This is a genomic window from Pseudomonas sp. ZL2, assembly GCF_054788455.1.
Genome location: NZ_JBGOGX010000056.1, coordinates 1 through 43717, shown reverse-complemented (window position 1 = coordinate 43717; position 43717 = coordinate 1). Strand labels below are relative to the sequence as shown.

Here is a 43717-nt window from a genome sequence, read left to right as displayed (position 1 = left end):
AAAAGTTTCCCGTGTCGGGACGACGAAAAAACGCCGGGGCGGGGAAAACCAATTGTTTCGGGTAGGAGCGGGCTTGCCCCGCGAAGTTACCGATAAGTCGGCAAGGCAAACCGCTGCTGGCTCTGCAACAGCGAAATCACCGGCAACTCGCTGGCCTGTTCAGCCAGGTCGCGGCGAATCGCACTGATCGCCCACGACAGCTGTTCGGCACTGTGCAGTTGTGCATAAGAAATCGAGCGCTTGGTCTGGGTACCGTCCGTTGCCCGCAGGGTCAGCAGAATTCCACCGTCGGGGCGCGCCTGGGTGGTGACGTCGTAGGCGGAGAATACCGAGGCGAATTTTTCCTGGATAAGGTCCATATCAGCTCCTGACTGTTAGTGGCAGACATGGAGTGACAGGTGCAGCGACTGTGCCAGCTTTTGTTTTAAATAAAACTCTTATTAATCAATGGTTTATGAATTTCATTGAAGCGCTCCGCCGTGCATTCTGCATGGTCGTGCATTTTGCACAGTGCATTTTGCAGTGCTGCCTCGGCCAATAGATTTCTTCTGTCATGGCCATGACTTATCCCCAGTTGACCCCGCGCGCTCCCTGACAAAGACTTGGGCCTTTCCGATAGCCAGGAGGTTCCCCATGTCTGACCAACGTAGCCCCACGCCCATGAACGACGACGAGGCTGCGGCGTTCGCCGAAGAGGTGTTCGACCGGGCGCGCAAGGGCGACGCGGTAATGCTCGGGCGCTTGCTGGAAAACGGCCTGCCGGTGAACCTGCGCAATGGCAATGGCGACACCTTGCTGATGCTTGCCAGTTACCACGGGCATCTGGATGCCGTCGCGGTGTTGCTCGAGTACGGTGCCGATCCGCAGATTGCCAATGACAAGGGACAGCTGCCCATTGCCGGCGCCGCGTTCAAGGGCAACCTGGAGATGGTCCAGCTGCTGGTGGATAGAGGCGCCGAGGTCGATGGCACTTCCGCTGATGGGCGCACCGCGCTGATGATGGCGGCGATGTTCAACCGCACCGTGATCGTCGATTACCTGCTGGCCAAGGGCGCCAACCCACGCCATCGTGACGCCCGTGGCGCCGATGCCCTGGGCGCTGCGCAAACCATGGGGGCTCCCGAGACTACCGAGCAGTTGCTCAAGCTGCTCGGCTAACCCTCCGGGGCCTTTTACGGCTATCCTTGGCGACTTTTTTCACCGTCGCAGGGCCCCTTCATGAAATCCCAACTGGTCGAACTCATCGGCAAAATCAGCGCTGGCTGCATGCGCGAGGAAGACATTGCGCGCATCGCCGACGAAGCCGCCCAGGCCTATGCCGACCCGCAGGCGTTCCTCGCCGCCAACCCGGACATCAACTACGACGACAGCTTCCCGATCCCGCTGGGTGAATGGATTGTCGTCGGCAGCCTGCCCGATACCGTGTTGTTCCAGGCCGATACCTACCAGGACCTGTTCGCCCAGATCGTCGACTCCTTTGACAAGACCGTGCCGTTCAACCTCAAGCCCAAGCAGTTGGCCAAGGTCGAGCCGCTGACCGCACTCAACCGCATCCAGGTGCAGATGGGGGCGATGAACAAGGAAGCCGGCGGCTATGTGCTGATGAACTTCAGCCAGTTGCTCGACGATGAGCTGCAGATGGTACTGGTTGGCAACGACGACCTGCCGCGAGTGCTGGAGCTGTGCGCTGAAGTCGGCATCGCCGCAGCGCCGGCCCTGGAAGCGCTGCGGGTTGCCGTGCACGTTTAACCGAGAGCGGTATCGAGGAACATCATCACTGCAAAGCCGCCCATCAGGCCCAGGGTTGCCGAAGTCTGGTGGCCATTGCGGTGGGTTTCCGGGATCACTTCGTGGGATACCACGAAGATCATCGCCCCGGCAGCCAGGCCCATGCTCACCGGGTGGGCAATGGCAAAGCCGGTGGAAATGCCCAGGCCGATCACGGCGCCAATGGGCTCCATCAGGCCCGAGCCGATCGCCACCAGCGCCGCCTTGAAGGTCGAAAGACCGGTTGCGCGCAGCGCCAGAGCCACAGCGAGGCCTTCGGGAATATCCTGGATAGCGATGGCGCTGGTCAGCGGCAGGCCGACATTGAGGTCGCCGCTGGCAAAGCTGACGCCAATGGCCATGCCCTCGGGCAGGTTGTGCAGGGTGATCGCCAGCACGAACAGCCACACGCGGTTGATCCGGTCCGCCTGCGGGCCGCACGGGCCGGTGCTTTCGTGTTCGTGCGGGGTGAAGCGGTCGAGGCCGAGCATCAGCAGCACGCCCAGGCCCATGCCGATCACCACCGTCAGTGCCGCGTAAGGGCCGTTGCCGGTGATCTCCCGGGCTGCGTCGAGGCCCGGCAGGATCAGCGAGAACGAACTGGCGGCGAGCATCATGCCTGCGGCAAACCCGAGCATCACATCCTGGGTGCGCGCGCTGATTTCACGCAGCACCACGGCCATGACCGCGCCCAGTGCGGTGGCGGCAAACCCGGCGAGGCCGCCGAGCATGGCCATGTGCAGGTTTTGCTGGTGGTCGCCATGCACGGCATTCCAGGCACTGGCGATCAGCAGACCGAGCACCACCAGCAAACTCAGGCCCAGGCCTGCGCTAAGCCACGGGGTACTTTGTGCCTGTTGCAGCCAGGCGTTCCACAGTGGGACGGGGGCGGAGCTGCTGTGGCTGTGGGCGGGTGGCATAGGGTCCTCTCTGGCGCAATTCGATGAAACGAGTGTAACCAGCGCTACAGGGCCGCGGCGAACGATTCGCCTCTATGGGGCTGATAGCCAGCTATCCTGAGGGGCAGGCTCGATCAAGGGAGCAACACCATGGGTTCTACTTTCAATAGCCTGGTTGGGCTGATCATCCTCGCCCTGGACATCTGGGCGATCATCAATGTGATCAAGAGCGGTGCCAGTGGTGGCGCCAAGATTCTCTGGATCCTGCTGATTCTGCTGCTGCCGGTACTGGGCCTGATCATCTGGGCGATCGCCGGGCCGCGGGGCAATGTGCGGCTGTAGCTCTGTGGGAGCGGGCTTGCCCCGCGATAATCTTCAGATCAACCAGGTCCCCTCCAGTTCCAACAGGATCTGCTTGCGCTCGATGCCCCCGGCAAACCCGGTGAGGGTGCCATTGCTGCCAATCACTCGATGGCAGGGGATGATGATTGCAATCGGGTTGGCACCATTGGCAGTGCCCACTGCCCGCACCGATCTGGGGTTGCCAATAGCCTGGGCAAGCTCGCCGTAGCTGCAGGTGGTGCCATAGGGAATGCGCTGCAGGGCCTGCCACACCTCGCGCTGGAACGGCGTACCCTGGGGGGCCAGGCGCACTTCGAATTGTTCGCGCTGACGGGCAAAGTACTGGTCCAGCTGGCGCGCCACATCGTCCAGCTGGTTGCTGGCCGGCTGCCAGTCCTCGGCCAGTTCCCAGGGTTGGGTGGCGTCCATGTGCAGCATGCGCAGGCCCTGATCGTCACCTGCCAATAGCAGCGGGCCAAGCGGGCTTGGGAGGTAGCGATAAAACATGGCGTAATGATCTCTTTGCTGATAACCCTGATTCTATTACGAAATTTTCACAATCGATTGCCGACAATTTGCGCGCGCAATTATCCGTTCGCCGAATGGCCGTGCAACGCGCTCGCGTTTAGGGCACATTTGCCGATTCGTTTTACCGCCTTCCTCGAACCTGAACCCTAGGGATCTTCCAATTCATGGCTACCACGGACGCCTTGAGTCAACAGCGGGCTGCATCGCGCCCGTTGCAAACGACGCTGAAATCGCATCTGGCCTACACCCTGCTGTGCGGTCTGGTGATCATGCTGATGCTCAGCCTGGTTCGCCTGGCCCTGCTGGTCTACAACAACGACATGATCGGCGACACGCCGATGTCGACCGTGGCCGAGGGTTTCCTCAATGGCCTGCGCTTCGACCTGCGGGTTGTGGTGTACCTTAGCATTCCGCTGCTGCTGGCAATCCTCAGCACCCGGGCGATGGCCGCGCGCGGCTTGTTCCGGGCCTGGCTGACCATCGCCTCGAGCATCGTCATGTTCCTCGGCCTGATGGAGATGGACTTCTATCGCGAGTTCCACCAGCGCCTCAACGGCCTGGTGTTCCAGTACGTCAAGGAAGACCCGAAAACCGTCCTGAGCATGCTCTGGTACGGCTTCCCGGTGGTGCGCTACCTGCTGGCCTGGGCCTTTGGCACCTGGCTGCTGAGCCTGCTGTTCAAGGGCATCGACCGCCTGACCCGGCCTAATGACGTGTATGAAAGCCAGATGGCCAGCGCAGCGCCCTGGTATGTGCGTGGCGTGGTGTTCTTCATGATCCTGCTGGTGGCGGTCATCGCTGCCCGCGGCACCCTGCGCCAGGGCCCGCCCATGCGTTGGGGCGATGCCTTCACCACCGACTCGAACTTCGTCAACCAGCTGGGCCTGAACGGTACCCTGACCCTGATCGACGCCGCCAAGAGCCGTTTCGGCGAGGACCGCGCCAACATCTGGAAGTCGACCATCGAGCAGGGCCTGGCTACCCAGACCGTGCGCGACATGCTGCTGACTGGCAACGACAAGCTGGTCGATGCCGACAGCGCTGCGGTGCGCCGTGATTTCATCCCGCCAGCGGACAACACCCTGCCGATCAAGAACGTCGTGGTGATCCTCATGGAGAGCTTCGCCGGTCATTCGGTAGGCGCCCTGGGCAGCCCGAACAACATCACCCCGTACTTCGACAAACTGGCGAAAGAGGGCTTGCTGTTCGACCGCTTCTTCTCCAACGGCACCCACACCCACCAGGGCATGTTCGCCACCATGGCCTGCTACCCGAACCTGCCGGGCTTCGAGTACCTGATGCAGACCCCGGAAGGCGGCCACAAGCTTTCAGGCCTGCCGGCGCTGCTCAGCGCCCGTGACTACGACGACGTCTACGTCTACAACGGTGACTTTGCCTGGGACAACCAGTCCGGTTTCTTCGGCAACCAGGGCATGACCACCTTCATCGGCCGTAACGACTTCGTCGATCCGGTGTTCTCCGACCCGACCTGGGGCGTGTCCGACCAGGACATGTTCGACCGCGGTAACGAAGAGCTGGCCCGGCACGATGGCAAGAAGCCGATCTACGCGCTGCTGCAGACCCTGTCCAACCATACGCCGTATGCGCTGCCGAAGGATCTGCCGGTCGAGAAGGTCACAGGCCAGGGCCGCCTGGACGAGCACCTGACCGCCATGCGCTACTCCGACTGGGCCCTGGGCCAGTTCTTCGAGAAGGCGCGCAAGGAGCCTTACTTCAAGGAAACCCTGTTCGTCATCGTTGGCGACCATGGCTTCGGCAACCACCAGCAGGTCACCGAGCTCGACCTCGGGCGCTTCAACGTGCCGCTGCTGCTGATTGCCCCGGGCATCCAGGACAAGTTCGGTGCGGTCAACCACACCGTGGGTACCCAGATCGACATCGTGCCGACCATCATGGGCCGCCTGGGCGGCGAAACCCGTCACCAGTGCTGGGGCCGTGACCTGCTCAACCTGCCGGCCGGTGATCCGGGCTTCGGCATGATCAAACCATCGGGCAGCGAGCAGATCGTCGGCCTGGTCAAGGGCGATCGCATCCTGATCGAGGCCAAGGACATGTCGCCACGCATGTACCGCTACGAGCTGGGCGCCAACTTCAAGGCCGAGCTGATCGAAGCCCCGGACCAGAAGGACCTGACTCACAAGCTCGAGTCGTTCATCCAGACGGCGACCAAGAGCTTGCTGGACAACACCGCGGGTGTAGTGCACGGCACCCCGGAATAACGTCGTTGCTAGCGCTGTAAACAGGACCCCGGCTTGCCGGGGTCTTGGCTTTTTGTGCCATGGATGCTCAAATTGCGCGCCTCGGGAAGCGGGGGCTGGAATGGCGCCCATCAAAAAAGGATTTTTGCGTGCGAGTGTTCGTGTTGTTTGCCTGCCTGTGCCATTCACTGTTGGCGGTGGCCGATGTTGCCTCAGCGGATTACCAGGCGCCCCCCGGCTGGCGCACCGAATGCTTGGGCCGGGTGCAGTTCGATGTACCCCAGGACATTGCCTGGCACGTTTCCAGTGGTTACTGGCAATACTACAATTTCGATCTCCCCGACCCCACGATCACCCCTGGGGACAAGCAGATTGCCTACGGCGAAGGGTTGACCGGCGAGCTGCCCTTTCTGGTCGACATCGAGGTCAGCCCGTTGACCACCCGTGCACTCTACGAACAGATCCGCTATGTGCAGAGCCTCACCCGTGGCCCGGCGCAGGAGCGGGTGGTGAAGGCGCAGATGGAGGCGCTGGATGCTGCCATCTCTGCGAGCCGTGACGATGAAGCGCGCTACAGGGCCCTGAGTGATCAGTACTACGACTTGCGTGAAAAGCTCCAGCGCATAGGCTATGTGACTTCGCAGCTGGTGGTGCTTGAGGACATGATCAAGCAATTTACTGCCGAGGGGCGGCCGGTGGCGAAGCTGCAGGTCGAGCGCGATGCCTTCTTCGCGGAGCAGGCACAATGGCCGACCGATGTAGAGTACGAGCATGAGCGCTTTATCGAGCTGGGTGTGCCGGACGCCTCTGCAAACTGGTATGAAGGTAATCTGACTGCCTACCTGTGGCGCGATCAACGCATCTACCGATTCAAATTCTACAGTGGCGCCAATACGGCTACAGACACCGCTGCGCTGGCCCGGCTGGAGCCCAGGGCGCGCGCTGTGCTGGCCGCGTTCCGCACCCGCAAGCAATACGAAATTCCCCAGGACAACGGCTTCTGTGTGCCCTTCGGCTTCATTGCCGACGATGGCACACCGCGCCACGCCATCACCCTGGGCCTCAACCCTGCAGACAACCCGAAACTGCTGCACCGCCTGAGCATGAGCAGTGACAGCGACAAGGCCGTCGAGATGGTGCCGATGCTGCTGGATCGACTGATTGTCAACCCGTTTCCGATGCATATCAGTGTCGATAAGTTCGGGCCCTCAAGCGTGCGGATCGGTGCCGCCAAGGGCAGGTTCGGCGGCGCACGCTTTCGCGTCTATGAGCCTGACAGTCTCAAGCCGGCGGCCACTGAAACGTTCAGGATGGTCGCTGGCGCCGTGAGCTCCGGCTACCAGCCCACCGTGGTACTGGGAGTGACCGATGAACACTCCGAGCCGCCGCTGGAGTTCGAGCCCTCCAGGGACCAATTCCTGCGCACGCTGCAAAGCATACGTGCGCTGCCGGGCGGCCATCGCTTTGAGCCGCAAGTCGACTGAACAACCACCCCGCGGCGAGGTCAACGGAAGGTAGGCCAGATTCACCCTGAACATCGGTACAGAGGAGAGTCCAATGAAAGACTGGGTCATTACTTTTGTTGATCAGAAGGGCGAGCGTACCTCGCTGCCTCTCACCGCAGAGCTTGAGCCGAGCATCGAAGAGGCTGCGCGGCTGATTCGTACCCATCTGTTTCCGGTCATGGACGAACTGGACCTCACTGATTTCGAGGGCCGCACACCCTCGCCGACGGCCAAATGGCTGAAAGAGCAGAACGGGGTAGAGATCACCGCCATCACTGAAGCCCCCTGAACCCGCTGGCTGGCTGGCACGCCGGGCAATCAGGCGCTACGCTGCAGACAAGGTCGGGCAGTTTCTTCTGATTGTCCGGGCTTGCCGATCCACGTCACGCAACAGCTCGAATTGCCCCCGCACGTCTTGTGTGGCGGGCAGGTGCGTTTTGCACTGAAAGTCTATCCATCGGTAATGAGGAGGACGATTCATGAGCAGCCAATACGAGGACATCAGCAGCACGGTCTTGCGTCGGATGAAAGAAGGGGGGTTCAACTTCGCGCAGATTCATCCCATCGAGTTTTATGCGGTATTTCCGGACGAGGCACGGGCGCGGCGAGCGGCAGGAAAGTTTCGCGGCGAATCACTCAGTGCCCAAGTGCATGAGCGCGATGATGGCGCCTGGCATCTGGAACTGAGCAAGGTGATGTTTGCAACCTATGGCGGTATCGGCGAATTCGAACAGGATTTCGAGGCGGTGATTGCCCCGCTGGGTGGAGAAATAGAAGGCTGGGGCGTCAAGCAGGAGCGTCAGCTGGCCTGATCAAACGGTCCCACAGGGCGGCTCTGGCCGTCTGCCGTGGGCCGCTCGGCGCTTCGCAATGAAGCGCTGCCGTCAAAGCAACCGGGGCGGTTGCACAGATCTGGTGCGGCCGTTCTTCGCTTAAAACGCAACTTATTGAATAACAAGGAATTATGCCGCTGGCACGGGGCTTGCGATGGCTCGGGTGCACGGGTGACAAGGAGTTCGGCATGATCCGCACCTTTTATGACGAAATGTACGCCGCTGACGGCCAGGTCCGTCCGCACTACCGGGAGTTCGCCCGCTGGCTGGCCGAAACCCCGCCGGAACTGCTGGCCCAGCGTCGACGTGAAGCCGACCTGCTGTTCCATCGCGCCGGCATTACCTTCACCCTCTATGGCGACGAGCAGGGCACCGAGCGCCTGATTCCTTTCGATACCATCCCACGCAGCATCCCGGCCAGTGAATGGCGGGTGGTGGAGCGTGGCTGCATTCAGCGGGTCAAGGCGCTGAACCTGTTTCTCGCCGACCTGTACCACGACCAGCGCATCATCCGCGCCGGGATCATCCCGGCCGAGCAGGTCCTGGCCAACGACCAGTACCAGCTGGCGATGCAGGGCCTGGACCTGCACCGCAACATCTATTCGCATATTTCCGGGGTCGACCTGGTGCGTGACAGCGATGGCAGCTATTACGTGCTCGAAGACAACCTGCGTACCCCCAGCGGCGTCAGCTACATGCTCGAAGACCGCAAGATGATGATGCGCTTGTTCCCCGAGCTGTTTGCCGCCCAGCGCATCGCCCCCATCGATCATTACCCCAACCTGTTGCTCGATACCCTCAAGAGTTCCAGCCCGCTGGATAACCCCAGCGTGGTGGTGCTGACGCCCGGGCGTTTCAACAGCGCGTTCTTCGAGCACGCCTTCCTCGCCCGCGAGATGGGCGTCGAGCTGGTCGAGGGCGCCGACCTGTTCGTGCGGGATGAGCGGGTGTTCATGCGCACCACCGATGGTCCCAAGGCGGTGGATGTGATCTACCGGCGCCTGGACGATGCCTTCCTCGACCCGCTGGCGTTCAACCCCGATTCGATGCTTGGTGTGCCCGGGCTGCTGGCGGCCTATCGCTGTGGCAACGTGGTGCTGGCCAATGCCATTGGCACTGGCGTGGCCGACGACAAGTCGATCTACCCCTATGTCACCGACATGATCCGCTTTTATCTCGACGAGGAGCCGATCCTGAAGAACGTGCCGACCTGGCAGTGCCGCAAGCCTGAAGAACTTTCCCACGTGCTGGCGCACCTGCCGGAACTGGTGGTCAAGGAAACCCAGGGTTCCGGCGGCTACGGCATGCTGGTCGGTCCGGCGGCCACCCGTGCCGAGATCGAGGCGTTTGCCGCACGGATCAAGGCCCGGCCGGCGGCCTACATCGCCCAGCCAACGCTGTCGCTGTCGACCTGCCCGACCTTTGTCGAGAACGGCATTGCCCCGCGGCATATCGACCTGCGGCCTTTCGTGCTGTCCGGGCGCGAGACCCGGGTGGTGCCTGGCGGCCTGACCCGGGTCGCCCTGCGTGAAGGTTCGCTGGTGGTCAACTCGTCCCAGGGCGGCGGAACCAAGGACACCTGGGTGGTTGAGGATTAAGTCATGTTGAGTAGAACTGCCTCCGATTTGTACTGGATGTCGCGTTACCTGGAGCGGGCGGAAAACCTCGCACGGATGCTCGATGTCAGCTATTCGCTGTCGCTGATGCCGCAGGACGGCCGCGGCGACGGCCTGGATGAAATGGCCATGCCGCTGCTGATCACCGGCACCCTCGACGATTACCTGGAGCGCCACGGCCAGTTGCATGCCGAGCGCCTGCTGCACTTCTTTGCCCTGGACCCGGAAAACCCGGCGAGCATCTACAGTTGCCTCGGCGCCGCGCGGGCCAGTGCCCATGCAGTACGTGGGCGGATTACCGCCGACATGTGGGAAAACATCAACGCCACCTGGCTCGAGATTCGCGGTATTGCCGAGCAGGGCCTGGGCCGCTATGGCATGAGCCGTTTCTGCGAGTGGATCAAGGAACGCTCGCACCTGTTCCGGGGGGCCACCTACGGCACCATCATGCGCAACGACGCCTTTCGCTTCATTCGCCTGGGCACCTTCATCGAGCGTGCCGACAACACCCTGCGCCTGCTCGATGCCCGCTACGAAATGCTCGGCGACGAGGCCGAGGCGGTCAGCGACAGTTCGGCGCGGGGTTACTACCAATGGAGCGCCTTGCTGCGTGCGCTGTCGTCGTTCGAGGCCTACACCGAGATCTACCGTGATGCACCGGCCGCCCGCCATGTTGCCGAGCTGCTGCTGTTGCGCGCCGACGTGCCGCGCTCGCTGCGTGCCTGCACCGAGGAAATCGACCTGATCCTCGCCAGCCTGCCCGGTGGCAACGGCCGCCCGGCCCAGCGCCTGGCCGCCGAGGTGGACGCACGCCTGCGCTACACCTCGATTGATGAAATCCTCGCCGAGGGCCTGCACCCCTGGTTGACCCATTACATTCCGCTGGTGCGTGAGTTGGGTAATGCCATTCACAGTGCCTACCTGGAGGCCGTATGAGACTGACCATTAGCCACGAAACCGCCTACCACTACGAAGACCAGGTTCGCGCCAGCATCCAGTACCTGCGCCTGACTCCCCACGACAGCGAGCGCCAGCAGGTGCTCAGTTGGCAGCTGGACCTGCCGCGGCCGGTGCGGGCGCAACTGGACCCGTTCGGCAACATCCTGCATGTGCTGAGCCTGGAGGAGCCGCATTCGGACCTGGTCATCGGCGCTCGCGGGCTGGTGGACATCGATGAACGCCGTGAGGCTGAACACGAACTGCAATCGCCGCTGCCGTTCCTGCGCTTCACCCGTCTGACCGAGGCCGACGAAGCGCTGCGCGCCTTCGCCAGCCAGCAATGCCGCAAGCGGCGTGACCGCTCGGCGTTGATCGAATTGATGAATGCCTTGAATCAGCGCATGGCCTACCGGCCCGGCAGTACCGCTGTAGACACCAGTGCAGCACAGGCTTTCGCCGGCGGGGCAGGGGTCTGCCAGGATCACACCCATGCCTTTCTGGCGTGCGTGCGCAGCCTGGGTGTACCGGCGCGTTACGTGTCCGGCTACCTGTTCGACAGCAACAGCCAGCAAATGGCCAGCCACGCCTGGGCCGAAGCCTGGCTGGAGGATGCCTGGTACAGCTTTGATGTCACCAACCAACTGGCCCGGCCCGAACGGCACCTGAAGCTGGCGGTGGGCCTGGACTACCTGGATGCCTGTCCGGTGCGCGGCATGCGCCGGGGCGGCGGTTTCGAGCAAATGCACGCCAAGGTGCTGGTGACCCCGACCCTCAACGCCCAGCAGCAGTGAGCCTCAGGGTTTGCGCGTGGCCATGTGGCTCAGGTACGCAAGCAGCGCGTCCAGCTCGCCGTCGCTGATGACCGCTTCGGTAAACCCGGGCATCTTCGCCTGGGGCCACTGGCGCAGGCTTTGCGGGTCACGGATATAGCGCTGGAGAAAATCGGCCTGGAAGTACTCGGTCGGGTTGTGCGGCAGGTTCAGGTCCGGTCCGAACTGGGCGTCACCGGCGCCGTTGAGGCGATGGCAGGCCAGGCAGTTCTTCTGGAACACGGCAAAGCCTTGACTGATCGGGTCATTGGCCGCCAGGCCGGGCGCCGGGCGCATGGCCGGGAAGCGCTCGGCTACTGCGGCCAGGCGGCGAATGCTGGCAACCTGGAAAGGCCACTGCTCGGGGCTGATGCGCCCGGCTTGCGGGTTACTCCAGACCAGATAGAAGGGCCCGGCGCCGGGTTTGCCCTTGGCCAGTGGTGGCCAGGGCTGTGCGGGGTCTTCAATGGCCAGCCAGGCCCGGGCGGGACCGTCCTGGAGCAAAGGCGCGGCCGGCATCTCGGCGGCGAAGCCATCCAGCGCTACCGCTTGCAGGTGATCCTCAGCCTGGACACCCTGCAGCAAGGCAGCCAGCGGCACTGCGCGGTAATGCATGGTCCTTTTGTAGGAAACATCGTTGTCGATCTGAATGTCCTGCGCCAGCGGATGTCTGAGTAACTCGGCGCTCTGCCATTGACGGCTGCCAGTGCCCAGGTCCAGGGTCAGTTGCACCGCCTGCAGGGGCAGGCAGAGCAGGGCAAGCAGCAAGGTAAGGCAATGGCGCATGGGCAGTCTCCAACCATCAAGGTCGGCAGATTACCTGCACACAACCGGCTTGTGCCAGGCACAAACCATGGGAGGAGGGCATGTCGCTCAGCCGAACAGGCGTGAAAGGTTCGGCAGGATCAACAGCAGCGTGGTGGCGAAAAGAATGAGCCCGGCTTGACGTACTTTGTGTTGTTTGAACATGGCTGACCGCCTTTTTGTTGTTATTCCTGAGTGCCCAGAGGCTTCCTTGTCATTGATCTGGCGAACATGATTTGACGCAGCGAAGCATTAAGACGCGAACCGTTGCTAATGGGTATACAGCTAACCTTAGGGTCAACGTCACCCGTGTTTTAGAACGCTTTAATCTGTACTTATTCAGTTACAAGTTGTTTTGGCTATGAGGCCTTTGGCCATCCTGCAGCATTCCCCTTGCTAGACGCTTGCAGCACATCAGCAAGTGGATCCACAACTGATGACCGTTCGTCCGAGCATCATACTTGCCTGCGCGCCTTATTCGGGGCAGGCTTTACGGGGCAATCCCGCCTTTGTCGTTCAGGACTATTTATATGTCGCTACGCATCTGCATCCTGGAAACCGACGTCCTGCGACCGGAGCTGGTCGAGCAGTATCAGGGCTACGGACGGATGTTCGAGCAGCTGTTCAGCCGCCAGCCAATCGCCGCCGAGTTTCGCGTCTACAATGTGTTGAACGACGAGTACCCCGATGATGACCAGGTGTTCGATGCCTACCTGGTCACTGGCAGCAAGGCCGACTCGTTCGGTGATGATCCGTGGATTCAGAAGCTCAAGACGTTCCTGTTGGAGCGCTACCAGCGTGGCGACAAACTACTCGGCGTTTGTTTTGGTCATCAGTTGCTGGCGCTGCTGCTGGGCGGCAAGAGCGAGCGCGCGCATCAGGGCTGGGGGGTGGGTACCCACCGTTATGTGATGAACGCCAAGGCGCCGTGGATGAGCCCACAGGTTGAAGAACTGACCCTGCTGATCAGCCATCAGGACCAGGTCACCCGCTTGCCGGAAAACGCCACGGTGATTGCCTCCAGCGATTTCTGTCCCAACGCGGCCTATCACATCGGTGACCAGGTGCTGTGCTTCCAGGGCCACCCGGAATTCATTCACGACTATTCGCGGGCGCTGCTCGAGCTGCGCCAGCACAACCTTGGCCAGGAGGTGTACCGCAAGGGCATCGACAGCCTGGCGCACGAGCACCAGGGCAGCACGGTGGCCGAATGGATGATGCGCTTTGTGGCGCACAAACCTCAGGGCAGCTCGGCCTGAGGCCTGCCGTTACAGCCAGCCGGAGCGCTTGAAGCTGGCATACAGCGCCGTGCAGCCCACGGCGATCCCGCCCAGCACGGCAAAGTAGCCGTAATGCCAGGTCAGTTCCGGCATGTTCTGGAAGTTCATCCCGTAGATCCCCGCCACCGCCGTGGGAAATGCCAGGATCGCCGCCCAGGCGGCGAACTTGCGCTGCACGATGCTCTGGCGTGACGACTCCAGCAACATGCCGATCTCGATGGTCTGGCTGGCGATATCGCGAATCCCGGCCAGGTCTTCCATCTGTCGGGTGACGTGGATCTGCACATCGCGAAAATACGGGCGCATGTTCTTGTCGATGAAGGGGAAGGTCAGGCGCTGCAGCTCTTCGCTGACCTCGACCATCGGTGCCACGTAGCGGCGCAGGCGCAGGATGTCGCGGCGCAGGCTGTGGATGCGCTGGATGTCCTCTTCCTTGAGCGAACCGCTGAGCACGCTTTGCTCCAGCTCCTCGATCTCGCCATGAATGGCTTCGCTGACCGGTTGGTAGTTCTCGGTGACGAAGTCGAGCAGGGCGTAGAGCACGAAGTCCTCACCGTGTTCGAGCAGCAGCGGCCGCGCTTCGCAGCGCTGGCGCACCAGGGCATAGGATTTCGAGTGACCGTTACGCGCGGTGATGATGTAGCCATTGCCGGCGAAGATATGGGTTTCGATGAACTCCAGTTTGCCTTCGTGGCGCACCGGCGAGTAGGTGACGATGAACAGGGCGTCGCCAAAGGTCTCGAGCTTGGGCCGGCTGTGCTTTTCCAGCGCGTCCTCGATGGCCAGTTCATGCAGGTTGAACTGGCGCTGCAGGTTGGCCAGCTCCTGGGCGTTGGGCTCTTCCAGGCCGATCCAGACGAAATGACCGGGTTTGCTTGCCCATTGGCTGCCTTCATCGAGGCTGATATTGGTGACTTTTCTGCCGGCGCTGTACACCGCCGCCGCAACGACTCGACCCATGGTTGTCCACTTCTTCTGTTAACCGTGCCAGTAGCTTGGTCTGACCGGCACGATTCGGCAACCGTTCACGCCTGGGCCAGTTCACCTTCCATGCGATCGATGCAGTGTTGCATCTGCAGGCGGCACTGCTCGGCCAGGGCCGGCACATCCTGCTGGGTCAGGCCGCTGGTGGCGATCGGCGCCAGCGAACGGATGATCACCTTGCTGCGACGCCAGCCGTTGAGCTTCAGGCGGCTGGCATAGCGGCTGACGCACACCGGCACGATCGGCACACCCGCCTCGACGGCCATGTGGAAGGCCCCCTTCTTGAAGGTGATCAGGTGCTCGCCGGCATTGCGCGTGCCTTCGGGGAACACCCAGATCGAGGTGTCGTCTTCGCTCAGGGTGCGGGTGGTGGTCTGCATTGCCCGGCGCGCCTGGTAGGCGTTGCCGCGGTCGACCAGCACGTTGCCGCCCAGCCAGAACAACTGGCCGAACAGGGGGACCCATTTCAGGCTCTTTTTGCCGATGCACACGGTGCGCCGCGGCACCACATGACCCAGCACGAACAGGTCGTAGTTGGACTGGTGGTTGGCGATGATCACGCAGCCCGGCGGCTGATCGAACAGCGGGCCGACCTCGGCCTTGATCTCGAGGCGCATCAGCCAGGTGGCGGGCAGCCCATAAAGGCGTGCACAGATTCGGCTGTTGTCCGGGTTGAACGGTCGGCACAAGCCAACCAGCACACCGAGAACACCGGCCAGGAGAAAATGCAGCCCCAACAGGAACATGCGGATAATAAAAAGCATCGTACGACTCACACCAGGCAAACGCGGCGCAGTGTACGGGTGTGCACTTCTATCGGCAAACGCTCATTGGGGCGGTGTAGGCCTGATTACACAAATAGTTGCAATCAGGCCTTGGTAGGGGGTCAGCCCAGGTGTTCCTGGTCGCGGATGATGGCGTCGTCGAGGATGTCGAGCAGCGCTTTGCGCACTTTGAGCTTGGTGTGCTTGTGGGCGTTCATGTTGATCTTCTTCAACTGGCGGGCCGCTGTCAGCGCAGCTTCCTGCAGCTGTTCGACCGGCACTACCTTGTCGAGGAAACCGGCGTCGACGGCGCTGGCCGGGTCGAACATCTCGGCATTGATCACCGAACGGTGGAACGCCGAGCGGCGCAGGCGATCGCGGGCCAGTTCGATGCCGGCGTGGTGCATGGTCATGCCGATCTGCACTTCATTGAGGCCAATGCTGAACGGGCCTTCGACGCCGATGCGGTAGTCGGCCGAGAGCAGCAGGAATGCGCCTTTGGCCACCGCGTGGCCCGGGCAGGCAACGATGACCGGGAACGGGTGCGAGAGCATGCGTCGGGCCAGGGTGGAGCCTGCGGTGACCAGGCTGACGGCTTCTTTCGGGCCTGCGGTCATGACCTTCAGGTCGTAGCCGCCGGAGAGAATGCCCGGCTGGCCGGTGATGATTACCACCGCGCGGTCCTGCGCGGCCTGGTCGAGGGCGGCATTGAAGGCCTTGATGACGTCGGGCGAGATAGCGTTGACCTTGCCGTTGTTCAGGGTCAGGGTCGCAATGCCGTCTTCGAGGTGGTAGGTAATCAGCTCACTCATGACAGGGTTCCTTAAGGGGGAGTGGGGCAGACGTTACTCAGGCAAGTGCCCGAGGTAAAGCGCTGTGACTGACTGACCGGTCAGCTTGCAGGTCCGCTTGCTCGTCCTGACGGGAGTGCGTTAATCCGGGCTGCCAAAGCACGCCAGAGAATGGCGGCTTTGCCCTCTGTGCCGGGGTTTTTTGATTAAATGGCTTAAGCGCATGAATATTCTGAAAAAAACCTTTGCCATCAGAACCTCTTTCGACTACATTAGCGCGCCTCGACAGGCTGAACTGCTTGGCGAGAACCGGTGAAGTGTCCGAGTGGCTGAAGGAGCACGCCTGGAAAGTGTGTATACAGGAAACTGTATCAAGGGTTCGAATCCCTTCTTCACCGCCACATCTAGAAAAGCCCCCGACCTGAACAAGGCCGGGGGCTTTTTGTTTTGCCCATGAAAAAGGATGTTTCAGATGCTCAAAGAAGTATTCAGCAAGCAGCAGATTCTCGCCGCCGAGCAGTTGTTGGCCCTGATCAGCCCATCGGCCGAGATGACCCGCCAGCACATTCAGGCGCTGCGCGAAATCGAGCTGGATGAAGATGAGGTCGAAGAGTTCGAGGACGACCCGCAGCAGTTGATGTGGATCGTCAAGGATGTGGCTGACTGGGAATCGGTGTATTTCGTCGACTGGAAGGACACCGAGTCGTTTGTGCAGAGCGTGCGGCAGTTGGCCGAGGCGCGTGATGCCGAGGTTACCTTCGGTGTTGAAGATGCGGAGGATGAAGACTTCCTCGACGACACCACGGTGCCCGAGCTGATGGTCACGGCCCACGACGAACTGCACAAGCAGGGCCTGGTGCTGTGGAACTGGTCCACCGACAGTGACTGCTACAGTGGCTTCATCACCACCAGGGACGTGGCGGCGCAGCTGGTTGCGTTGGGTGAGGTGCTGGAAGTGGAAATTCGCGAGGGTAGCGAACCATTCTGACGGCGGTGCTTGGTGGGAGCTGGCTTGCCAGCGATGAGGTCAGTGCAGTCAGCACATCAGGTGCTGCCTGGACTACGACCGCTTCGCGCAGCTCCCACAGGTCCGGCGGCGTACGCAGATTCATTGTGGGAGCTGGCTTGCCAGCGATGGGGCCAGTGCAGCCAGCACATCATGCGCTGCCTGGATTACGACCGCTTCGCGCTCGATCGCTGGCAACTCCAGCTCCCACAGGCCCGCGATGAGGGCCTCAGAAACTCACAGAAGCCGAAACCCGCGCTGTCCGTGGCGCCCCCTGAAACAGATAACCATCCCCCAGATACTCGCCGGCATCGCGCCAGTAGCGCTTGTCGAAGACGTTATCCACCATCAGCCGCAGCACCGTGTCATAGCCGCCAACCTTGGTGCTGTAGCGGCTCCCCAGATCGACAACCGCATAGCTGCCGACCTCCACCGTACCGGCCTGGTTGGCGTATTTGCTGGCGCTGTAGCGGGCGCCTCCGAGCAGGGCCAGGCCCGGGATCGGCAGGCTGTAGTCGGCCTGAATGGCGGCGCGAAAATTCGGCACGTTCAGCGCCTGATGGTCTTCGTAGTCAGCCGTGCCGCTGTTCTTGACCCGTGCACGGATTGCCGCAGCGCTGGCATTGATCTGCAGGTTGGAGGTGAGCCAACCGCTGGCGCCCAGTTCCAGGCCGATGTTCTTTTGCTGGCCTTGCTGTACATAAGTGAAGTTGCCTGCGCCGTCAGGTTGCGAATACTGGTAGGCCTGACGCAGCTGGAACAAGGCTGCGCTCAGGCTCAGGCGTTGCCAGTCGCGCTTGATGCCGACTTCCAGTTGGTGGGACAGGGTCGGCGCAAGAATCTCGGCAGTGTTTGTGGCGAACCACGGCGCCGTGCCACCGGATGACAGGCCCTTGCTATAGCTGGTGTACAGGGAGATATCCGGGCGCGGCTTGTAGATCAGCGCGGCATTGGGCAGCAGTTGATAGTCGCGGGTATGGCGGCCTGGGCTGCCATCTTCGGCAAAGGTCTTCTCATCCAGACGCACCAGGCGCGCGCCCAGCACGGTCTGCCATTGTTCGTTGAAGCTGATCCGGTCGCTGGCGAATATCCCGTACTGGCGGCTGTCGAGCCTGCGGGTGCTGTGGCCCGGGGTCTTCTCGGACGGCTCCAGCGCCGGCGTTTGTTGATAGATGTTGCCGCTGCCGATCCACTCGTTGAAGTAAGGGCGCTGGTCGAGCGTACGGCGCTGGGCGCTGGCGCCGATGGTCAGCTCATGCCCCATGCCCAGGGTATCGAAGCGGCCATTGAGCGCCCCCTGTGCCTCATCTGTGCGGCGGGTATCGTCAGGGCTGCGGTAGTCGTAGATGTCATAGTTGCCTGCCTCGCTGAAGTAGGCGCCTTCGCTGGAGCCCCAGGCAAACGAACTGTAGTCATCGATCACCACCTTGCTGCGCGAAGCACTGACGCTGCCCGTCCAGTTGTCGCTGAAGCGATACTCGAAGCGCCCGCCAAGGTTCAGCGAGTCGATCGTTACCGGGTTGGCCCAGTGCTGGTAGGCCAGGCGGTCATGCGGGTCGATGCCGTGGGGCAGGCTGTTGCCACCCAGCAACTGATAGCCCGGCACCGAACGCTGTTCACGCTGCTGGTACTCGGCATCCAGTTGCAGCACCGCATCGGGGTTGATTTGCCAGTCGAAGGCCAGGGACGCGAAGTCGCGCTTGCCGTCAGCGTGATCGACGTAGGAGCGGATGTCTTCGTGGGCCAGGTTGGCGCGCAGGCCGAACTGGCGTTCGCTGCCGAACCAGCCGCCCAGGTCGGTCGCAATGTAGCGTTCACCCTGCTCGTTGCTCGACACCGTGACCGTGCGCACGTCCTCCGGGCGCTTGGTCACGTAGTTGATCAGCCCGCCCGGTTCCGACACGCCGCTCTGCAAGCCCGAGAGGCCCTTGAGCAACTCGACCTGCTGCTTGTTCTCCAGTGCCACGTTCTGCTCACCGGCGATGGTCTGGCCGTTGATCTTGTAGCTGCTGGCGGCATTGAGTTCAAAGCCGCGTACATTGAAGTTCTCGTAGTAGCCGATCGGTGCGTAGCTTTCGCCCACCGAGGCATCGCTTTGCAGCACTTCGCTGAGCTTGCGCACCTGACGATCAGCCAGCAATTGCTCGCTGAACACTGCAATCGATGCCGGAGTATCCAGGAGCGGCGCTGGCTGCCAGCCGCCGACCGCGGCTTCCCGGGCCTGATAGCCCTCGCTGTAGGCCTCCGATACCTGCACCGGCGCCAGGGTGATGCTGTCCTGGGCCAGGCTGTGCGAGGCCGGCATTGCCAGGCTCAGGCCGAGCAGGTGCAGGGACAGGCGAGGGCGGGGCAAGGTCATGCAGGAGCTCCTTGAAGGCGAACGCGGACGCGCCGTTATTGATCGGCTGCTGTCCGATAGGGCTTTTTGCCCGATGGGTAGAGGGGGACTAGCCCGGGCACTGGTAACCCGCCCGGTATTGCGCCGGGCAGGCGGGGGCGCAATCTTAGCAGGGGCGACCGGCTGGCGGTGCCCCTGTTTTCAATCGGCTTCTACTGCTCTGTACGAGCGAGGGCGGCGCGGATTCACCCGTTCGCCGCCGTCTGGGCGTGTCGCCGCCAGTTGCCGTCGATTTTCGACCAGGTCTTCTTGTCGGTGATGGCCATCAGCTTGCGACCATCTTTGAACGTGGCCAGGAAGGTCACCTCTTCTTCCTTGCCACCTAGCCAGAGGCCGGCGATCAGGCCGACCGGACCCGCCACCAGGGCGCCGGCCATGCCCCAGCCAAGCGCACTGCTGAGGCTGCGACTGGATTCCTGATTGGCAACGATCAGATCGGAAATGCGGGTAAGGGCGATCTTCTCGCCGGGTGAAGGGCTGCGGGCGGTCTTGAGTGTGAGCGATCCGTTGCGGTACTCGCCTTCACCTTGCAAGAAATCGCCGGATTGAACCGTGAGTCTTGTCATAGTGGCGTCCAGGTTGAAAGGGCTATTGACCAATCCCTACTCAGCGCCAGGGTTCGGCACAAGTCAATGGCCAGGCGACGGAGGGTCACCGCCGAGTTGTCGCAAAAAAGTAAAGACGTAGATCCGCTGAAGGATAACGGCATGTCGCATTCTTATAATTAAAGTTCGGTTTCTCAACTAAAGCTGCTCGGTCGATTTTCGTCTATGGGCGCGATTTTAGTTGGGCTCGATATATCACCGTTTGCGCAAATTGTTGCGGAGGGCGCTAAATCAAGGCTTCTGAATTGTAGGACAATAAACAAGTAGTGTTATTGAAAATTGGCGTCAAAAAAAGCTGGACAGTTCAATTCCTGGTGTGTCAGTTTTTCCCCGCCTCATTCAGGCGAGTGATGGGACGATCTCGCCGCGGGAGCGTCCTGTCGGACAACAACTGCTTTTTTGTAAACAAGGAAGTGTCTGTATGTCGAAAGTCAAAGAAAGCGCTATTGTTTCAGCTGGCTCTGTATTGCAACCGCACGGTGCAAGTTCCGCTTACAGCCTGATCAATAGTTTCGGCCATCAATATGATCGCGGCGGCAGTGCGACAGTCAATGGCAAACCTTCGTTCTCGGTCGACCAGGCCGCTACCCAGTTGCTGCGCGATGGCGCCGCCTGGAAGGACCTGAACAAGGACGGCACCATCAACCTGACCTATACCTTCCTGACCAAGGCACCTGTTGGCTTCGACAGTCAGGAACTGGGCTCGTTCAGCGCCTTTTCCGGCCAGCAGAAGGCTCAGGCCAAACTGTCCATGCAGTCCTGGGCAGACGTGGCCAAGGTGACCTTCAAGGAAGGTGCGTCAGGCGGCGACGGTCACATGACCTTCGGCAACTACAGCGACGGCAGCACCGGTGGCGCGGCATTTGCCTATCTGCCGTTCGACCGCCCGGGTTCGCACAAGGGTGAATCCTGGTACCTGATCAACAACCAGTACCAGGCCAACGTCAACCCGGAGAACGGCAACTACGGCCGCCAGACCCTGACCCACGAGATCGGCCACGTGCTCGGTCTGTCCCACCCGGGCGACTACAACGCCGGGGAAGGCTACCCAACCTACGCCGATGCAACCTACGGCCAGGATACCCGTGGCTACAGCGTCATGAGCTACTGGGGCGAGAGCAACACCAGCCAGAACTTCACCAAGGGCGGCGTGCAGGTGTACTCCTCGGCGCCACTGATGGATGACATCGCGGCGATCCAGAAACTCTACGGTGCCAACTACGCGACCCGCTCCGGCGATACCGTATACGGCTTCAACTCCACCGCCGACCGCGATTTCTACTCGGCCACCTCGGCCTCGTCGAAAATCGTCTTCTCGGTGTGGGACGGTGGCGGCAACGATACCCTGGACTTCTCCGGTTTTACCCAAAACCAGAAGATCAACCTCAATGACGCGTCGTTCTCCGACGTTGGCGGCATGGTCGGCAACATTTCCATTGCCAAGGGCGCGATTGTCGAGAACGCCATCGGCGGTTCGGGCAATGACCTGCTGATCGGCAACGCCGTGGCCAACGAGCTCAAGGGCGGTGCCGGCAACGACATCATCTACGGCGCCGGTGGTGGCGACAAACTCTGGGGTGGTGCCGGTTCCGACACCTTCGTCTTCGCTGCCAGCAGCGATTCGACCCCGAGCAATCCCGACCGGATCATGGATTTTGTCAGCGGTCAGGACAAGATCGATCTGTCGGCCATCTCGGCCTTTGCTGTCAACAAGCTGCCGCTGCAGTTCGTTGATGCCTTTACCGGGCATGCCGGCGAGGCGGTACTGAGCTTCGATCAGGCAAGCAACCTCGGTAGCCTGTCGATCGACTTCACCGGCAACAGCCTGTCTGATTTCCTGGTGACTACTGTAGGTCAGGCAGTCGCCACGGATATCGTGGTCTGATAGCAACCTGAAAGGGCGGCGCTCATGCGCCGCTTTTTCTGAGGCGGGCAGAAGATGGCTTTCAAGCGAATGATCGCGCTCGGCGCGATTCCCCTGATGTTGATGACCGAGGTCGGTATGGCAAGCAGCCTGATACTCCCCACTCCCGCGCAACTGGCCGGTGAATGGACGCTTTACCCCGAAGACAATCGGGCCGCGGGCTGTGAGTTGCAATTGGACGCATCGCAAACCTTGCGTGGCGACCTGAAATGCGCACAGAAACTGATCGGCAAGCGCCAACGTCCCAGCGGCTGGCTGCCGACTCCCGATACCCTGGCCTTGATGGGCGGCAGCGGTACTGCATTGGTGCACTTCAACCGTTATAAGCCCGGTATCTTCAAATGGACTTCAGCGAGCGGAAAGACACTGTTATTGGAACGTAAGAATAAATAATAAAACCTTGTAGGCAATTGCCGATTTTTCAGGGATAGAAAGGCGGACAATGAACAGGCCGACTAATAAGGCCGGTGCGCCCTTGTGGGCAGCACTGGCAGATCACAAGTCCACGCTTCTGAGTGTGGGTTGTTTTACCGCGTTGATTAATCTCCTCATGCTGGTGCCCTCGATTTATATGCTGCAAGTGTATGATCGGGTACTTTCTTCGCAAAACGAAACAACCCTGTGGATGCTGACCTTGATGGTGGTCGGTTTCTTTGTGTTTATTGGTGCGCTGGAAGCAATCCGCAGTTTCATTGTTATCCGTGTCGGCAACCAGCTGGAACAGGGCTTCAACCTGAACGTGTACCGGGCCGCCTTCGAGCGCAACTTGCGTCAGGGCGATGGGCAGGCAGGGCAAGCACTTAACGACCTGACCCAGGTGAGGCAATTTGTCACCGGCCCGGCGTTGTTCGCCTTCTTTGACGCGCCCTGGTTTCCGATTTATCTGGCGGTGATTTTTCTGTTCAACGTCTGGCTGGGCGTCATGGCCTGTGCCGGGGCGTTGCTGTTGATTGCCCTGGCGGTGCTCAACGAACGCCTGACCCACAAGCCGCTGGTCGAAGCCAGCGGTTTCCAGCAGCAGTCCACGCACCTGGCCAGCAGCCAGTTGCACAACGCCGAGAGCATCCAGGCCATGGGCATGCTCGGCGCCTTGCGCCAGCGCTGGTTCGCCTTGCATTCGCGCTTTCTGACCTTGCAGAACCAGGCCAGCGATACGTCGGCAGTGATCACCGCGGTCAGCAAGTCGCTGCGCCTGTGCCTGCAATCGCTGGTGCTGGGGCTGGGCGCCTTGCTGGTGATCGAGGGGCAGATGACCCCGGGCATGATGATCGCCGGCTCCATCCTCATGGGCCGGGTACTTAGCCCGATCGATCAGCTGATTGCGGTGTGGAAGCAGTGGAGCGGGGCGCACATGGCCTATCAGCGTCTCGATGGTCTGTTGCGCGAGTTTCCTGAACCGCCAGCACCGATGGCCTTGCCAGCGCCAAGCGGGCGCCTGGGTTTCGAGCAGGTCAGCGCCGGGCCGCCCGGCAAGCGTGTGGCCACCTTGCAGCAGATCAGTTTCAACCTTGGCGCCGGGGAAGTGCTCGGCGTTTTGGGAACCTCCGGCTCGGGCAAGTCGACCCTGGCCAAGGTGCTGGTTGGCGTCTGGCCGACCCTGGGCGGTACCGTGCGCCTGGACGGCGCCGACCTGCACCGCTGGGATCGCGAGGCCCTGGGCCCGCATATCGGTTACCTGCCACAGAACATCGAACTGCTGCGCGGCAGCATTGCCGAGAACATTGCCCGGTTTGCCGATCTGGATGGCCACAAGGTGGTCGAGGCCGCGCGCCAGGCCGGCGTGCATGAGCTGATCCTGCGCCTGCCGCAAGGCTATGACACGCGTCTGGGCGAAGACGGCGGCGACCTGTCCGGCGGGCAGAAACAGCGCATCGCCCTGGCCCGAGCCCTCTACGGCGGGCCGAGCCTGATCGTGCTCGACGAACCCAATTCCAACCTCGATACCAGTGGCGAGGCGGCGCTGGCCACCGCCATTGCGCAGATGAAAGCCCAGGGCCGCACCGTGGTACTGGTCACCCACCGCTCGGCAGCCCTTGCCCAGGCCGACAAGCTGCTGGTGCTCAGCGAGGGCCGGATGCAGGCCTTTGGGCCGGCGCATGACGTGATGCAGGCCCTGAGCCGCGCCCAGGAACAGGCCCAACGTCAACCCGCCAATGCCGCGCTGGCAACCGGAGGTGGCGTATGAGTCAGGTAGATAAAGGCCGCGGCGCGCGTTTTTACGTGCGACTGGGCTGGCTGCTGACCCTGGTCGGCTTTGGCGGCTTCATTGCCTGGGCAACCCTGGCACCGCTCGACCAAGGCATCGCCGTGCAGGGCACGGTGGTGGTATCCGGCAAGCGCAAGGCGGTGCAGTCCCTGGCCGGTGGCGTGGTCAGCCGCATCCTGGTCAGTGAAGGCCAGATTGTTAAGCAGGGGCAGCCGCTGTTTCGCCTCGACCAGACCCAGGTCCAGGCCGATGTGCAATCGCTGCAGGCCCAGTACCGGCTGGCCTGGGCCAGCCTGGCGCGCTGGCAGAGCGAGCGCGATAACCTCGGCGAAATCGTCTTCCCGGCCGAGCTCAGCAACAATCCCGACCCGCAGTTGAGCCTGGTGTTGGAGAGCCAGCGTCAGCTATTCAGCAGCCGCCGTGATGCCCAGGCCCGCGAACAGGCGGGGCTGACCGCGAGTATCGACGGTGCAGTCGCCCAGTTGGCCGGCATGCGCCGCGCCCGTGGCGACCTCCAGGCCCAGGCCGATTCATTGCGTGAGCAACTGGAGAACCTCAAGCCGCTGGCCAGCCAGGGTTACATTCCGCGCAACCGCTTGCTGGAGTATCAGCGGCAGTTGTCCCAGGTCCAGCGTGACCTGGCGCAGAACAGCGGCGATAGCGCACGGCTTGAGCAGGGCATCGTCGAGTCGCGGCTCAACCTGCAGCAACGCCGCGAGGAATACCAGAAAGAGGTGCGCAGCCAGCTGGCCGAGGCGCAACTGAAAAGCGTGACCTTGGAGCAGCAACTGACCTCGGCTGGTTTCGACCTGCAGCACAGCGAGATTCTTGCCCCGGCCGACGGCATCGCGGTCAACCTCGGCGTGCATACCGAGGGCGCAGTGGTGCGCGCTGGTGAAACCTTGCTTGAGGTGGTCCCCCAGGGCACTGCCCTGGAAGTCGAAGGGCGCCTGCCGGTCAACCTTGTGGATAAAGTCGCGGTGCAGCTGCCTGTGGATATCCTCTTCACCGCCTTCAACCAGAGCAGCACGCCGCGGGTAGCGGGCGAGGTGGCGCTGATTTCCGCCGACCAGCTGCTCGACGACAAGACCGGCCAGCCGTACTACGTCCTGCGCAGCACGGTCAGCGAACAGGCACTGGCGCGCCTCAACGGCTTGGTAATCAAACCGGGCATGCCCGCCGAACTGTTCGTGCGTACCGGCGAGCGCTCGATGCTCAATTACCTGTTCAAACCCCTGCTCGACCGGGCAGGCACCGCGTTGACCGAACAATAAGGAAGCCCGTGCATGAAAAGCTTGATGACCGGGCTGCTGGCGGCGTTCGCCCTGACAACAGGGGCGGGCGCGCAGGCCATGGGACCGTTTCAGGTGTATGAACAAGCGCTGCGCAAGGACCCGGTGTTCCTCGGTGCGCTCAAGGCCCGCGAAGCCGGGCAGGAAAACCGCGCCATCGGCCGCGCCGGCTTGCTGCCGAGCCTGTCGTACAACTACAACAAGGGCCGCAACGACTCCAAGGCTCGCTATCTGGGCGATTCGCGTCGCGAGGATGAAGACCGCCACTACAACAGCTACGGTTCCACCTTCATCCTCCAGCAGCCGTTGCTCGACTACGAGGCCTACGCCAGTTACCGCAAGGGGGTGGCCCAGGCGCTGTTTGCCGATGAGGAGTTTCGTGGCAAAAGCCAGGAGCTGCTGGTCCGGGTGATGACCAGTTATACCCAGGCGCTGTTCGCCGAAGACCAGATCAGCATCAGCGTGGCCAGCAAGCAGGCCTATCAACAGCAGTTCCAGCAGAACCAGCAACTGTTCCAGCAGGGTGAGGGCACCCGTACCGATATTCTCGAAGCCCAGGCCCGCTTTGAGCTGGCCGACGCCGAGGAGATCCAGGCACGCAACGATCAGGATGCGGCCCTGCGCGAGTTGGGTGCGCTGATTGGCGAGCCATCAGCGCGCATCGACGAACTGGCGCCGCTCAACGACGGTTTTGCCCTGTTGACGCTGCAACCGGCGACCTATGAGGCTTGGCATGAGCTGGCCCTGGCCAACAACCCGCAACTGGCGTCCCAGCGTCAGGCCCTGGAAGTGGCCGAGTATGAAGTGGAGCGCAACCGCGCCGGGCATCTGCCCAAGGTGACGGCCTACGCCACGTCGCGACAAATGCAGTCCGACAGTGGCAACACCTACAACCAGCGCTACGACACCAACACCATCGGCATCGAAGTCAGCCTGCCGTTGTTTGCCGGCGGCGGGGTGTCGGCGGCCACCCGTCAGGCCAGCCGCAACCTGGAGCAGGCCGAGTACGAACTGGACGGCAACACCCGGACAACCCTGATCGAGCTGCGCCGTCAGTACAACGCCTGTCAGTCCGGCGTCAGCCGCCTGCGTGCCTATCAGCGGGCGCTGACATCGGCCGAGGCGCTGGTGCAATCGACCCGCCAGAGTGTGCTCGGTGGCGAACGGGTCAACCTCGATGTGCTCAATGCCGAGCAGCAACTGGCGACCACCCGCCGCGACCTGGCCCAGGCCCGCTACGACTACCTGCTGGCCTGGATCAAACTGCATTACTACGCCGGGACCTTGCGCGAAGAGCACCTGGCCCGGGTCGATGAAGCGTTCGTCCGCCGTTAGGCGGTGCGCAGGCGCAAGACGCGCTGGCGTTCTGCCAGGCCCCAGACCAGCAGGGCCAGGGCGCCGATGCTCAGGCCGGCGATGACGATGCCGTCCCAGCCATGACGCTGGAACAGTTGCGTACCGAGCAGCGAGCCAAGGGCGCCGCCGATGAAATAGCAGGTGATATAGCCGGCATTCAGGCGGTTGCGGGCTTCCGGGCGCAGGACAATCACGGCGTTCTGGTTGCTCACGTGCACCAGTTGAACTGCCAGGTCGAGCAACAGGACGCCGATCAGCAATGCCGCCAGCGAAGACTGGGCGTAAGCCAGCGGTACCCACGACAGCAGCAGTGCCAGCAAACCGACCGTGGTACCCAGCGGGCCTTTGCCCCGATCGGCCAGGCGCCCGGCCCAGTTGGCCGCCAGGGCACCGGCGGCGCCGGCCAGGCCGAACAGGCCGATCACCGCATCGGAGTAATGGTACGGCTCGACTGACAGCAGGAAGGCCAGCGGCGTCCAGAACAAGGCGAACAGGCTGAAGGACAACAGGCCCAGCAACGAGCGCAGGCGCAGGATCGGCTCGTCCACGAACAGGCGGAACACCGAACCGAGCAGCGCCGGATAGCTGAGCCCGGCATGCTGATGACGCTCGGGCAGGGCGCGGAACAAGGCGATCGCCGACAGCCCCATCAGTGCCGCTGCCAGCAGGTAGATGCTGCGCCAGCTGCCGAGCTCGGCCATGAACCCGGCGGCGGTGCGCGCCAGCAGGATGCCCAGCAGCAATCCGCTCATCAGGGTGCCAACCACCCGCCCGCGTTGCGACGGCTCGCTGAGGCCTGCAGCCATGGGCACCAGCACTTGGGCGACTACCGAGAACAGGCCGGTGAGGGTGGTACCGATCAGCAGCCACGCCAGGTTTGGCGAAAACGCGCTGATCAGCAGGCCCAGGGTGCTGATGGCAATCATGCTGACGATCAGTTTGCGTTGTTCGAACAGGTCGCCCAGTGGTGCCAGCAGCAACAGGCCGGCGCCATAGCTCAGTTGTGCAGCGATGACGATGGCCCCGGCGCTGGCGGTGGTCAGGCCAAAATGTTCGGCGATGCTGTGCAGCAAGGGTTGTGCGTAGTAGTTGCTGGCGACGGCAAGGCCCGTGGCGGTCGCCATCAGCAGAATCAGGCCGCGGCTCAGGGAATGGGTGGCAGAGGTCATGGACCGTCTCGATCAGTGGCAGTTGGGAAGTGACAGTATCGGAAATGCGCTAGCATGACGCCAATGCATCGTTTTCATTCTATCCATCTTGAAAATAGATCAACCTATGAACCTCAAGCAGATTGAGTATGCCCTGGCGGTGGTCGACACCGGCAGCTTCACCCGAGCCGCCGAACGCTGCCATGTGGTGCAGTCGGCCTTGAGCCATCAGATCGCCCGGCTGGAAGAGACCCTCGGCGTCAGCCTGTTCGAGCGCAGTTCGCGGCGCGTGCGCCTGACGCCGGCTGGCGAAGCTTTCGTGCAGAGCGCTCGGCCAGCACTGGAGGCCACCCGGCGAATTGCCGAAGATGTTGCCGCGGCCTGTGGTGAAGTGCGGGGGCAATTGTCCATCGGCGAGATCACCTCGCTGACCGAGTTGGACCTGGTCGACCTGCTGGCCGATTTTCATGCTCAGCACCCGTCGGTGGATATCCGCTGGCTGATGGCCAAGAGCGAATTGCTGACTGCCGATGTGCGCGAGCGGCGGCTGGACGTAGGATTTATCGGAGTCTGGCCGGGCGAGCGGCTGGAGGGCGTCGAGTACCGCCTGCTGGCCGAAGAAGAGCTGGTGGCGGTCATGGCCGTCGAGCATCCGTTGGCGGGCGCGGCGCGTGTGTCCCTGGCCGATCTCGAAGCGCAGCCGCTGGTGGATTTCCCGGCTGGTAGCGGCGCCCGCCGGCAAACCGACGAGGCCTTTGCCGCTGCAGGAGTGCGCCATCGGGTGCAGTTTGAAGTGACCAATATTCGCCTGGTGGAAAAGTTCGCCAAGCGCGGCCTGGCGGTTGGCCTGGTGCCGGCGCGGATCGCCCGCTGCTTCAACGGCGTGGTGTCGGTGGCGGTCGAGGATGCGCCGGTGCGTCACGTGTATGCGATCTGGTCGACGCACCCGACCCCGGCCGCCAAGGCCTTTGTCCAGTTGATTGAACAGCGCCTGGCGGGCAGGGACAGTCATTGACGTGCCTCAGGCGGCAAAGCCGCCATCGATGCTCAGGCTGGCGCCGGTAATGTAGGCCGCCTCCGGGCCGGCCAGGTAGGCGACGAAGCTGGCGATTTCGTCGACGTGGCCATAACGACCCACCGCCATGAAGCCCATCAGGCTTTCGGCGAACTCGCCCTGGGCCGGGTTCATATCGGTATCCACCGGGCCAGGCTGGACGTTGTTGATGGTGATGCCCAGTGGCCCCAGGTCACGGGCCAGGCCCCGGGTCAGGCCAACCAGCGCCGACTTGCTCATGGCATAGGGGCCGCCGCCGGCGAAGGGCATGCGCTCGGCATTGGTGCTGCCGATGTTGATGATCCGCCCGCCCTGGCCCATGTGCCGCGCGGCCGCTTGCGTGGCCACGAAGACGCTGCGCACGTTCACCGCCAGGGTGCGGTCGAAGTCCTCCAGGCTGAACTCCGCAAGCGGCCCCACCGCCAGTACACCGGCGTTGTTGACCAGGATGTCCAGGCCACCGAAGGCTTCTGCAGTGCTTTGCACCGCCTGCTGCACGGCGCTGGCATCGGCGCTGTCGGCCTTGATGGCCAGGGCCTTGCCGCCGGCGGCGATGATGCTTTGCTGCAGGGCTTCGGCCTGGGCCGTGGCGTTGGCGTAGGTGAAGGCGACACTGGCGCCTTCGGCGGCCAGGCGTTTGACGATGGCCGCGCCGATACCGCGGGAACCGCCCTGGATCAGGGCTACTTTGCCGTGGAGGCTGGATTGGGTCGACATGCTGTGCTCCCGAAAGAACAAGGCTGGATGCCTTGGATGGGCTTCAGTATCGGCCGCTGATTACCCTGTCGGTAGCCAGTAATCGCTATAGTCTGTGTAAACCAGAAGTATGGAATCAACGGTATGGAATCCTTCAGCAGCATCGAGTGTTTTGTCCGCAGCGCCGAAGTCGGCAGCTTCGCCGAAGCGGCGCGGCGCCTGAGCCTGACCCCGGCGGCGGTGGGCAAGAACGTCGCGCGGCTGGAGGCGCGCCTGGGCGTGCGCTTGTTCCAGCGCAGCACCCGACGCCTGACCCTGACTGAGGCCGGGCAGCGTTTTCTTGAAGAGGTGGCGGCGAGTTTCCAGACCATCCAGTATGCCGTGGCTAACCTGGCCAGTGCCGAAGGGCAACCGGCCGGCACCCTGAAAGTGAGCATGGGCACGGTGTTCGGTCGCCTGTATGTCGTGCCGCTGTTGGCCGAGTTCTTGCGGCGCTACCCGGCGATCAGCCCCGATTGGCATTTCGATAACCGTCAGGTCGACCTGATCGGTCAGGGTTTCGATGCCGCCATTGGTGGCGGCTTCGATCTGCCCCAGGGCGTGGTGGCGCGCAAGCTGACCCCTGCGCACCGGATTCTGGTGGCGGCGCCGACGTATCTGCAGCAGCATCGGCCAATCACCCAGCCTGCCGATTTGCACGAGCTGGATGGCATTCTTATTCGTTCACCGCAGACCGGGCGCGTGCGCTCCTGGCCGCTGACCAGTCGCGAGCAAGAGCAGAGCCCGTTGGACCTGCGCTTGCGCATGACCATGAGTGATTCGGAGGCAGCCTGCGCGGCAGCGGAGCAGGGCCTGGGCGTAGCGCTGGTGAGCATGCCGTTTGCCGTGCCGTACCTGCAGGCCGGCCGGCTGTTGCGGGTGTTGCCGGACTGGTACGTGGATGACGGCAATATTTCGCTGTACTACGCCGAACACAAGTTGCTGCCGGGCAAGACGCGGGTGTTTGTCGATTTTGTCATCGAGCAGTTTGCCCGGCAGGGGTTGGCGCAGCGCTTTGATGCGTTGGGCGCTTTATGAGGGGGCTGCTGTGCAGCCCATCGCCGGCAAGGCCGGCTCCCACAGTAAGGGCTCCTGCAGACCCCACACTGGATCAGGGCACGCCGAACCTGTGGGAGCTGGCCTTGCCAGCGATGGAAGGCGCAGCCTTCCTGATCACAGAACCTTGAGGATGGAGTAATTCTGGGGTACGCCGCCGAGCACCAGGCTGACCTCATCCTCTTCGACCTTGCCGAGCAAACGCTGACCCAGTGGCGAGCGCGGGGTGATCACCGTTACCAGTTGCTCGCCCTGGCCAATTTTCAGCCCCGCGCCTTCCGGGCCGAGGAACAACTGCTGGCAACTGCCGTTCTCAGCCTCGAGGGTCACCAGGTTGCTGACCTGAATGCCGCGTTGCGGGTCATAGTCGCGCAGCAACAACTGCTGGTACGCCGCCCGCGCCTGGCGGATTTCCTCCATGCGCCGGGCTTGCCCGGTGGCCAGGTACGAAGCTTCGAGGCCCAGGGTGTCGTACTTGTTCTCGGCGATGTTCTCTTCGGCGGTGGCCGCCTCATAGGCGGTTTGCGCCGCGCGCTGGGCGACGTCCAGGTCAAAGCTCAGTGTGTCGATGATGCGTTGCAGCAGGTCGGCTTTGGTCATGGGTTCAGTTACAGAATTCGAGAACGAGGGCGCGGCTTTTTTCTGTCGGCGCGGTGCGGTTCTGTTGCAGCCAGAACTGGCACTTGGGGTTGGACAGGTTGCGCAGGCTGCCTTGCGCCTGCTCTTCGGCCTGCTGTACTTCCTGGTTACGAAGGATTTGTTTGTATTGTTCGAACATCTGGTTTTGCGGGTCTGCCGTCGCCGGGGACGCCGGAGCAATGGCTGGCGGCGCAAGCACCTGGCCGATCGGCTGCAGCGTCGCTGGCAACAGGCGCCCGGCAAGCCACAGGCTCAGGGCAATGGCCACAGCGCCAAGCCACAGGCCCAGGGCAATGCACAGGATCAGTTGCAGCGGCTTTAGAGTGATCTTCAATTCGCGAGGGCGGGGCATGATGGCCTCCTGGCCAGGACACGGGCAGCCATTGTCGCATGGTGCAACGGGTTTTTTTCGTGCCACGCTTTTGTCTGCGATGATTTACCCGGACAATCGGCGCTTTTTCCAAGGGACCAGCGATGAAAACGCACTGGGACATCTTCTGTTGTGTCGTCGATAACTACGGCGACATCGGCGTGACCTGGCGCCTGGCCCGGCAGTTGGTGGCTGAGCAGGGCCTGGCGGTGCGCCTGTGGGTAGATGACCTGAAGGCGTTCGTGCGTATCTGTCCCGAAGCCCAGGCCGACGTTGCCCAGCAATGGCAGCAGGGCGTGGATGTGCGCCAATGGCCATCTGAATGGCAGGACACGGCGGTAGCCGATGTGGTGATTGGCGCTTTCGCCTGTCAGCTGCCACCTGCCTATGTGCAGGCCATGCTCGAACAACCCCGTGCGCCATTGTGGCTGAACCTGGACTACCTCAGCGCCGAAGACTGGGTCGAAGGTTGCCATGGCTTGCCGTCGCCCCAGGCCAATGGCTTGCGCAAGGTGTTTTTCTTTCCGGGCTTTAGCGCGAAAACCGGCGGCTTGCTGCGTGAGGCAAACCTGCTGTCACAGCGCGACGCGCTCCAGCAGGACCCGGCTGCACGCAAGGCATTTCTGCAGGGCCTGGGCGTAACGCCAGAAAACAATGCCCGGCTGATTTCGCTGTTCGCCTACGAAAACCCCGGCGTGGCCAGTTGGCTGGACGTGCTGGCCGCCGACAGCCGCCCCAACCACTTGTTGGTACCCGAAGGGCGCGTGCTGGGTGACGTTCAGGCCTGGCTTGGCGAACAGGCGCTGAGCGTGGGCAATATTGCCCGGCGCGGTGCGCTGACCGTGCAGATCCTGCCCTTCGTCAGCCAGGACGATTACGACCGGCTGCTCTGGTGCTGCGATTTCAATGCGGTGCGTGGCGAAGATTCTTTCGTCCGTGCGCAGTGGGCGGCACGGCCGCTGCTCTGGCATATCTATGTGCAGGAAGAATACGCCCACTGGGAAAAACTCGAGGCGTTTCTCGACCTGTACATCCTGGAATTGTCCGCCCCGGCGGGGGCTGCGCTGGTGCAATTGTGGCGAGCCTGGAACATGGACAGCGACATGGGCCAGGCCTGGCAAGAGGTGCTGGCGCACTGGGACGAACTGGACCGGCATGCCCGCCGCTGGAGCGCGGTACAGGCCGCTCAGCCGGACCTTGCCGCGGCGCTGGTACAGTTTTACCGAAATTGGCTATGATATGCGGCCTCGATTTTTGTAAATCCATCCAAATTCGGATATATCGCAATGAAAACTGGTAAAGAACTGAAACCCGGTACCGTGATCCGTATCGACAACGATCCATGGCTGGTTCAGAAGGCTGAGTTCACCAAGTCGGGCCGTAACAGCGCGATCATGAAGACCAAGCTGAAGAACCTGCTGACCGGCTACAAGACTGAAACCGTCTACTCGGCCGACGACAAGCTGGACGACGTGATCCTGGATCGCAAAGAAGCGACCCTGTCGTTCATCAACGGCGACACCTACACGTTCATGGACACCACTGACTACACCATGTACGAGCTGAACGCCGAAGACATCGAGGCCGTTCTGCCGTTCATCGAAGAAGGCATGGAAGACGTCTGCGAAGCAGTGTTCTTCGAAGAGCGCCTGGTTTCGGTTGACCTGCCAACCACCATCGTGCGTCAGGTTGACTACACCGAAGGTTCCGCTCGCGGCGACACTTCGGGCAAGGTCATGAAGCCAGCCAAGCTGAAGAACGGTACCGAGCTGAGCGTTGCTGACTTCATCGAAATCGGCGACTGGATCGAAATCGATACTCGCGAAGGTGGTTCCTACAAGGGCCGTGCCAAGGTCTAAGCCTGGCGTACCTGCGAAATCGAAAAACCCGGCCTTGGCCGGGTTTTTTTATGCCTGGAACTTGTCGATCAAACCGTCACATTCAGGCGCACGTCGACGTTGCCACGGGTGGCATTGGAGTACGGGCAGACCTGGTGGGCAGCTTCGACCAGCGTTTGCGCCTCAGCCTGTTCCAGGCCTGGCAGGTTGATGTTCAGGTCGATATCCAGGCCGAAACCACCCGTAATCTGGCCGATGCCAACCTTGGCGGTGATCGAGCTGTCTGCGGGCAGGGCTTTTTTCTGCTGGCCGGCGACGAACTTCAGGGCGCCGATAAAGCAGGCCGAGTAGCCGGCGGCAAACAGCTGCTCGGGGTTGGTGCCGTCACCACCCGCGCCGCCCAGTTCCTTGGGGGTGCTCAGCTTGACTTCCAGCTTGCCGTCGCTGGAACGCGAACCGCCGTCGCGGCCACCGGTGGATTTGGCTTCAGCAATGTACAGCGGAGTGACCTTTTGCATGTTGAGCCTCGCTTGTGAGTTGCGCCGTGGCGCTGAGTGGGTACGGAAATTAAATTAGCGCGCAATTATTTAGTGCGCAAGATAATTTTTCGGTCGACCTACGAACGGTCATTTCTCAGCATAGCGCTCAGAGGCTTTTTTGCAGGTTGGCGCGCAGCGCCAGCAAGTCGGCCTGCAGCTGTTGCAGGCGTTCGAGGTTCTCGCCGCTGGCGGCGAGGATGCAGTGCGGTACATCCTTTGCCCGGGCTTGCAGGGCGTGACCCTGTTCGGTCAACTGCACCAGTACTACCCGCTCATCTTCGCGGCTGCGGGTGCGCTTGAGCAGGCCTTCGGCTTCCAGGCGTTTGAGCAAAGGTGTAAGCGAGCCTGGATCGGTCAGCAGACGCTGGCTGATCTCTCCGACTGTCAAACCATCCTGTTCCCACAGCACTAGCATCGCCAGGTACTGTGGATAAGTCAGCCCGAGCTTGTGCAGCAGCGGCTTGTAGACCTTGGTCATCAGCAGCGAGGTCGAGTGCAGGGCAAAGCACACCTGGTTATCCAGGAGCAGTTCGTCGCAGGGAACAGGCGCTTTCGGGTCGGCGTTCATGCACATCCTTTATTTCGTTAAGTCCTTTAAATTTAGCACGCAGGTCATTAGCGCACTTACTGCCAGCGCAGCTCGCTTTGCAGCGCCAGGTCCCAGGGCGGAATCGGGCTGAAGCGGCTCTTGAGGAATTCGAGCAACAAACGGCTGCGAGAGTTCGTTTCATGTTCCAGGCGCAGGGCATAGATACCGCTGCTTTCGGCGCTGGGCAGGCCGTTGTCACAGAATAGCGGTAGTAATTCCCCACGCAGCAGGTATTCGCTGATCAGCCAGGTGGGCAGGTGAGCGATACCCAAGCCGGCGAGGGCGCCGAACAGCAGGGTTTCGGCATTGTTGGCGCTCATGCGCATGCGCGTCGGGCGGTACAGGCGCATTTGCCCGTCGACCGCGAAGCGCCAGGCGAAGGGCGGGGCCAGGCCGTCCCAGTCCAGGCCGTCATGTTCGGGCAATTCAGCCGGGCTGGCGGGAATGCCGCGCTGGGCCAGGTAGGCGGGGCTGGCGCAGGCAATACGGACCATGTAGGCCAATGGCGTGGCGACCAGGCGGGTGTCTGCCAGAGGGCCGGCGCGCAACACCAGGTCGACTTCGCCCAGGTGCGAGCCGTGCAGGTCGACAAAGCTGTCGATCAGGCGCAATTGCACGTCCAGCCCGGGATAGGCTACGAGAAAATCGGCGATGGCCGGGGCCAGGTGGCGGCGACCGAACGCGGCCGGCGCGTCGATGCGGATCAGGCCTTCCGGGGCGTTGCTCAGCGATACCGCTTCCGCGCGGGCCAGGCGCAGCTCTTCGACGATCCGTCGGGCGCGTTCGGCAAAGGCATTGCCGGCCGGAGTTGGCCGTACCGCATGGGTGCTGCGCACGAACAGGCGGCTGCCGACTGCGCTTTCCAGGGTGTCGATACGCCGCGCCACCGCCGAAGGCGTCAACGGATGACGCCGGGCGGTGGCGGAGAAGCTGCCGGTTTCCAGAACATCAAGAAACAGGCTGAGTTGTTCGGTCAGGGCATTGGGGTTCATGCTGCGAATCTGCTTTTGCGTAAATGGCACAGCCATTGTGCGTTGCTGTGCGTTTCCCCGCTAGCGCCAGCTCGGTAGCATGCAGCGATTGGCAATTCAGAGAGGCGGCAATGATTGAGTGGGCGATGTACATAGCGCTGGGCGCGGCACTGGGCACGGTGGGTGGGTTGTTCGGCATCGGTGGCGGGCTGATCGCGATTCCGGCGCTGGGGGTGCTGTTCGGTCTCGACCAGCAATTGGCCCAGGGGACGGCGCTGGTGATGGTGGTGCCCAATGTGCTGCTGGCGCTGTGGCGGTATCACCAGCGTAATCGCATCGAACTCAAGCATGCGTTGCCCCTGGCCACGACCGGCTTTGTCTTCGCCTGGCTCGGTTCGATCTGGGCCGTGGGCGTCGATGCCCAAGCCATGCGCTTTGGCTTTGTGCTGTTTCTGGGGGCGCTGGCGGCCTGGAACCTGGCGCGGATGTTCATGCGCACTGCCCAGCCCGCCAGTGAGCTGCGCCAGCCCTGGCCGTGGCTGGGCGTGCTGGGCAGCGGTGCCGGGGTGCTGGGCGGTTTGTTCGGCGTCGGTGGGGCCGTGGTGGCAACGCCGGTACTGACCAGCGTGTTCGGCACCACCCAGGTGGTTGCCCAAGGTTTGTCACTGGCCTTGGCTGCCCCCAGTACGGCCGTCACTTTGCTGACCTACGGCCTGCATCAGCATGTGCAGTGGAGCATGGGCATACCGCTGGCTGTCGGGGGCCTGCTGAGCATCAGTTGGGGCGTGAAACTGGCTCACGCCTTGCCGGAAAAAGCACTACGTTCGCTGTTCTGCGGCTTTTTGGTGCTGTGCGCGGTAATGCTGGCCTTCAAGATCTGAAGCCTTCGATGATGTATTCGGCCAGGCAGTCGGTCATTTCCGACTGCGTTGTGCGATTGCGCAGCAGCATGATGCTGGCTGTGGGCAAAGGCGGCAGGCCTTCGGCTTCGCCAATGATCTGCAAGTCGCTGGTTATCAGGCTCTGCAACTGCGCGGTAACGGCCAGGCCGGCACTGACCACGGCCATGATCGCCGCGGTGCTGGCACTGGTGTAGGCGATCCGGTACTCCTTCTCGATGGCATCCAGGGCATTGCAGGCCCAGGTCCGGCAATAGCAATCGCAGTTGAACATCGCCAGCGGCAGAGGATTGTGCTCATGCGGGCAGAAACCCTGGGCCTGCACCCACACCGCGCGCTCGCGACGCAGCAACTGACCGATTTCGTTGCCCGGTTCACGGGTGATGATGGTCAGGTCCAGGTCCTGGCGCTGCATCAACTGCCGCGAACTTTCGCAATGGACCTCGACCTGAACCAGCGGATAGGCCTGGGCGAAGCTTGAAAGGATGCCTGGCAGAAAGCGCATGGCGTAGTCGTCCGGAGTGCCGATGCGCACCACGCCGACCATGTGCGGCATGCGCAGGGTATTGAACACCTCGCCGTGCAACTTGAGGATGCGCCGGGCATAGCCGAGCAGCACCTGGCCCTCGGCGGTCAGGCGCACCTGGCGGCCATCGCGCTCGAACAGCTGGCGCTGGATGATGTCCTCCTCCAGGCGCTTCATCTGCATGCTCACCGCCGACTGGGTACGGTTGACTACTTCGCCAGCGCGGGTGAAGCCGCCGTGTTCGGCGATGGCGACAAAGGTGCGCAGGACGTCGGAATCGATACTCTGGTACTGGGACAAGGCATCAATCTCCTAGATGTATGACATAAGAAACATTCGTTGGATTGATCTTATGCCGGGTCTGACACTGTCGTCATCCCAACAGGAGGGTAAGACGATGAAAGGTCAGAAATCGCTTGTTCTGCAGTACTCAACGTCCCGGCACAGCTGGTTCCACCAATTCACCCAAGGCTTCAGTCAGCAACTGACGCGCTGGCGGCAATTGCACCGCGAGCGCCGCGAACTGGCGCGCCTGAGTGATGCGGCGCTGGATGATATCGGCCTGAGCCGGGCGGATATTCTGCGCGAGGTGGAGCGTCCATTCTGGGATGACCCGCTGAGAAAATGAGTCGCGTCATCGAAGTGCCACGACTAATGTAAGTGGGCTTGTTCACAAGGAGCCGGGCATGCCCACCACACAGTCCTTTTCCCAGGCCCAGGCGCGCCGCCTGGCGTTGTCCGCCCAAGGCTTCAACAACCGGCAGGCGAACAGGTCGATCGGTGCCGCGCAGCTGAACCGGATGATCGAACGCCTCGGTGTGGTGCAGATCGACTCGGTCAATGCCCTGGTGCGTTCACACTACCTTCCCCTGTTTTCCCGTCTCGGCAGTTATCCACAGGCGTTGCTCGATCAACTGGCCTGGGGGCGCAACCGGCAACGCAAACTTTTCGAATACTGGGGGCATGAGGCCTCGCTGCTGCCGCTGGAGCTGTATCCGCTGCTGCGTTGGCGCATGGACCGAGCGCGCCAGGGCCAGGGCATTTATCAACAGTTGGCGCGCTTCGGCCGCGAACAACAACCGACCATCGCCCGGGTGCTGGCGGCGGTGACCGAACAGGGCGCCCTGGGCGCTGGCAGCCTGTCGACCCGCCAGGAGCGCGCCGGCCCCTGGTGGGACTGGAGTGCCGAGAAACACGCGCTGGAATGGCTGTTTGCCGCCGGGCTGGTAAATGTCGCCGGCCGCCGCGGTTTCGAGCGCCTGTACGATTTGCCGCAGCGGGTGCTGCCGGCTGCACTGCTTGAGCAACCGCCCATGGATGAGGCCGCCGCTCAACGCGGGCTTTTACTGCATGCCGCAGGTGCGTTGGGAGTGGCCACCGAGAAGGACCTGCGTGACTATTTTCGCCTGGCCCCCGGCGACAGCCGTGCGCGGTTGGCCGAGTTGCTCGAGGAGGGCGCTTTGCAGGCCTGTACGGTGCAGGCCTGGCCGCAACCGGCGTACTGCCTGGCGTCGCTGCGGGTGCCGCGCACAGTGAGCAGCAGCGCGTTGCTTTCGCCCTTTGACTCATTGGTGTGGGAGCGCGAGCGCACCGAGCGTCTTTTTGATTTCCGTTACCGGCTGGAGATCTACACGCCGGCGCACAAACGCGTCTACGGCTATTACGTGCTGCCGTTCCTGCACAACGAACGCATTGCCGCCCGTGTAGACCTGCGTGCCGAGCGTGCCCATGAGCGCCTGACGGTACACGCGGTGCATGAGGAACAGCCAGGGCTGGATGAAGCGGGCATGCAGGCCCTGGCCGAGAGCCTGCAACGCATGGCCGCCTGGCTGGGCCTGGCCGAAGTGCAGTTGAATTGCCCGCGGGCCAGCGCCGCACGCTTGCGCGTGGCACTGGCCAGCAGCCGCTTTAGCGACGTACCTGCTTGAGGGTCTCGGCGATCAAGAACGCCAGTTCCAGCGATTGATCGGCGTTCATCCGTGGATCGCAATGGGTGTGGTAGCGGTCGGAGAGGGAGTCTTCGGTGATCGGTCGCGCGCCACCGATGCACTCGGTGACGTTTTGTCCGGTCATCTCGATATGGATGCCACCGGCGTGACTGCCTTCGGCCTGATGGACCTGGAAGAATTGCTTGACCTCGCTGAGAATCTGGGCGAAATCGCGAGTCTTGTAACCGCTGCTGGCCTTGATGGTGTTGCCGTGCATCGGGTCGGAACTCCACAGCACCTGGCGACCTTCGCGTTCGACGCTGCGAATCAGCGCTGGCAGATGCTCGCCGACCTTGTTCGCGCCCATGCGCACGATCAGGTTGAGGCGACCCGGGTCGTTGTCCGGGTTGAGCACATCGATCAGGCGGATGAGCTCGTCGGTATTCATGCTGGGTCCGACCTTGACCCCGATCGGGTTGTTCACCCCGCGCAGGAACTCGACATGGGCGCCGTCGAGCTGGCGGGTGCGGTCGCCGATCCAGAGCATATGCGCCGAGCAGTCGTAATAGTCGTTGGTCAGGCTGTCCCGGCGCACGAAAGCTTCTTCGTAGTTCAGCAGCAGCGCCTCATGGGCGGTGAAGAAACTGGTTTCGCGCAGTTGCGGCGAGCTGTCCAGGCCGCAGGCGCGCATGAAGGCCAGGGTTTCATCGATGCGGTCAGCCAGCTGGCTGTACTTTTCAGCCAGCGCCGAGTTGGCGATGAAGTCCAGGTTCCATTTATGCACCTGGTGCAGATCGGCAAACCCGCCCTGGGCAAAGGCGCGCAGCAGGTTAAGGCTGGCGGTGGACTGATGGTAGGCCTGCAGCAGGCGCTCCGGGTCCGGCACCCGGCTCTTCTCGTCGAAGCCGATGCCGTTGACGATATCGCCACGGTAGGCCGGCAAGGTGACCCCACCGATGGTTTCATCGCCGGCTGAGCGCGGCTTGGCGAACTGCCCGGCCATGCGACCGACCTTGACCACCGGGCAGCCGGCGGCAAAGGTCATGACGATGGCCATCTGCAGCAGTACCTTGAAGGTGTCGCGGATCTTGGCTGCCGAGAACTCGGCGAAGCTCTCGGCGCAATCGCCGCCTTGCAACAGGAACGCGCGGCCCTGGGTAACCTCGGCGAACTGACGGCGCAGTTCCCGGGCTTCGCCGGCAAATACCAGCGGCGGATAGCTGGCCAGGGTCTGCTCGACATTGAGCAGGTGGGCAGCATCAGGGTAGCTCGGTTGTTGCTGGATCGGCAGGGCGCGCCAGCTGTCAGGACTCCAGGGGTGGTTCATCACGGGCTCGATCTGGTCGGAAAAGGGCTGTCTGCCATGTTAACAGTTGCGGCGCGCCTTGTTGCACTGGCGCCATTGACGGACAATGGCGGTTTTTGCGTGGTACAGCGGCGCCTGCCGGGAGACAGCATGACAGAGGAACGGGTAGAGCGGCTGCTGGCCCAGGTGCATGACCAGTACGGCACTATCAGCGTGCTGGAAGTCGAGGACTATCGCTTCCTCGAGTTCGGCGAGGCGATCGAGCAGAGCTGCGTGTTCACCGCCGACCCGAGCTGGCTTGAGTACGACTATACCCGTGCCATGCTGATTGGTGCGCTGGCCCACCCTGAACCGGAAAGCGCGCTGTTTCTGGGCCTGGGTGCCGGCACCCTGACTCAGGCCTGCCTGAAGTTCCTGCCGCTGGAAGACGTCGAGGCCATTGAACTGCGCCCGGATGTGCCGCGCCTGGCCATCGAGTACATGGGCCTGGATGATGACCCGCGCCTGTATATCCGTATCGGTGATGCGATGGAGTTGCTGGAGACGGCCGAATGCGCCGACCTGATCTTCGTCGACCTGTATACCGACCATGGTCCGGGCGTCGCGCACCTGGCCTGGAGTTTTCTGGAAAACTGTCAGAAGCGCCTGAACCCCGGGGGCTGGCTGGTGATCAATCAATGGGCCGGTGACGACGGCAAGCCATTGGGTGCGGCGTTGCTGCGTGGCCTCTATCACCGTCATTACTGGGAGCTGCCGGTCAAGGAGGGCAACGTGATCCTCATGGTACCGGCTGACCTGGACCAGCAGCTCGATCTGCCAGGCCTGACCGCCCGGGCCGAGGCCCTGGCGCCACAACTGGGCTACTCGTTGCAACCGCTGATCGGCGCGATTCGCCCGGCGTCCTGAGGCGCGTCACTGTGTCACTGGCGGAAAATCGATTCAGCCGCCAGCCTCGTTAACTTCCCGGGCCCGCCGCAACGTGGCCTGGCGCTGGCGTGTTTCATTAAAAAAATCTCCCGTGAACGGCTAATTCAGGTATAGTACGCGCCGGTCTTTCACCGGACCTCGTTTAAGGTAGTGCAATTCCCCGAAGCCAGCTTCGGCTGCGCGTCCGCATCGCGGACTCTCCTTGACGTTCCTTTTTTTCTTCAATCGTTTTCGCAAATCCCCGCCGACAAAGCTGCCAGGGTGACCTTCGGGTCTTACAAGGCATGTGCAGCTTTGGAGCATGGGTCTTTGCGGATGCACTTAGAGGCAGACCCATGACCCAGGAAACCGGCGGCTTCGCCGCTCTCGATCTTCATCCAAGTATTGTTGCCGCCGTTGTGGCTACTGGCTACGAAGAGCCATCGGCCATTCAGCAGCAATCGATCCCGATTATTCTTGCCGGTCACGACATGATTGGTCAGGCGCAGACAGGTACCGGTAAAACCGCCGCCTTCGCTCTGCCAATCCTGCACCGCATCGACCCGAGCAAGCGCGAGCCGCAAGCCCTGATCCTGGCGCCAACCCGTGAGTTGGCGCTGCAAGTAGCCACCGCTTTTGAAACCTACGCCAAGCAGATGCCGGGCGTTACCGTGGTGGCCGTATACGGTGGTGCCCCGATGGGCCCACAACTGAAAGCAATCCGTAACGGCGCGCAAATCGTCGTTGCTACCCCTGGCCGTCTGTGCGACCACCTGCGTCGCGATGAGAAGGTCCTGGCAACCGTCAACCACCTGGTGCTCGACGAAGCCGACGAAATGCTCAAGCTGGGCTTCATGGATGACCTCGAAGTAATCTTCAAGGCCATGCCGGAAAGCCGTCAGACCGTACTGTTCTCGGCCACTCTGCCAGCCTCGATCCGTGCCATCGCCGAGCGCCACCTGCGCGAGCCGAAGCACGTCAAGATCCAGACCAAGACCCAGACCGTTACCGCGATCGAACAAGCCCACCTGATGGTCCACGCCGACCAGAAGGTTTCCGCTGTCCTGCGTCTGCTGGAAGTGGAAGAGTTCGACGCGCTGATCGCCTTCGTGCGTACCAAGCAAGCCACTCTGGACCTGGCCAGCGCCCTGGAAGCCAAAGGCTACAAAGCCGCTGCGCTGAACGGTGACATTGCCCAGAACCAGCGCGAGCGCGTCATCGACTCGCTCAAGGATGGCCGCCTGGACATCGTCGTCGCTACCGACGTCGCTGCTCGTGGCCTGGACGTACCGCGCATCACTCACGTGTTCAACGTTGACATGCCGTACGACCCTGAGTCCTACGTTCACCGTATCGGCCGTACTGGCCGTGCCGGTCGCGAAGGCCGTGCGCTGCTGCTGGTTACCCCGCGCGAGCGTCGCATGCTGCAGGTGATCGAGCGTGTTACCGGTCAGAAAGTGGCTGAAGTTCGCCTGCCTAACGCACAAGCCGTTCTCGATGCCCGCATCAAGAAGCTGACCAACAGCCTGGCGCCGCTGGTTGCTGACGCCGAGTCGACCCACGGTGATCTGCTTGATCGCCTGACTGCCGACATCGGTTGCAGCCCACGTGCCCTGGCCGCCGCTCTGCTGCGCAAGGCTACCAACGGTCAGGCCCTGACCCTGGAAGCGGTCGAGAAAGAGCAGCCGCTGGTTCCGACCTACACTCCGCGTGAGCGCACTGGCGATCGTCCAGAGCGTGGCGAGCGTGAGCGTCGTGCACCGATGCCGCTGGGTGAAGGTCGTGCCCGTTGCCGTACCGCGCTGGGTGCACGTGACGGTATCGCCGCCAAGAACCTGCTGGGCGCCATCCTCAACGAAGGCGGCCTGGCCCGCGAAGCCATCGGCCGCATCCAGGTGCGCGACAGCTTCAGCCTGGTCGAGCTGCCGGAGGAAGGACTGGAGCGTCTGCTGACCAAGCTCAAGGACACCCGTGTTGCCGGCAAGCAGCTGAAGCTGCGCCGCTACCGCGAAGACTGATCCGCGAGCGATAAAAAAATCCCCGACTGGTTCGGGGATTTTTTTTGCCTGTGCCGGTCTGTGGAGCTGTCCGTGGGGGTGTATCCACCCTGTGGGAGCTGGTCTTGCCAGCGATCGAGCGCGCAGCGGTCGTAATCCAGGCGCCGTCTGATGTGCTGGCGGGGCTGGCCTCATCGCTGGCAAGCCAGCTCCCACAGGTCCGGCACCGCTCTCAAGAGCGGCGCCAATTCTGTGGGCGGGACTTGCCAGCGCTCCTACAGGTCTTGCGCCAATCCTGTGGGAGCTGGTCTTGCCAGCGATCGAGCGCGCAGCGGTCGTAATCCAGGCG

At 62.3% G+C, this 43717-nt stretch carries 43 protein-coding genes, 1 tRNA gene and 1 pseudogene; 27 read left to right on the top strand and 18 right to left on the bottom strand.

The genetic code is table 11. The features are described from left to right. Positions 1–86: 86 nt before the first annotated feature. A complete protein-coding gene (locus ABM562_RS25740; protein WP_115085863.1) occupies positions 87–359 on the bottom strand; it encodes a DUF3509 domain-containing protein in 273 nt (90 codons plus the stop codon). 274 nt (positions 360–633) lie between these two features. On the opposite strand from ABM562_RS25740, the gene ABM562_RS25735 reads away from it, so the two are divergent. Together ABM562_RS25735 and ABM562_RS25730 are read left to right on the top strand one after the other, a co-directional pair. After that, positions 634–1158, top strand: coding sequence for an ankyrin repeat domain-containing protein (locus ABM562_RS25735; RefSeq protein ID WP_115085864.1), 525 nt, complete (start codon positions 634–636; stop codon positions 1156–1158). Positions 1159–1218: 60 nt separating this feature from the next. Then, positions 1219–1749 (top strand): hypothetical protein, encoded by a 531-nt coding sequence (locus ABM562_RS25730; RefSeq protein ID WP_115085865.1) that lies wholly within the window; start codon positions 1219–1221, stop codon positions 1747–1749. On the opposite strand, the gene ABM562_RS25725 is transcribed toward ABM562_RS25730, so the two are convergent. After that, entirely contained in the window at positions 1746–2687 is a 942-nt protein-coding gene (locus tag ABM562_RS25725; RefSeq protein ID WP_460423789.1) for a ZIP family metal transporter, read from the bottom strand. The two genes, ABM562_RS25730 and ABM562_RS25725, sit on opposite strands and share 4 nt — an antisense overlap. A gap of 129 nt (positions 2688–2816) precedes the next feature. Here ABM562_RS25725 and ABM562_RS25720 point away from each other — a divergent pair, with 129 nt between their 5' ends. Beyond that, complete coding sequence (locus ABM562_RS25720; RefSeq protein WP_045195289.1) at positions 2817–3008, top strand: PLDc N-terminal domain-containing protein; 192 nt, start codon at positions 2817–2819, stop codon at positions 3006–3008. Between the two features lie 33 nt (positions 3009–3041). Here the strand turns inward: ABM562_RS25720 and ABM562_RS25715 are convergent, their stop codons facing one another. Beyond that, positions 3042–3515 (bottom strand): methylated-DNA--[protein]-cysteine S-methyltransferase, encoded by a 474-nt coding sequence (locus ABM562_RS25715; protein ID WP_258578188.1) that lies wholly within the window; start codon positions 3513–3515, stop codon positions 3042–3044. Positions 3516–3700: 185 nt separating this feature from the next. On the opposite strand from ABM562_RS25715, the gene ABM562_RS25710 reads away from it, so the two are divergent. From ABM562_RS25710 to ABM562_RS25680, 7 genes are all read left to right on the top strand, one after another. Continuing rightward, positions 3701–5776, top strand: coding sequence for an LTA synthase family protein (locus ABM562_RS25710; protein ID WP_115085868.1), 2076 nt, complete (start codon positions 3701–3703; stop codon positions 5774–5776). Between the two features lie 59 nt (positions 5777–5835). Then, the gene (locus ABM562_RS25705) at positions 5836–7239 is read left to right on the top strand and encodes a hypothetical protein (RefSeq protein ID WP_460423786.1); all 1404 of its coding nucleotides are present in this window, start codon (positions 5836–5838) and stop codon (positions 7237–7239) included. Positions 7240–7312: 73 nt separating this feature from the next. Next, positions 7313–7549 carry a hypothetical protein gene (locus ABM562_RS25700; protein ID WP_115085870.1) on the top strand — a complete coding sequence of 79 codons (237 nt, stop codon included), beginning with the start codon at positions 7313–7315 and terminating at the stop codon, positions 7547–7549. A 190-nt stretch (positions 7550–7739) separates the two neighbouring features. Further along, positions 7740–8072, top strand: coding sequence for a ribonuclease E inhibitor RraB (locus ABM562_RS25695; protein WP_010226349.1), 333 nt, complete (start codon positions 7740–7742; stop codon positions 8070–8072). 209 nt (positions 8073–8281) lie between these two features. Continuing rightward, positions 8282–9691, top strand: a complete 1410-nt coding sequence (locus ABM562_RS25690) for a circularly permuted type 2 ATP-grasp protein (protein WP_115085871.1) — start codon at positions 8282–8284, stop codon at positions 9689–9691. 3 nt (positions 9692–9694) lie between these two features. Next, complete coding sequence (locus tag ABM562_RS25685) at positions 9695–10645, top strand: alpha-E domain-containing protein (RefSeq protein WP_045195278.1); 951 nt, start codon at positions 9695–9697, stop codon at positions 10643–10645. Continuing rightward, on the top strand, positions 10642–11439 hold the full coding sequence (locus ABM562_RS25680) for a transglutaminase family protein (protein ID WP_115085872.1): 798 nt from the start codon (positions 10642–10644) through the stop codon (positions 11437–11439). The genes ABM562_RS25685 and ABM562_RS25680 overlap by 4 nt, the downstream gene beginning before the upstream one ends. A 3-nt stretch (positions 11440–11442) precedes the next feature. Here ABM562_RS25680 and ABM562_RS25675 read toward each other — a convergent pair whose 3' ends face one another. Further along, complete coding sequence (locus ABM562_RS25675; protein WP_460423783.1) at positions 11443–12243, bottom strand: cytochrome c; 801 nt, start codon at positions 12241–12243, stop codon at positions 11443–11445. Between the two features lie 548 nt (positions 12244–12791). Here ABM562_RS25675 and ABM562_RS25670 point away from each other — a divergent pair. Beyond that, a complete protein-coding gene (locus ABM562_RS25670; RefSeq protein WP_115085874.1) occupies positions 12792–13520 on the top strand; it encodes an amidotransferase in 729 nt (242 codons plus the stop codon). A gap of 9 nt (positions 13521–13529) precedes the next feature. Here ABM562_RS25670 and ABM562_RS25665 read toward each other — a convergent pair whose 3' ends face one another. The 3 genes from ABM562_RS25665 to ABM562_RS25655 form a co-directional block, all read right to left on the bottom strand. Continuing rightward, the gene (locus ABM562_RS25665) at positions 13530–14501 is read right to left on the bottom strand and encodes a magnesium and cobalt transport protein CorA (RefSeq protein WP_115085875.1); all 972 of its coding nucleotides are present in this window, start codon (positions 14499–14501) and stop codon (positions 13530–13532) included. A gap of 65 nt (positions 14502–14566) precedes the next feature. Further along, positions 14567–15289 carry a lysophospholipid acyltransferase family protein gene (locus tag ABM562_RS25660; protein ID WP_115085876.1) on the bottom strand — a complete coding sequence of 241 codons (723 nt, stop codon included), beginning with the start codon at positions 15287–15289 and terminating at the stop codon, positions 14567–14569. A gap of 122 nt (positions 15290–15411) precedes the next feature. Beyond that, a complete protein-coding gene (locus ABM562_RS25655; protein ID WP_115085877.1) occupies positions 15412–16101 on the bottom strand; it encodes a crotonase/enoyl-CoA hydratase family protein in 690 nt (229 codons plus the stop codon). A 290-nt stretch (positions 16102–16391) separates the two neighbouring features. On the opposite strand from ABM562_RS25655, the gene ABM562_RS25650 reads away from it, so the two are divergent. Both ABM562_RS25650 and ABM562_RS25645 read left to right on the top strand, forming a co-directional pair. Beyond that, positions 16392–16481 (top strand) — tRNA-Ser (locus ABM562_RS25650). Positions 16482–16552: 71 nt separating this feature from the next. Beyond that, complete coding sequence (locus tag ABM562_RS25645) at positions 16553–17068, top strand: DUF6630 family protein (protein WP_115085878.1); 516 nt, start codon at positions 16553–16555, stop codon at positions 17066–17068. Between the two features lie 247 nt (positions 17069–17315). On the opposite strand, the gene ABM562_RS25640 is transcribed toward ABM562_RS25645, so the two are convergent. Then, entirely contained in the window at positions 17316–19445 is a 2130-nt protein-coding gene (locus ABM562_RS25640) for a TonB-dependent siderophore receptor (protein ID WP_460423781.1), read from the bottom strand. A 224-nt stretch (positions 19446–19669) separates the two neighbouring features. After that, complete coding sequence (locus ABM562_RS25635; protein WP_115085880.1) at positions 19670–20050, bottom strand: hypothetical protein; 381 nt, start codon at positions 20048–20050, stop codon at positions 19670–19672. A 460-nt stretch (positions 20051–20510) separates the two neighbouring features. On the opposite strand from ABM562_RS25635, the gene ABM562_RS25630 reads away from it, so the two are divergent. Genes ABM562_RS25630 through ABM562_RS25610 form a run of 5 tightly spaced genes read left to right on the top strand, consistent with a single transcriptional unit; the run spans position 20511 to position 26846 of the window. Next, the gene (locus ABM562_RS25630; protein ID WP_134061745.1) at positions 20511–21974 is read left to right on the top strand and encodes a serralysin family metalloprotease; all 1464 of its coding nucleotides are present in this window, start codon (positions 20511–20513) and stop codon (positions 21972–21974) included. Between the two features lie 54 nt (positions 21975–22028). Beyond that, positions 22029–22406, top strand: coding sequence for an AprI/Inh family metalloprotease inhibitor (locus ABM562_RS25625; RefSeq protein ID WP_460423779.1), 378 nt, complete (start codon positions 22029–22031; stop codon positions 22404–22406). Positions 22407–22455: 49 nt separating this feature from the next. Continuing rightward, entirely contained in the window at positions 22456–24198 is a 1743-nt protein-coding gene (locus tag ABM562_RS25620; protein WP_115085883.1) for a type I secretion system permease/ATPase, read from the top strand. Further along, positions 24195–25493, top strand: coding sequence for an HlyD family type I secretion periplasmic adaptor subunit (locus tag ABM562_RS25615; protein WP_134061751.1), 1299 nt, complete (start codon positions 24195–24197; stop codon positions 25491–25493). The genes ABM562_RS25620 and ABM562_RS25615 overlap by 4 nt, the downstream gene beginning before the upstream one ends. A 12-nt stretch (positions 25494–25505) precedes the next feature. Then, the gene (locus ABM562_RS25610; protein ID WP_115085885.1) at positions 25506–26846 is read left to right on the top strand and encodes a TolC family outer membrane protein; all 1341 of its coding nucleotides are present in this window, start codon (positions 25506–25508) and stop codon (positions 26844–26846) included. Here the strand turns inward: ABM562_RS25610 and ABM562_RS25605 are convergent. Next, positions 26843–28036 (bottom strand): MFS transporter, encoded by a 1194-nt coding sequence (locus tag ABM562_RS25605; protein WP_115085886.1) that lies wholly within the window; start codon positions 28034–28036, stop codon positions 26843–26845. The two genes, ABM562_RS25610 and ABM562_RS25605, sit on opposite strands and share 4 nt — an antisense overlap. A gap of 106 nt (positions 28037–28142) precedes the next feature. Here ABM562_RS25605 and ABM562_RS25600 point away from each other — a divergent pair, with 106 nt between their 5' ends. Further along, positions 28143–29030: a LysR family transcriptional regulator gene (locus tag ABM562_RS25600; RefSeq protein WP_115085887.1), complete on the top strand. Its 888-nt coding sequence runs from the start codon at positions 28143–28145 to the stop codon at positions 29028–29030. Positions 29031–29036: 6 nt separating this feature from the next. Here ABM562_RS25600 and ABM562_RS25595 read toward each other — a convergent pair whose 3' ends face one another. Continuing rightward, positions 29037–29786 (bottom strand): 3-oxoacyl-ACP reductase family protein, encoded by a 750-nt coding sequence (locus ABM562_RS25595; RefSeq protein ID WP_115085888.1) that lies wholly within the window; start codon positions 29784–29786, stop codon positions 29037–29039. A gap of 123 nt (positions 29787–29909) precedes the next feature. Here ABM562_RS25595 and ABM562_RS25590 point away from each other — a divergent pair, with 123 nt between their 5' ends. Continuing rightward, positions 29910–30842, top strand: coding sequence for a LysR family transcriptional regulator (locus ABM562_RS25590; RefSeq protein ID WP_115085889.1), 933 nt, complete (start codon positions 29910–29912; stop codon positions 30840–30842). A gap of 135 nt (positions 30843–30977) precedes the next feature. Here the strand turns inward: ABM562_RS25590 and ABM562_RS25585 are convergent, their stop codons facing one another. Together ABM562_RS25585 and ABM562_RS25580 are read right to left on the bottom strand one after the other, a co-directional pair. Further along, positions 30978–31460, bottom strand: a complete 483-nt coding sequence (locus tag ABM562_RS25585) for a transcription elongation factor GreAB (protein WP_346617546.1) — start codon at positions 31458–31460, stop codon at positions 30978–30980. Between the two features lie 4 nt (positions 31461–31464). Then, positions 31465–31851 (bottom strand): hypothetical protein, encoded by a 387-nt coding sequence (locus ABM562_RS25580; protein WP_134061755.1) that lies wholly within the window; start codon positions 31849–31851, stop codon positions 31465–31467. A 122-nt stretch (positions 31852–31973) separates the two neighbouring features. Between ABM562_RS25580 and earP the strand changes: the two genes are divergently transcribed. Further along, complete coding sequence (gene earP / locus ABM562_RS25575; RefSeq protein WP_134061757.1) at positions 31974–33107, top strand: elongation factor P maturation arginine rhamnosyltransferase EarP; 1134 nt, start codon at positions 31974–31976, stop codon at positions 33105–33107. 48 nt (positions 33108–33155) lie between these two features. Then, complete coding sequence (locus tag ABM562_RS25570) at positions 33156–33728, top strand: elongation factor P (RefSeq protein ID WP_038994110.1); 573 nt, start codon at positions 33156–33158, stop codon at positions 33726–33728. Between the two features lie 68 nt (positions 33729–33796). Here the strand turns inward: ABM562_RS25570 and ABM562_RS25565 are convergent, their stop codons facing one another. From ABM562_RS25565 to ABM562_RS25555, 3 genes are all read right to left on the bottom strand, one after another. Continuing rightward, complete coding sequence (locus tag ABM562_RS25565; RefSeq protein ID WP_460423774.1) at positions 33797–34225, bottom strand: organic hydroperoxide resistance protein; 429 nt, start codon at positions 34223–34225, stop codon at positions 33797–33799. Between the two features lie 127 nt (positions 34226–34352). Then, complete coding sequence (locus ABM562_RS25560; protein ID WP_115085894.1) at positions 34353–34814, bottom strand: MarR family winged helix-turn-helix transcriptional regulator; 462 nt, start codon at positions 34812–34814, stop codon at positions 34353–34355. Between the two features lie 56 nt (positions 34815–34870). Beyond that, on the bottom strand, positions 34871–35827 hold the full coding sequence (locus ABM562_RS25555; protein WP_115085974.1) for a LysR family transcriptional regulator: 957 nt from the start codon (positions 35825–35827) through the stop codon (positions 34871–34873). A 110-nt stretch (positions 35828–35937) separates the two neighbouring features. Between ABM562_RS25555 and ABM562_RS25550 the strand changes: the two genes are divergently transcribed. Then, a complete protein-coding gene (locus ABM562_RS25550; protein ID WP_258578181.1) occupies positions 35938–36687 on the top strand; it encodes a sulfite exporter TauE/SafE family protein in 750 nt (249 codons plus the stop codon). Here ABM562_RS25550 and ABM562_RS25545 read toward each other — a convergent pair. After that, the gene (locus ABM562_RS25545; RefSeq protein ID WP_115085896.1) at positions 36677–37531 is read right to left on the bottom strand and encodes a LysR family transcriptional regulator; all 855 of its coding nucleotides are present in this window, start codon (positions 37529–37531) and stop codon (positions 36677–36679) included. The two genes, ABM562_RS25550 and ABM562_RS25545, sit on opposite strands and share 11 nt — an antisense overlap. 97 nt (positions 37532–37628) lie before the next feature. Here ABM562_RS25545 and ABM562_RS25540 point away from each other — a divergent pair, with 97 nt between their 5' ends. Together ABM562_RS25540 and ABM562_RS25535 are read left to right on the top strand one after the other, a co-directional pair. Next, a complete protein-coding gene (locus tag ABM562_RS25540; RefSeq protein ID WP_325175816.1) occupies positions 37629–37859 on the top strand; it encodes a DUF1127 domain-containing protein in 231 nt (76 codons plus the stop codon). A 58-nt stretch (positions 37860–37917) separates the two neighbouring features. Further along, complete coding sequence (locus ABM562_RS25535) at positions 37918–39159, top strand: winged helix-turn-helix domain-containing protein (protein WP_233673643.1); 1242 nt, start codon at positions 37918–37920, stop codon at positions 39157–39159. Here ABM562_RS25535 and ABM562_RS25530 read toward each other — a convergent pair. Continuing rightward, positions 39140–40486 carry a class II 3-deoxy-7-phosphoheptulonate synthase gene (locus ABM562_RS25530; RefSeq protein WP_233673644.1) on the bottom strand — a complete coding sequence of 449 codons (1347 nt, stop codon included), beginning with the start codon at positions 40484–40486 and terminating at the stop codon, positions 39140–39142. The two genes, ABM562_RS25535 and ABM562_RS25530, sit on opposite strands and share 20 nt — an antisense overlap. Positions 40487–40615: 129 nt before the next feature. On the opposite strand from ABM562_RS25530, the gene ABM562_RS25525 reads away from it, so the two are divergent. Together ABM562_RS25525 and ABM562_RS25520 are read left to right on the top strand one after the other, a co-directional pair. After that, positions 40616–41371, top strand: a complete 756-nt coding sequence (locus tag ABM562_RS25525) for a spermidine synthase (RefSeq protein WP_115085899.1) — start codon at positions 40616–40618, stop codon at positions 41369–41371. A 322-nt stretch (positions 41372–41693) separates the two neighbouring features. Next, positions 41694–43389: pseudogene (locus ABM562_RS25520) on the top strand (DEAD/DEAH box helicase). Positions 43390–43717: the final 328 nt, after the last annotated feature.

Coding starts and splice junctions, on each gene's coding strand:
- ABM562_RS25620 (WP_115085883.1), top strand. CDS start 22,456: ATGAACAGGCCGACTAATAAGGCCGGTGCGCCCTTGTGGGCAGCACTG.
- ABM562_RS25685 (WP_045195278.1), top strand. CDS start 9,695: ATGTTGAGTAGAACTGCCTCCGATTTGTACTGGATGTCGCGTTACCTG.
- ABM562_RS25725 (WP_460423789.1), bottom strand. CDS start 2,687: ATGCCACCCGCCCACAGCCACAGCAGCTCCGCCCCCGTCCCACTGTGG.
- ABM562_RS25565 (WP_460423774.1), bottom strand. CDS start 34,225: ATGCAAAAGGTCACTCCGCTGTACATTGCTGAAGCCAAATCCACCGGT.
- ABM562_RS25560 (WP_115085894.1), bottom strand. CDS start 34,814: ATGAACGCCGACCCGAAAGCGCCTGTTCCCTGCGACGAACTGCTCCTG.
- ABM562_RS25615 (WP_134061751.1), top strand. CDS start 24,195: ATGAGTCAGGTAGATAAAGGCCGCGGCGCGCGTTTTTACGTGCGACTG.
- ABM562_RS25625 (WP_460423779.1), top strand. CDS start 22,029: ATGGCTTTCAAGCGAATGATCGCGCTCGGCGCGATTCCCCTGATGTTG.
- ABM562_RS25530 (WP_233673644.1), bottom strand. CDS start 40,486: ATGAACCACCCCTGGAGTCCTGACAGCTGGCGCGCCCTGCCGATCCAG.
- ABM562_RS25605 (WP_115085886.1), bottom strand. CDS start 28,036: ATGACCTCTGCCACCCATTCCCTGAGCCGCGGCCTGATTCTGCTGATG.
- ABM562_RS25630 (WP_134061745.1), top strand. CDS start 20,511: ATGTCGAAAGTCAAAGAAAGCGCTATTGTTTCAGCTGGCTCTGTATTG.
- ABM562_RS25635 (WP_115085880.1), bottom strand. CDS start 20,050: ATGACAAGACTCACGGTTCAATCCGGCGATTTCTTGCAAGGTGAAGGC.
- ABM562_RS25700 (WP_115085870.1), top strand. CDS start 7,313: ATGAAAGACTGGGTCATTACTTTTGTTGATCAGAAGGGCGAGCGTACC.
- ABM562_RS25570 (WP_038994110.1), top strand. CDS start 33,156: ATGAAAACTGGTAAAGAACTGAAACCCGGTACCGTGATCCGTATCGAC.
- ABM562_RS25550 (WP_258578181.1), top strand. CDS start 35,938: ATGATTGAGTGGGCGATGTACATAGCGCTGGGCGCGGCACTGGGCACG.
- ABM562_RS25600 (WP_115085887.1), top strand. CDS start 28,143: ATGAACCTCAAGCAGATTGAGTATGCCCTGGCGGTGGTCGACACCGGC.
- ABM562_RS25640 (WP_460423781.1), bottom strand. CDS start 19,445: ATGACCTTGCCCCGCCCTCGCCTGTCCCTGCACCTGCTCGGCCTGAGC.
- ABM562_RS25715 (WP_258578188.1), bottom strand. CDS start 3,515: ATGTTTTATCGCTACCTCCCAAGCCCGCTTGGCCCGCTGCTATTGGCA.
- ABM562_RS25585 (WP_346617546.1), bottom strand. CDS start 31,460: ATGACCAAAGCCGACCTGCTGCAACGCATCATCGACACACTGAGCTTT.
- ABM562_RS25735 (WP_115085864.1), top strand. CDS start 634: ATGTCTGACCAACGTAGCCCCACGCCCATGAACGACGACGAGGCTGCG.
- earP (WP_134061757.1), top strand. CDS start 31,974: ATGAAAACGCACTGGGACATCTTCTGTTGTGTCGTCGATAACTACGGC.
- ABM562_RS25730 (WP_115085865.1), top strand. CDS start 1,219: ATGAAATCCCAACTGGTCGAACTCATCGGCAAAATCAGCGCTGGCTGC.
- ABM562_RS25655 (WP_115085877.1), bottom strand. CDS start 16,101: ATGAGTGAGCTGATTACCTACCACCTCGAAGACGGCATTGCGACCCTG.
- ABM562_RS25740 (WP_115085863.1), bottom strand. CDS start 359: ATGGACCTTATCCAGGAAAAATTCGCCTCGGTATTCTCCGCCTACGAC.
- ABM562_RS25535 (WP_233673643.1), top strand. CDS start 37,918: ATGCCCACCACACAGTCCTTTTCCCAGGCCCAGGCGCGCCGCCTGGCG.
- ABM562_RS25675 (WP_460423783.1), bottom strand. CDS start 12,243: ATGCGCCATTGCCTTACCTTGCTGCTTGCCCTGCTCTGCCTGCCCCTG.
- ABM562_RS25555 (WP_115085974.1), bottom strand. CDS start 35,827: ATGAACCCCAATGCCCTGACCGAACAACTCAGCCTGTTTCTTGATGTT.
- ABM562_RS25610 (WP_115085885.1), top strand. CDS start 25,506: ATGAAAAGCTTGATGACCGGGCTGCTGGCGGCGTTCGCCCTGACAACA.
- ABM562_RS25590 (WP_115085889.1), top strand. CDS start 29,910: ATGGAATCCTTCAGCAGCATCGAGTGTTTTGTCCGCAGCGCCGAAGTC.
- ABM562_RS25690 (WP_115085871.1), top strand. CDS start 8,282: ATGATCCGCACCTTTTATGACGAAATGTACGCCGCTGACGGCCAGGTC.
- ABM562_RS25695 (WP_010226349.1), top strand. CDS start 7,740: ATGAGCAGCCAATACGAGGACATCAGCAGCACGGTCTTGCGTCGGATG.
- ABM562_RS25660 (WP_115085876.1), bottom strand. CDS start 15,289: ATGCTTTTTATTATCCGCATGTTCCTGTTGGGGCTGCATTTTCTCCTG.
- ABM562_RS25540 (WP_325175816.1), top strand. CDS start 37,629: ATGAAAGGTCAGAAATCGCTTGTTCTGCAGTACTCAACGTCCCGGCAC.
- ABM562_RS25720 (WP_045195289.1), top strand. CDS start 2,817: ATGGGTTCTACTTTCAATAGCCTGGTTGGGCTGATCATCCTCGCCCTG.
- ABM562_RS25595 (WP_115085888.1), bottom strand. CDS start 29,786: ATGTCGACCCAATCCAGCCTCCACGGCAAAGTAGCCCTGATCCAGGGC.
- ABM562_RS25665 (WP_115085875.1), bottom strand. CDS start 14,501: ATGGGTCGAGTCGTTGCGGCGGCGGTGTACAGCGCCGGCAGAAAAGTC.
- ABM562_RS25680 (WP_115085872.1), top strand. CDS start 10,642: ATGAGACTGACCATTAGCCACGAAACCGCCTACCACTACGAAGACCAG.
- ABM562_RS25525 (WP_115085899.1), top strand. CDS start 40,616: ATGACAGAGGAACGGGTAGAGCGGCTGCTGGCCCAGGTGCATGACCAG.
- ABM562_RS25580 (WP_134061755.1), bottom strand. CDS start 31,851: ATGCCCCGCCCTCGCGAATTGAAGATCACTCTAAAGCCGCTGCAACTG.
- ABM562_RS25710 (WP_115085868.1), top strand. CDS start 3,701: ATGGCTACCACGGACGCCTTGAGTCAACAGCGGGCTGCATCGCGCCCG.
- ABM562_RS25645 (WP_115085878.1), top strand. CDS start 16,553: ATGCTCAAAGAAGTATTCAGCAAGCAGCAGATTCTCGCCGCCGAGCAG.
- ABM562_RS25705 (WP_460423786.1), top strand. CDS start 5,836: ATGGATGCTCAAATTGCGCGCCTCGGGAAGCGGGGGCTGGAATGGCGC.
- ABM562_RS25670 (WP_115085874.1), top strand. CDS start 12,792: ATGTCGCTACGCATCTGCATCCTGGAAACCGACGTCCTGCGACCGGAG.